The organism is Geodermatophilus maliterrae (genome assembly GCF_041018925.1).
Taxonomy (GTDB): Bacteria; Actinomycetota; Actinomycetes; order Mycobacteriales; family Geodermatophilaceae; genus Geodermatophilus; species Geodermatophilus maliterrae.
Window position 1 is genome coordinate 1 of sequence record NZ_JBFNXQ010000024.1, and the last position, 54,703, is coordinate 54,703.

At 74.7% G+C, this 54,703-nt stretch carries 54 protein-coding genes, 1 tRNA gene and 2 pseudogenes; 32 read left to right on the forward strand and 25 right to left on the reverse strand.

The features are described from left to right. Window positions 1-302 precede the first annotated feature (302 nt). Window positions 303-752: an ester cyclase gene (locus ABQ292_RS09665; protein ID WP_369205677.1), complete on the forward strand. Its 450-nt coding sequence runs from the start codon at window positions 303-305 to the stop codon at window positions 750-752. Between the two features lie 287 nt (window positions 753-1,039). After that, complete coding sequence (locus ABQ292_RS09670; RefSeq protein ID WP_369205679.1) at window positions 1,040-1,588, forward strand: VOC family protein; 549 nt, start codon at window positions 1,040-1,042, stop codon at window positions 1,586-1,588. Between the two features lie 94 nt (window positions 1,589-1,682). Here ABQ292_RS09670 and ABQ292_RS09675 read toward each other — a convergent pair. Continuing rightward, a pseudogene (locus tag ABQ292_RS09675) lies at window positions 1,683-2,841 on the reverse strand (IS3 family transposase). A 1,129-nt stretch (window positions 2,842-3,970) separates the two neighbouring features. On the opposite strand from ABQ292_RS09675, the pseudogene ABQ292_RS09680 reads away from it, so the two are divergent. The 4 genes and pseudogenes from ABQ292_RS09680 to ABQ292_RS09695 all read left to right on the forward strand — a co-directional run. Continuing rightward, window positions 3,971-4,168, forward strand: a pseudogene (locus ABQ292_RS09680) (transposase); the annotation flags it as partial. 171 nt (window positions 4,169-4,339) lie between these two features. Continuing rightward, window positions 4,340-5,809, forward strand: a complete 1,470-nt coding sequence (locus ABQ292_RS09685; RefSeq protein WP_369205681.1) for a M28 family peptidase — start codon at window positions 4,340-4,342, stop codon at window positions 5,807-5,809. A 223-nt stretch (window positions 5,810-6,032) separates the two neighbouring features. Further along, window positions 6,033-6,998: an IS481 family transposase gene (locus tag ABQ292_RS09690; protein WP_369205683.1), complete on the forward strand. Its 966-nt coding sequence runs from the start codon at window positions 6,033-6,035 to the stop codon at window positions 6,996-6,998. Between the two features lie 401 nt (window positions 6,999-7,399). Then, window positions 7,400-7,470: transfer RNA gene (locus ABQ292_RS09695), tRNA-Ser, on the forward strand. Window positions 7,471-7,565: 95 nt separating this feature from the next. On the opposite strand, the gene ABQ292_RS09700 is transcribed toward ABQ292_RS09695, so the two are convergent. From ABQ292_RS09700 to ABQ292_RS09710, 3 genes are all read right to left on the reverse strand, one after another. Further along, window positions 7,566-8,195 carry a hypothetical protein gene (locus ABQ292_RS09700; RefSeq protein WP_369205685.1) on the reverse strand — a complete coding sequence of 210 codons (630 nt, stop codon included), beginning with the start codon at window positions 8,193-8,195 and terminating at the stop codon, window positions 7,566-7,568. 197 nt (window positions 8,196-8,392) lie between these two features. Beyond that, on the reverse strand, window positions 8,393-9,172 hold the full coding sequence (locus ABQ292_RS09705) for a DUF899 family protein (protein WP_369205687.1): 780 nt from the start codon (window positions 9,170-9,172) through the stop codon (window positions 8,393-8,395). A gap of 134 nt (window positions 9,173-9,306) precedes the next feature. Continuing rightward, entirely contained in the window at window positions 9,307-10,425 is a 1,119-nt protein-coding gene (locus ABQ292_RS09710; protein ID WP_369205689.1) for an NDMA-dependent alcohol dehydrogenase, read from the reverse strand. 263 nt (window positions 10,426-10,688) lie between these two features. Between ABQ292_RS09710 and ABQ292_RS09715 the strand changes: the two genes are divergently transcribed. The 4 genes from ABQ292_RS09715 to ABQ292_RS09730 all read left to right on the forward strand — a co-directional run bounded on the left by ABQ292_RS09715 (window position 10,689) and on the right by ABQ292_RS09730 (window position 13,680). Beyond that, window positions 10,689-10,985, forward strand: a complete 297-nt coding sequence (locus tag ABQ292_RS09715; protein ID WP_369205691.1) for a hypothetical protein — start codon at window positions 10,689-10,691, stop codon at window positions 10,983-10,985. A 144-nt stretch (window positions 10,986-11,129) separates the two neighbouring features. Then, a complete protein-coding gene (locus ABQ292_RS09720) occupies window positions 11,130-11,450 on the forward strand; it encodes a GNAT family N-acetyltransferase (protein ID WP_369205693.1) in 321 nt (106 codons plus the stop codon). A gap of 51 nt (window positions 11,451-11,501) precedes the next feature. Then, the gene (locus ABQ292_RS09725) at window positions 11,502-12,878 is read left to right on the forward strand and encodes a cryptochrome/photolyase family protein (protein ID WP_369205695.1); all 1,377 of its coding nucleotides are present in this window, start codon (window positions 11,502-11,504) and stop codon (window positions 12,876-12,878) included. Then, on the forward strand, window positions 12,871-13,680 hold the full coding sequence (locus ABQ292_RS09730; RefSeq protein ID WP_369205697.1) for an Fpg/Nei family DNA glycosylase: 810 nt from the start codon (window positions 12,871-12,873) through the stop codon (window positions 13,678-13,680). The genes ABQ292_RS09725 and ABQ292_RS09730 overlap by 8 nt, the downstream gene beginning before the upstream one ends. Before the next feature lie 82 nt (window positions 13,681-13,762). On the opposite strand, the gene ABQ292_RS09735 is transcribed toward ABQ292_RS09730, so the two are convergent. After that, window positions 13,763-14,074 carry a putative quinol monooxygenase gene (locus ABQ292_RS09735; protein ID WP_369205699.1) on the reverse strand — a complete coding sequence of 104 codons (312 nt, stop codon included), beginning with the start codon at window positions 14,072-14,074 and terminating at the stop codon, window positions 13,763-13,765. Between the two features lie 74 nt (window positions 14,075-14,148). On the opposite strand from ABQ292_RS09735, the gene ABQ292_RS09740 reads away from it, so the two are divergent. After that, on the forward strand, window positions 14,149-15,546 hold the full coding sequence (locus ABQ292_RS09740) for an FAD-dependent oxidoreductase (protein WP_369205701.1): 1,398 nt from the start codon (window positions 14,149-14,151) through the stop codon (window positions 15,544-15,546). Here the strand turns inward: ABQ292_RS09740 and ABQ292_RS09745 are convergent. Beyond that, window positions 15,543-16,622 (reverse strand): inositol monophosphatase family protein, encoded by a 1,080-nt coding sequence (locus ABQ292_RS09745; protein WP_369205703.1) that lies wholly within the window; start codon window positions 16,620-16,622, stop codon window positions 15,543-15,545. The two genes, ABQ292_RS09740 and ABQ292_RS09745, sit on opposite strands and share 4 nt — an antisense overlap. A gap of 66 nt (window positions 16,623-16,688) precedes the next feature. Between ABQ292_RS09745 and ABQ292_RS09750 the strand changes: the two genes are divergently transcribed. Then, window positions 16,689-17,618, forward strand: a complete 930-nt coding sequence (locus tag ABQ292_RS09750) for a glycosyltransferase (protein ID WP_369205705.1) — start codon at window positions 16,689-16,691, stop codon at window positions 17,616-17,618. Between the two features lie 20 nt (window positions 17,619-17,638). Continuing rightward, entirely contained in the window at window positions 17,639-18,547 is a 909-nt protein-coding gene (locus ABQ292_RS09755) for an SMP-30/gluconolactonase/LRE family protein (RefSeq protein WP_369205707.1), read from the forward strand. A gap of 58 nt (window positions 18,548-18,605) precedes the next feature. Here the strand turns inward: ABQ292_RS09755 and ABQ292_RS09760 are convergent, their stop codons facing one another. The 3 genes from ABQ292_RS09760 to ABQ292_RS09770 all read right to left on the reverse strand — a co-directional run bounded on the left by ABQ292_RS09760 (window position 18,606) and on the right by ABQ292_RS09770 (window position 21,683). Continuing rightward, entirely contained in the window at window positions 18,606-19,463 is an 858-nt protein-coding gene (locus ABQ292_RS09760; RefSeq protein ID WP_369205709.1) for a tetratricopeptide repeat protein, read from the reverse strand. Window positions 19,464-19,566: 103 nt separating this feature from the next. Then, on the reverse strand, window positions 19,567-20,757 hold the full coding sequence (locus ABQ292_RS09765) for an ABC transporter permease (protein ID WP_369205711.1): 1,191 nt from the start codon (window positions 20,755-20,757) through the stop codon (window positions 19,567-19,569). Continuing rightward, window positions 20,754-21,683 carry an ABC transporter ATP-binding protein gene (locus ABQ292_RS09770; RefSeq protein ID WP_369205713.1) on the reverse strand — a complete coding sequence of 310 codons (930 nt, stop codon included), beginning with the start codon at window positions 21,681-21,683 and terminating at the stop codon, window positions 20,754-20,756. Before ABQ292_RS09770 ends, ABQ292_RS09765 begins: the two co-directional genes overlap by 4 nt. A 163-nt stretch (window positions 21,684-21,846) precedes the next feature. Between ABQ292_RS09770 and ABQ292_RS09775 the strand changes: the two genes are divergently transcribed. After that, the gene (locus ABQ292_RS09775; RefSeq protein WP_369205714.1) at window positions 21,847-22,521 is read left to right on the forward strand and encodes a UdgX family uracil-DNA binding protein; all 675 of its coding nucleotides are present in this window, start codon (window positions 21,847-21,849) and stop codon (window positions 22,519-22,521) included. Window positions 22,522-22,541: 20 nt separating this feature from the next. Then, window positions 22,542-22,991 (forward strand): organic hydroperoxide resistance protein, encoded by a 450-nt coding sequence (locus ABQ292_RS09780; RefSeq protein ID WP_369205716.1) that lies wholly within the window; start codon window positions 22,542-22,544, stop codon window positions 22,989-22,991. Here ABQ292_RS09780 and ABQ292_RS09785 read toward each other — a convergent pair. Continuing rightward, complete coding sequence (locus ABQ292_RS09785; RefSeq protein WP_369205718.1) at window positions 22,988-24,412, reverse strand: MFS transporter; 1,425 nt, start codon at window positions 24,410-24,412, stop codon at window positions 22,988-22,990. The genes ABQ292_RS09780 and ABQ292_RS09785 overlap by 4 nt on opposite strands. Beyond that, window positions 24,409-25,056 (reverse strand): pyridoxamine 5'-phosphate oxidase, encoded by a 648-nt coding sequence (pdxH, locus tag ABQ292_RS09790; RefSeq protein WP_369205720.1) that lies wholly within the window; start codon window positions 25,054-25,056, stop codon window positions 24,409-24,411. The genes ABQ292_RS09785 and pdxH overlap by 4 nt, the downstream gene beginning before the upstream one ends. A gap of 183 nt (window positions 25,057-25,239) precedes the next feature. On the opposite strand from pdxH, the gene ABQ292_RS09795 reads away from it, so the two are divergent. Both ABQ292_RS09795 and serC read left to right on the forward strand, forming a co-directional pair. Beyond that, window positions 25,240-26,370 (forward strand): citrate synthase 2, encoded by a 1,131-nt coding sequence (locus ABQ292_RS09795; RefSeq protein WP_369205722.1) that lies wholly within the window; start codon window positions 25,240-25,242, stop codon window positions 26,368-26,370. A 294-nt stretch (window positions 26,371-26,664) separates the two neighbouring features. Beyond that, window positions 26,665-27,780 carry a phosphoserine transaminase gene (gene serC / locus ABQ292_RS09800; protein ID WP_369205724.1) on the forward strand — a complete coding sequence of 372 codons (1,116 nt, stop codon included), beginning with the start codon at window positions 26,665-26,667 and terminating at the stop codon, window positions 27,778-27,780. Between the two features lie 73 nt (window positions 27,781-27,853). Here serC and ABQ292_RS09805 read toward each other — a convergent pair whose 3' ends face one another. Beyond that, the gene (locus tag ABQ292_RS09805) at window positions 27,854-29,095 is read right to left on the reverse strand and encodes an osmoprotectant NAGGN system M42 family peptidase (protein WP_369205726.1); all 1,242 of its coding nucleotides are present in this window, start codon (window positions 29,093-29,095) and stop codon (window positions 27,854-27,856) included. A 196-nt stretch (window positions 29,096-29,291) separates the two neighbouring features. Here ABQ292_RS09805 and sepH point away from each other — a divergent pair, with 196 nt between their 5' ends. Together sepH and ABQ292_RS09815 are read left to right on the forward strand one after the other, a co-directional pair. Then, a complete protein-coding gene (gene sepH, locus ABQ292_RS09810; RefSeq protein ID WP_369205728.1) occupies window positions 29,292-30,194 on the forward strand; it encodes a septation protein SepH in 903 nt (300 codons plus the stop codon). A 93-nt stretch (window positions 30,195-30,287) separates the two neighbouring features. Beyond that, window positions 30,288-30,761, forward strand: coding sequence for a YflT domain-containing protein (locus tag ABQ292_RS09815; protein ID WP_369205730.1), 474 nt, complete (start codon window positions 30,288-30,290; stop codon window positions 30,759-30,761). A 90-nt stretch (window positions 30,762-30,851) separates the two neighbouring features. Here the strand turns inward: ABQ292_RS09815 and ABQ292_RS09820 are convergent, their stop codons facing one another. Beyond that, window positions 30,852-31,652, reverse strand: a complete 801-nt coding sequence (locus ABQ292_RS09820; protein WP_369205732.1) for a TrmH family RNA methyltransferase — start codon at window positions 31,650-31,652, stop codon at window positions 30,852-30,854. A gap of 50 nt (window positions 31,653-31,702) precedes the next feature. On the opposite strand from ABQ292_RS09820, the gene ABQ292_RS09825 reads away from it, so the two are divergent. From ABQ292_RS09825 to ABQ292_RS09855, 7 genes are all read left to right on the forward strand, one after another. After that, entirely contained in the window at window positions 31,703-32,647 is a 945-nt protein-coding gene (locus tag ABQ292_RS09825; RefSeq protein ID WP_369205734.1) for an NAD(P)/FAD-dependent oxidoreductase, read from the forward strand. Next, entirely contained in the window at window positions 32,647-33,297 is a 651-nt protein-coding gene (locus ABQ292_RS09830; protein ID WP_369205736.1) for a hypothetical protein, read from the forward strand. Before ABQ292_RS09825 ends, ABQ292_RS09830 begins: the two co-directional genes overlap by 1 nt. Then, window positions 33,213-33,677, forward strand: a complete 465-nt coding sequence (locus tag ABQ292_RS09835) for a hypothetical protein (protein ID WP_369205738.1) — start codon at window positions 33,213-33,215, stop codon at window positions 33,675-33,677. The genes ABQ292_RS09830 and ABQ292_RS09835 overlap by 85 nt, the downstream gene beginning before the upstream one ends. Window positions 33,678-33,769: 92 nt before the next feature. Then, on the forward strand, window positions 33,770-34,492 hold the full coding sequence (locus ABQ292_RS09840; RefSeq protein WP_369205740.1) for an ABC transporter ATP-binding protein: 723 nt from the start codon (window positions 33,770-33,772) through the stop codon (window positions 34,490-34,492). Next, entirely contained in the window at window positions 34,489-35,286 is a 798-nt protein-coding gene (locus tag ABQ292_RS09845) for an ABC transporter permease (protein ID WP_369205742.1), read from the forward strand. Before ABQ292_RS09840 ends, ABQ292_RS09845 begins: the two co-directional genes overlap by 4 nt. Window positions 35,287-35,360: 74 nt before the next feature. Beyond that, on the forward strand, window positions 35,361-35,924 hold the full coding sequence (locus ABQ292_RS09850) for a TetR/AcrR family transcriptional regulator (RefSeq protein WP_369205744.1): 564 nt from the start codon (window positions 35,361-35,363) through the stop codon (window positions 35,922-35,924). A 94-nt stretch (window positions 35,925-36,018) separates the two neighbouring features. After that, complete coding sequence (locus ABQ292_RS09855) at window positions 36,019-38,412, forward strand: ATP-binding cassette domain-containing protein (RefSeq protein WP_369205746.1); 2,394 nt, start codon at window positions 36,019-36,021, stop codon at window positions 38,410-38,412. A gap of 46 nt (window positions 38,413-38,458) precedes the next feature. On the opposite strand, the gene ABQ292_RS09860 is transcribed toward ABQ292_RS09855, so the two are convergent. Then, window positions 38,459-39,274, reverse strand: coding sequence for a thioesterase family protein (locus tag ABQ292_RS09860; protein ID WP_369205748.1), 816 nt, complete (start codon window positions 39,272-39,274; stop codon window positions 38,459-38,461). Window positions 39,275-39,292: 18 nt separating this feature from the next. On the opposite strand from ABQ292_RS09860, the gene ABQ292_RS09865 reads away from it, so the two are divergent. Then, window positions 39,293-40,270, forward strand: coding sequence for an aldo/keto reductase (locus ABQ292_RS09865; protein WP_369205750.1), 978 nt, complete (start codon window positions 39,293-39,295; stop codon window positions 40,268-40,270). Window positions 40,271-40,277: 7 nt separating this feature from the next. Here ABQ292_RS09865 and thpR read toward each other — a convergent pair whose 3' ends face one another. The 5 genes from thpR to ABQ292_RS09890 all read right to left on the reverse strand — a co-directional run bounded on the left by thpR (window position 40,278) and on the right by ABQ292_RS09890 (window position 44,590). Continuing rightward, window positions 40,278-40,835 (reverse strand): RNA 2',3'-cyclic phosphodiesterase, encoded by a 558-nt coding sequence (gene thpR, locus ABQ292_RS09870; protein WP_369205778.1) that lies wholly within the window; start codon window positions 40,833-40,835, stop codon window positions 40,278-40,280. After that, on the reverse strand, window positions 40,832-41,251 hold the full coding sequence (locus tag ABQ292_RS09875; protein WP_369205752.1) for a hypothetical protein: 420 nt from the start codon (window positions 41,249-41,251) through the stop codon (window positions 40,832-40,834). Before ABQ292_RS09875 ends, thpR begins: the two co-directional genes overlap by 4 nt. 70 nt (window positions 41,252-41,321) lie before the next feature. Further along, window positions 41,322-42,593, reverse strand: coding sequence for an MFS transporter (locus ABQ292_RS09880; protein WP_369205754.1), 1,272 nt, complete (start codon window positions 42,591-42,593; stop codon window positions 41,322-41,324). Next, window positions 42,590-43,024 (reverse strand): MarR family winged helix-turn-helix transcriptional regulator, encoded by a 435-nt coding sequence (locus ABQ292_RS09885; RefSeq protein ID WP_369205756.1) that lies wholly within the window; start codon window positions 43,022-43,024, stop codon window positions 42,590-42,592. Before ABQ292_RS09885 ends, ABQ292_RS09880 begins: the two co-directional genes overlap by 4 nt. Window positions 43,025-43,057: 33 nt before the next feature. Further along, window positions 43,058-44,590 (reverse strand): NCS2 family permease, encoded by a 1,533-nt coding sequence (locus ABQ292_RS09890; RefSeq protein ID WP_369205758.1) that lies wholly within the window; start codon window positions 44,588-44,590, stop codon window positions 43,058-43,060. A gap of 106 nt (window positions 44,591-44,696) precedes the next feature. On the opposite strand from ABQ292_RS09890, the gene ABQ292_RS09895 reads away from it, so the two are divergent. Beyond that, window positions 44,697-44,972 carry a DUF2530 domain-containing protein gene (locus ABQ292_RS09895; RefSeq protein ID WP_369205760.1) on the forward strand — a complete coding sequence of 92 codons (276 nt, stop codon included), beginning with the start codon at window positions 44,697-44,699 and terminating at the stop codon, window positions 44,970-44,972. Here the strand turns inward: ABQ292_RS09895 and ABQ292_RS09900 are convergent. Further along, window positions 44,969-45,763 carry a DUF3027 domain-containing protein gene (locus ABQ292_RS09900; protein WP_369205762.1) on the reverse strand — a complete coding sequence of 265 codons (795 nt, stop codon included), beginning with the start codon at window positions 45,761-45,763 and terminating at the stop codon, window positions 44,969-44,971. The genes ABQ292_RS09895 and ABQ292_RS09900 overlap by 4 nt on opposite strands. A gap of 127 nt (window positions 45,764-45,890) precedes the next feature. On the opposite strand from ABQ292_RS09900, the gene ABQ292_RS09905 reads away from it, so the two are divergent. Both ABQ292_RS09905 and ABQ292_RS09910 read left to right on the forward strand, forming a co-directional pair. Continuing rightward, window positions 45,891-47,579 (forward strand): MFS transporter, encoded by a 1,689-nt coding sequence (locus tag ABQ292_RS09905; protein WP_369205764.1) that lies wholly within the window; start codon window positions 45,891-45,893, stop codon window positions 47,577-47,579. Then, window positions 47,576-48,079 (forward strand): DUF2771 family protein, encoded by a 504-nt coding sequence (locus ABQ292_RS09910; RefSeq protein ID WP_369205766.1) that lies wholly within the window; start codon window positions 47,576-47,578, stop codon window positions 48,077-48,079. The genes ABQ292_RS09905 and ABQ292_RS09910 overlap by 4 nt, the downstream gene beginning before the upstream one ends. A 70-nt stretch (window positions 48,080-48,149) precedes the next feature. Here the strand turns inward: ABQ292_RS09910 and ABQ292_RS26680 are convergent, their stop codons facing one another. Beyond that, entirely contained in the window at window positions 48,150-48,545 is a 396-nt protein-coding gene (locus tag ABQ292_RS26680) for a cold-shock protein (protein ID WP_438940579.1), read from the reverse strand. Between the two features lie 195 nt (window positions 48,546-48,740). Beyond that, the gene (locus ABQ292_RS09920; RefSeq protein WP_369205768.1) at window positions 48,741-49,310 is read right to left on the reverse strand and encodes a nucleotidyltransferase family protein; all 570 of its coding nucleotides are present in this window, start codon (window positions 49,308-49,310) and stop codon (window positions 48,741-48,743) included. 73 nt (window positions 49,311-49,383) lie between these two features. On the opposite strand from ABQ292_RS09920, the gene ABQ292_RS09925 reads away from it, so the two are divergent. Beyond that, window positions 49,384-50,151, forward strand: coding sequence for an endonuclease/exonuclease/phosphatase family protein (locus ABQ292_RS09925; RefSeq protein ID WP_369205770.1), 768 nt, complete (start codon window positions 49,384-49,386; stop codon window positions 50,149-50,151). Window positions 50,152-50,276: 125 nt separating this feature from the next. Here the strand turns inward: ABQ292_RS09925 and ABQ292_RS09930 are convergent, their stop codons facing one another. The 3 genes from ABQ292_RS09930 to ABQ292_RS09940 all read right to left on the reverse strand — a co-directional run bounded on the left by ABQ292_RS09930 (window position 50,277) and on the right by ABQ292_RS09940 (window position 52,799). Then, window positions 50,277-51,932, reverse strand: coding sequence for an AMP-binding protein (locus tag ABQ292_RS09930; protein ID WP_369205772.1), 1,656 nt, complete (start codon window positions 51,930-51,932; stop codon window positions 50,277-50,279). Continuing rightward, a complete protein-coding gene (locus ABQ292_RS09935) occupies window positions 51,929-52,156 on the reverse strand; it encodes a hypothetical protein (RefSeq protein ID WP_204692862.1) in 228 nt (75 codons plus the stop codon). Before ABQ292_RS09935 ends, ABQ292_RS09930 begins: the two co-directional genes overlap by 4 nt. A gap of 91 nt (window positions 52,157-52,247) precedes the next feature. Further along, window positions 52,248-52,799, reverse strand: a complete 552-nt coding sequence (locus ABQ292_RS09940) for a hypothetical protein (RefSeq protein ID WP_369205774.1) — start codon at window positions 52,797-52,799, stop codon at window positions 52,248-52,250. Between the two features lie 68 nt (window positions 52,800-52,867). Between ABQ292_RS09940 and ABQ292_RS09945 the strand changes: the two genes are divergently transcribed. After that, window positions 52,868-54,703, forward strand: a 1,836-nt coding sequence (locus ABQ292_RS09945; RefSeq protein ID WP_369205776.1) for a helicase-associated domain-containing protein, incomplete at its 3' end; no start/stop codon positions are given.

The window sequence follows — 54,703 nt, forward strand, 5'->3', positions numbered from 1 at the left end:
CTAAGCGGCCCACTCAGGGACACCTGGCGGCCGCGGGTGGACACCGCTGTCCCTGACGGGTCCGCCGGGCGCCAGCACGATCATCCTGGCCGAACGGGTGCCCGGCCAGCCCCGTTCGTCAGGGAGCAGGTGATGCTGGAGGGCACGGCGATCCAGGCTTCGCCGCCTGGTTCCACCCCACTGTTGGGGACGTCGTGACGGTGATGTGACGGGGTCGGCTCGACCATGCACCCGCAGGGCCACATACACGACGGGGCTGTCGCCGACGGCAGATGTCCCGTCTCGCGTGAGGGGAGGCCGCGATGTCCATCGAGGACAACAGAACAGCGGTGCGCACGTTGTGCGCGATGCTTGACAGCCACAATTTGGACGACCTGTCCGAGGTGATGGAGGAAGACTTCGTCGAGCAGGTCCCAGCACCCGGTCAAGGTCCTGGACTTGAGGGGTTCCGGCGCTACATGGAATACATGTACACGGCCTTCCCGGACCTGCGCTGGCACGTGGTGGACCAGGTCGCCGAGGGTGACAAGGTCGCCACACTGCACGTCTGGGAGGGAACGCACCGCGGTCCCTACGAGGGGATCGACCCCACTGACCAGCACGTTCGTGTGGCGGCGATGACGGTCGACTACCTGCGTGACGGGAGACTGGCGGAAAGTCGCATCGTCATGGACGTCGTGAGTCTGCTGCAGCAGCTCGGGGTGATCCCTGGCGGGACCAGCGGTGAGGCGCCAACTCGAATGGGGGCCTGATCACTGGTCACCATTAGCGGCCCACTCGGGGACAGCTGTCACTGTGCCCTGGTGCTCAGCTACCTCCGGGCTCGCGCGCAGCTGATGCCCGGCCAGAGTTCCAGGGAGCGTTGTCGGGAGCAGTCCGACCGGACAGGCGCCGAAGTGGGTGTGCAGCTTCCGGAGTTAGTCACCGGGCTGGTTCCGGTTGACCACCCGCGGCGGCGGCTTGGCGAGGGTGCAGTTTGACGGCTGACCCCTGGACTCCCTGCCGTCGGACTGCACGGAGGTTATGGAAGGGGACGATCATGACAAGGACGGATGCGCCGCGCCTGGACGGTGTTCACCACCTCAAGCTGCCGGTCAGTGACCTGACCAGGTCCCGGACGTGGTATGAGAGCCGGCTCGGCTATCGGCTGCACATTGAGTTCGTCGAGGATGGCGTCCTGATGGGGATGGCTCTGTCACATCCCAACGCGGGTCCCGAACTCGCCCTTCGACTTGACCCAGTCCGCGCCGCAGCAGCGGCGGGGTTCGACTACTTCTCGATTGGCGTGCCATCTGAGCAGCAGATCAATGAACTCGCGGTTCGATTGACCTCGCTCGGGGAGAAGCACGCCGGTGTACAGCGCACCACAATCGGATGGATCCTTCCGTACACCCACGATCCCGACGGCCACGAGGTGCGGTTTTACACCACCGAGCGGCACGCCGGTCCTCCTCCAGATGAGGTTCTGCGCACCGACGATCTACAGGGGATGACGGAACGACCCACACGAGACCCCGGGACTGAGTTGGAAACACCGTCGAGCGGTAGTCCGGCGGCCTCACCGCGGCGACCTGTTGCGCCTGCCTGATGGGCTGTGGCCGGCGGGCCGAACTTCCAACTGCCGCTCGCACCAGGCCACCACCGGGACTGCTGCAGCATCAGTTGACGGCGGTTGGGACTGATCATGCTGCAACGGCGTTTTGATCGGTGAAGGCAAGTTCGTACTCGACCGGGGTGAGTCTGCCGAGGGCGCGTTGCCTGCGGCGGCGGTTGTAGGTGTGCTCGATCCAGAACACGATCGCGGCGTGAAGCTCGTCGTGGGTGCGCCAGCGGCGGCGGTCCAGGACGTTCTTTGCAGCAGCGCGTGCCAGGACTCCATGGCGGCGTTGTCGCCCGCGGAGGCCACGCGGCCCATCGATCCCTGCAGTCCGGCGGCAGTGAGGACGGCACGAAAGCTCCGGGCTCGAAACTGGGATCCGCGGTCGCTGTGGACGACCACCAGACCCCTCGGCTGGCGCCGGGCAACGGCCGTGCGGAGGGCGGTGACGGTCAGCTGCGCGGTCATCCGTTCGTCGATCGCGTAGCCGACGATGCGGTTGCTGAACAGGTCCTTGATCGCGCAGCAGTAGAGCTTGCCTTCGGCGGTGGGGTGTTCGGTGATGTCGGTGACCCACACCTGATCGGGGCGCTGCGCGGTGAAGTTCCGTTGCACGTGGTCGTCGTGCACCGCCGGGCCGGGCGTCTTGCCCGCGCCTCGCCGGCCCTTGCGCACCGTGGTCGACCAGAGCTTCTGCTGGGAGCACAGTCGCCAGATGCGCCGCTCACCGGCGACCAGGCCGGCGCCGGCAACTTCGTCGGCGAGGAACCGGTAGCCGAACTCCGGATCGTCGCCGTGGGCGTCGATGAGGGCGTTGGTGAGGTGGGCGTCCTGGAGGTCGCGCTGGCTGATGGGAGCTGCAGTCCAGGCGTAGTAGGCCTGGGCCGAGTGGCCCAACACCCCGCAGGCCAGCCGCACCGGAGCGCCCTCGGCGGCCAGGTCACGGACTAGCGGGTAGCTCATTTTGGGAGGCTGCCGGCGGCGAAGTAGGCCGCGGCGCGACGCAGGATCTCGTTCTCCATCTCCAGCCGCCGCTTCTCCCGGCGGAGCTGCACGAGCTCGTTCTGCTCGGCGCTGGTCTGCCCATCGACGACGCCGTCGTCGATGTCGGCCTGGCGCACCCAGCGGCGCACCGACTCGACACAGATGTCGAAGTCAGCAGCAACCTCCGCCTGGCTCAGGTCACCGCGGCGGGCGACCCGGACGACGTCACGCTTGAACTCCGGCGGGAACTTCTTGGGCACAGCGACATCCTCTCCGCGAGACAAGGTCCCGCAGAACGAGTGTCAACTGAAGGCACAGCAGTCCCACCGCCCGAGGCGTGGAGCGGGCTGGCCAGACACTCAGCAACTATGGACTGTCCCCCACGGGTCCTCCGCCGCCTCCTGGCAAGCAGTCCAGCTGCGATAGCGGCAGCCAGAGCGAAACAGCAGCGCCCGCCGCATTCCGTCTCCCCACGCGGGCGAGGGTGTTCGCCGAGTGTGTCTAAAGCCGCCTTTAGGGACACGCCGGAGATCGCAGTGGCTGACCGCTTGACCGACGTTGGCTCAGCCGGCGGTGAGGCCGGTCGCGTCAGAAGGACGGGCGAGTCGTCGACGGGGATCACCGGCGAGCGTGAGTCCCTTGCGCGTGCAGCGCTAGCTGTGGTTGCCGGCGAGGCTGATTGACCACCGATGCCCCGACGCCCATCCACATACTCCTCGCCGCTCCTCACAACCGGCTTTGATCCGGCTGCGGCGGGTCGGGGGAAGGGTGGGCCGTAGGCCCATCCCGCAGGGACGCGCAGCGCCCTTCCCGCGGTCGGTGCAGTCGGAAAGGCTCCCGCCGGAGGGAGGCGGGCGCCGCTTGCGGATACACCGCGCCGGGTAGCAACTAATGGCCGGGGCCGAGGTCCTCGGCGAGCTGATGGGGCTGCTGAAGGCTGGTCGGGCTTCTTCGCCCTGACGGCACGGAACTCCTACGCCATGAGGAGGCCGCCCGCAGGGGTGGATAACACCCGACCAGCATCTACAGCCAAGCAGACCAGCTCCGGGGCGGCTGCAGTTGCCCACAGGTTTCGCCATCCTGCCGGCAGTGCCGCTGCTCTGCGCCTCGTGGCCAGGCGGCGTTGTTAGAGGACGCGGGCGGCGGAGATGTGCGGCCCGTAGCGGAGTCGGCAAGCCCGCCAGTCCCCAGGCAACGGCCCAGGCGGCCGGGCACCGAGCGCCGGCCTGACAGTCCGCACACAGTCCGCACACAGTCCGCAGAAAGTCCGCAAGATGCCCGTATCCCATCATCGGGAACCAACCGCCTCCCGCACCCATAAACGCAAGTCAGAGCGCTGTCTCGGGTAGTCCGCGCAGGTCAGCGGCGCACCCGCCAATGATGTCGGGGATCACGCCACGGATCGCCCGCCGCGGCATCGAGGCCAGCGATCGGCTGGGCCGGCACCGCTGGGTCATCGAGCGCTCCCTGGCCTGGCTGACCGGCTACCGCCGGCTGACCCTGCGCTATGAGCCCTGCGCCCGGCTGTTCACCGCATTCCTCACCCTGGCCGCAACGCTCACCTGCTACAAGAAGCTCTCCACATGAGACAAGCTTAAAGCGATGGCGAGTCGGTGACGTGCCGGTGACGTGCCGGTGACGCACGCCCGGGAGGCTTTGTATCACGACGCAGACCGGGCACGGGGGACGAGGATGGCCTTCTACCGCTCACCGCATGGATACAGCAGAGACCGCGCTATTACCAAGGGAGGAATGACGGTGGCAAACGAAGGTCACGGCTACAACATCGAGGTAGGCGTGCCTCCCGGGAAGGTGCTGGAGCACCTCGAGGTGTTCCAGGCCATCGCCAACGCCAACAACGGCAACCGGGCCTCGGGCACGTCCGGCTACCGGGGCAGCGTCGACTACGTGGTCGGCAAGTTGAGGGCCGCCGGCTACGCCCCGCGGGTCCAGACCTTCTCCTTCCCCTTCTTCCTGGAGGTCAGCCCGGCCACGGTCAGCGCGGGCGGCAGGCAGCTCGCCGCCGCGGACGTCGCGGTCATGACCTATTCCGGCTCCGGGACCGTGACGGCACCGGTGCAGGCCGTGGGAACGACCGGCGAGAAGGCCGCGAGCACCAGCGGGTGCCAGGCCGGGGACTTCGCCGACTTCGTGCCGGGGAACATCGCACTACTCCAGCGGGGCACGTGCGCCTTCGGGGTGAAGGCCGCCAACGCGGCGGCCGCCGGGGCGTCCGCGGTGCTGATCTTCAACACGGGACTGCCCGGGGCGGAGGGGGCGGTCGCCGGCACCCTGGGCGAACCGGGGGTGACGACCGTCCCCGTGGTCGGCCTGAGCTACGCCGCCGGGGTCGCCCTGCTGGGCGGGGGCGAGGTGACGGTCAGCACGCAGACCGTCTCCGAGAGCCGGGAGACCTTCAACGTCCTCGCCGAGACCCGCTCGGGTGACCCGGAGCGCACGGTCATGGTCGGCGCGCACCTGGACAGCGTCCCGCAGGGCCCCGGGATCAACGACAACGCCTCCGGCTCCGCGGGGATCCTCGCCATCGCCGAGGTGCTCGCGGGCACGGAGACCGCCAACGCCGTGCGCTTCGCCTGGTGGGGCGCGGAGGAGTTCGGCCTACTCGGATCCCGCCACTACGTCGCGGACCTCAAGACCAACGATCCCGCGACGCTCGGGAACATCGCGCTGTACCTGAACTTCGACATGATCGGCTCCCCGAACCACGGCCGCTTCGTCTACGACGGCGACGCCTCGGCGTTCGGCCCCGACGACGGCTCGGTGCCCGCCCCGGCCGGCTCGGCCGCGATCGAGGCGGCCTTCCACGAGCACTTCGGCTCCCTGGGCCTGGCCTCGGGCGAGACCGAGTTCAGCGGCCGCAGCGACTACGGGCCGTTCATCGCCGAGGGCATTGCCTCCGGCGGGCTCTTCACCGGCGCCGAGGGGATCAAGACCGTGGAACAGGCCGCGCTGTTCGGCGGCCGGGCCGGCATCGGCTACGACTTCTGCTACCACGCGTCGTGCGACGACCTCAGCAACATCGACCACCGGACGCTGGACGAGATGACCGGCGCGGCCTCCGCCGTGACCCTGCGCTTCGCCAACTCCCCCCTGGGCCTCGAGGAGGAGGGCCGGCGGCTACTCGCCGCCGTGGCGCCCGTACCCGCCGCCACCGTCGACCAGGGACACGGCCCGAGCAACGCCGCCGAGGCGAGACAGCCGCGCTGAGGCGGTCACGGTGGGGCCGATGCCCGGCCCCACCGCGGAGACCGTGGTCCGCACAGGACCCAACGGTTACGAGCAGGCCGGGCAGGCGCGTCTGTCCACGCGTGGACGATGTTCTAGGTGTACTTGGCCAGGACGTTGGTGACGGCGGACCGGGTTTGAACGAAGGAGAACCTCCGAGTGGGGTGTGGCTTGTCGAAGGCCCAGTCCCTGCTCGGAGGTTCTCGTGTCCCACGCTAATGCCCGCACCACCGTTCATGGCCGGCAGTTGATCGTCCAGCGGTACCGGGCGGGGTGGAAACAGGCGCACATCGCTGCGGCGATGGGGATCTCTCGCAAGTGCGTGCGGACCTGGATCGGGCGGTGGACGATCGAGGGGGCGGCCGGGTTGGCCGACCGGTCCAGCCGCCCGCACACCAGCCCGACCCGCACCCCGACAGAGACCGAAGACCGCGTCGTCGAGCTGCGCAGCCAGCAGCGTCGCGGCCCGGCGTGGATCGGCGCCGAGCTCGGCGTGCCGGCCCGCACCGTCTCCCGCGTCCTGGCCCGCCGCGGGCAGCCCCGGCTGGCCGCGCTGGACCCGATGACCGGCCAAGTCATCCGGGCCTCGAAGACCACCGCGGTCCGCTACGAGCGGTCCCGGCCTGGCGAGCTGGTGCACATGGACGTCAAGAAGCTGGCGCGCATCCCCGCCGGTGGTGGCTGGCGCGCGCACGGCCGCGCAGCCACCGTCGACCACCGGCACAAGTCGGTGCCAACCGGCTTTGACTACGTCCACTCGCTCATCGACGACCACTCTCGGCTGGCCTACGCCGAGATCCTCACCGACGAGAAGGGCGTGACCTGCGCGGGCTTCCTCGCCCGCACCGCGGCCTACTTCGCCGGCCACGGCATCACCCGGATCGAGCGGGTGATGACCGACAACGCCTGGGCCTACCGGTGGTCCCTGCGCGAGGTCATCACCGCCCTCGGCGCCCGGCAGAAGTTCATCCGCCCGCACTGCCCGTGGCAGAACGGCGAGGTCGAACGCCTCAACCGCACCCTGGTCACCGAGTGGGCTTACCGACAGGCCTTCACCAACAACGACCAGCGCACCGCTGCCCTTGCTCCGTGGCTCGAGCACTACAACACTCAGCGCCGCCACAGCGCACTCGGTGGATGCCCTCCGATCAGCCGCCTGGCACCAACCTGATGGCCGGGTACATCTAGGACCGCGACCGACTGTGCGTAGCAACGCGTCAGTGGCCGCGTCCTGAGTCTCGACGGTTGGGCGCCTCCACACCTCTGCCTGCTTCCCGACGACCGGCGTCCCTCCGGCTGTCGCAGGGCGGGGGAAGGGTGGGCCGTAGGCCCATCCCGAAGGGACGCGGAGCGCCCTTCCGGCGACCGAGACAGCCGGCAGGCTGAACGGGGTGGGAAGCGGCACCTCCAGCATCGGCACGGCGTCCCCAGGCGGAGGGGTCTGACGCGCGGCTGCTCGTGCTTGCGGACACCTGGTCAGCACTCGGTCAGCAGAATGTCCGTCGAGGGCCGTCCACAGCACTCATCAGCTCGGTACAACACCGCAGGTCAAAGCCGCAATGACCGACCGGAGCCCAGGTCAGGAACGCGCCTGAATCGGTTTCCTGAACCGTGTGTCGCAGGTTCGAATCCTGCCGGGGGCACTGGCGTGGAGCAGGTGATCGCCCTGCCTGGCGTCTCGACCGAGACCTGTCCGAACGCCCGTGCGACGGACTGAGCTGCCGCACGTCACCCGGTGTCAGACCGTCTCGGGGACGCGCAGGTGAGCGAGGACGAGGTCGAACTCCGCCACGTCGGTGACGCGCATCCCCATGTGCTCGGTGAACTCCTCGCGCATCGCCTGGGCCTGACCTCTGGCACGGTTCATGGTCTGGCGGCTGTCGTAGGTGGCGGCGGTCGCGCATCGGCCGGTCCCGTGGTCGACGAGGAGGCTCACGCTGCAGAAGCCGGGCAGGTCGTCGACGCGGAGGGCGATGTTCGTGCGGAAGGCGTCGATGACGCGGTCCATCTGGCCGATCGGGCCCTTCGTCCACATGACGCGCGTGGCGGCGCCCCTCGGGGCCTCGCGCACGCGGTGGACCACGGCGACGGACCACTCGACGACCTCGATCTCGTCGTCCGTGCCGCGGACCGTCCGGATCACCTCCTCCTGGACGGATCGGACGGCCTCGGCGCTGCGGTGCAGGGACTCGGGGTCGCCCCAGGACGTGGTGACGATGCACCGACCGGTGTGGCGGTCGACCAGCATGGAGAACCCGACGCAGCCGTCCAGCTGTCGGACGGCGGGCATGACCTGGTCGCGGACGTAGGCGATGCCGTCGTCGATGAGTGTCGGGGCACCGCGGAAGGTGGTCGATCGGGTGTACATGCCAGTGCCCCCTCGGGGCGGCGGTGCCCCAGCGGCGTCGCCGCGTGGACCGACTGTCCTCGGGGGGCGGGCCGGGGGCAACGCCCTCGCGCGGCGTGGCAGGCCCGCTCGGAGGTGAGCGGGGACGAACCGGACCGGTGAGGCGGCCCGTCGGCCGATGCGGGCGGCACCGGCGGGACGTCCGGAGGACGGGCGCGTCAGTGGTGGCCGTGCCGGCCGAGGGTCTCCACGGGGGTCGCGCCGGGGCGGGTCCACTGCGGCACGGGGCGGCTGGTCGGGCCCCAGGTGGCGTTCCCGTCCGCGTCCGAGCGCCAGTACCAGCACGCGTGGCTCCCCTCGGGCCAGCCCTCGGGCTTGTCCTCCCACGCCTCGCCGCGGCCGAAGGGCGTCCTGTCGAGCAGGCCGAAGGACCCGGCGACCGGCTCGTTGCCCCGGCCCGTCGTGGAGTAGGTGAGGAACGCGCGGTCGCCGTCGCGCAGGAAGCAGGTGAGGTAGCCCATGGCGCCGCCGACCGGCTCCTCCACCCCGCGCACCGAGTACCAGGGCTGGGTGTAGCCCATGAACTCGACGAAGGAGGCCACCTCGTCCCAGCGGCCCGTGGTCAGGACGGCGAAGGAGACGCCGCGGGCGTCGAGGTAGACGGTGTCCCTCAGCTGCCAGGTCGTCATGGTGCAGCCCTCGCACTGCCCCTGGTGCGGCGCGCCGTCGTACCACATGTGCTTGTAGACCACGAGCTCGTCGCGACCCTGGAACAGGTCCAGGAACGGGACCGGGCCGTCGGGTCCGACCACCTCGACCGCCCCGTCGAACTCCACCATCGGCAGCCGGCGGCGGGCGGCGGCGAGGGCGTCGCCCTCGCGGGTGTGGGCCTTCTCGCGGACCAGGAGCTCGTCACGGGCGGCCTGCCAGGTGGCCCGGTCGACGACGGGCGGGCGGCCGGGCAGCGCGGTGGTCGGGTTCCTCGGCGTGGTCGTCATGGGGTCCTCCGTGGTGTCTCGTGCCGGGCAGCGTCATCCGACGTCCGGCGACACCAGGACAGACCCGCGACCCGGCCGGAACTCATCGCGGCGGGGCCCTCGGCGCGCGGTCGGAGCCTGGTCGGCGGTGCTCCTCAGTCGAAGAGGACGACCCCCCGGACGTTCTTGCCGGCCCTCATGTCCGCGAAGCCCTGGGCCACCTGCTCGAGGGTGTAGGTCCGGGTGACGAGCGCGTCGAGCTGCAGCGTGCCGGCCGCGTACTGGGTGAGCAGGTGGGGGATGTCCCACCGCGGGTTGCACCCGCCGAAGAGCGCTCCCTGGAGCCGCTTCTGGAACACCGTGAACATGGTGGGGTTGATCGGGATGCCCGCCTGCCGCATCCCCCCGGTCCCGGTGAGGACGACGGTGCCGGCCTTCCGGACGGAGTTCACCGCCTCGGCGATGTGGTCCCCGGTCACGACGCCGACCGTGACGATGGTCGCGTCGGCCCCCTGTCCGTTGGTCATGGACTGGGCGATGGCGGTCGCCTCCTTGATGGAGTCGGTCGTGTGCGTCGCCCCGAACCGCTCGGCGGTCTCCCGCTTGAACTCCACCGGGTCGACGGCGATGACGGCGCGGGCGCCGATGGCACGGGCGGCCTGCACGCTGTTGATGCCGACCCCGCCGACGCCCATGACGATGACCACGTCGCCGGGCTGGGCGTCGGACATGTTGGTGACCGATCCCCACCCGGTGGCGACGCCGCAACTGACCAGCACGGCTTTGTCGAGCGGCACGTCGCGGTCGATCTTCACCACCGACCGGGCATCGACGACCGTGTGCTCGCTGAACGCCGAGACGCCGGAGTGCTGGACCACCGGCCTGCCCTGGTACGAGATCCGGAAGCTGGTGGGGTCGTCGAGCCGCGCACCGGTGAAGAGCCTGCCCCCGAGGTCGCAGAGGTTCTGCCGTCCGGTCGAGCACATCCGGCACTGCCCGCAGACGGCGATGAAGCTGAGCACGACGTGGTCGCCCTCGGCCCAGCCGGGGGTGTCGGGGCCGACGCCGACGACGATGCCGGCTCCCTCGTGCCCACCGGCGATGGGGAGCCGGAAGGCCGGGGAGTCGCCGACGGCGACGTGGTCGTCGGTGTGACAGAGCCCGGCGGCGACCATCTTGACCAGCAGCTCGCCCCGGCGGGGCCCGTCGAGGTCCACCTCGGTCAGCTCGTACTCGCCGGGCTGTTGGTGCAGGACCGCGCTACGGGTCTTCACGTCTGCTCCCTTGCAGATCGAGGTCTCGCGGCCACCCCGTGGGTACGCCGCCGTCCGGTCGGGTCGGGCTCGAGGCCGCAGCCCCGGTGCCCGTGACCACCGACGGCGGAAGAGGTAGGTGCCGACGGTGGTGACGGCGGCTACTCAACACCCTCGGCCGGGACCTCGCCTCCTGACGGCCACGACGTCGCCCGGACGGCCCGGTAGCGGTGACGACCCGGCACCAGCCGGTGTGGGACCGGCACGCGGGTAACGGTGTGCGCATGGGAGCGCGCAACGCGGCGGTCGCGGCCGGAGGGCAGTGGGTCGACCCCGACGACGGGATCCGCTACCCCGCCGGCGAGGTCCACGCGTGGGAACGCGGGCGCAACGAGACGGTCTGCGGGCTCTCGCTGAGCAGGTCCCGGCTGACCCGCTTCCCGCACGTGAGCTGGGCCGACGTCCAGCCGGAGTCGGGCCGGCACGCGGAGGAGGTGCAGGCCGTGTGCCGGCGCTGCCGGGCCGCCCAGGGCGGGCGGCGGGACGACCGCGGCTGGACGCGGAGGAACCCGCGCCCCTGAGCCGGACGGCCCCCGGCAGTGCGACCTGTGGGTGACACCTGCCCGCGGAGGGAAACTCCGAGGGCTCCGAGGCGTTACCGTTCCAGATGCACGTCGTACCCGCGGCAACGGCGCCGTGGGACCTGCGGAGGTGGGAACGCAACGATGGAGACCACGGTGGTCGACGTCCCCGAACGGGGACGCTTCGAGGTGCGGGTCGGCGACCGTGTCGTCGGACTGGCGAGCTACCACGTCGAGAACGGCCTGATGACCCTGCCGCACACCGAGGTCGACCCGAGCATGGGTGGCCGCGGCCTCGGCAAGGCGCTCGTCAGCGGCGTCCTGGAGGCCGCCCGCGAGCGCGGACTGCACGTCCTCCCGTACTGCTCGTTCGTCCGCCACTACATCCAGCAGCACCCCGAGACGCTGGACCTGGTCACCGACGACGACAAGCCGCACTTCGGCCTGGCCACCGTCGACCACTGAGCACCGGGCGCTGATCTGCGCCGCCCCGCCACGTTGCCTACCGTGGCGCTGGTGCCCACCGCCCTCCTCTGGTTCCGCCGAGACCTCCGGCTGAGCGACCACCCGGCGCTGCTCGCCGCCTGCGACGCCGCCGGACCGGAGGGCACGGTCGTGCCCGTCTTCGTCGTCGACCCCCGGCTGTGGGACCCCTCCGGCCCACCCCGCCGGGAGTTCCTGCGGAGCTGCCTGGCCGACCTGCGCGAGCAGACGGGCGGGGCGCTGGTCATCCGCTCCGGCGACCCGGCGCGCGTCGTGCCCGACCTCGTGCGCGAGACCGGCGGGGGGAGCGTGCACGTCTCCGCCGACGCCGGCGTGTACGGCCGGGCCCGCGACGCCGCCGTGGAGCAGGCACTGGGCGGGGTCCCGTTCGTGCGCACCGGCTCGCCCTACGGCGTCACCCCCGGCCGGCTCACCAAGGACGACGGCACCCCGTTCAAGGTCTACTCACCGTTCGCCCGGGCCTGGCGGGCGCGCGGACTGCACGGCCCCGCGCCGCGCCCGGACGACGTCCCCTGGGCCGACGGCCTCGCGCCCGGTGACCTGCCGCCGGCGCAGGACCTCGGCGAGACGGTCCTGCCGGCGGCCGGCGAGCAGGCCGGCCGCGACGCGTGGGCGCAGTTCCGCGACCAGCGGCTGCTCGGCTACGCGTCGTCCCGCAACACCCCCGGCGCCGACGGCACCAGCCGCCTGTCGGCGCACCTGAAGTACGGCACGGTGCACCCGCGCACGCTGCTGGCCGAGGCCACGGCGCTGGACGACGGCGACCGGCACGAGGCGGTCGAGAAGTTCGTCGGCGAGCTCATCTGGCGCGACTTCTACGCCGACGTCCTCTGGCACCGTCCGGAGACCGCCCGGGAGCCGTTCAACCCGCAGATGACGGCGATGGAGTACGACACGGGGCCGGTCGCCGACGAGCACTTCGCCGCGTGGGCGGAGGGCCGCACCGGCTACCCGATCGTCGACGCCGGGATGCGCCAGCTGCACGGCGAGGCCTACGTGCACAACCGGGTGCGGATGGTCGTCGCGTCGTTCCTGGTCAAGGACCTGCACATCGACTGGCGGCGCGGCGCCCGCTACTTCCTCGACCACCTCGTCGACGGCGACCTGGCCAGCAACCACCACGGCTGGCAGTGGGTGGCCGGCACCGGCACCGACCCCTCGCCGTACTACCGGGTGTTCAACCCGACGCGGCAGGGCCAGCAGTTCGACCCCGACGGCGCCTACGTCCGGCGCTGGGTGCCCGAGCTGCGCGACGTCCCCGACCGGTACGTGCACGAGCCGTGGACGGTGCCCGGCGGGCCACCGGAGGGCTATCCGGCGCCGATCGTGGACCACGCCGAGGAGCGGCAGGTGGCGCTGGCCCGCTACCAGGCGGTGCGCGGTGCCTGAGGGCCACACCCTGTTCCGGCTGGCCCGGGAGCAGGCGGCGCTGTTCGCCGGACGGCCGGTGCACGTGACCAGCCCGCAGGGCCGCTTCGCCTCCGGGGCGGCGCTGCTCGACGGGCGGGTGGTCGACGAGATCACCAGCTACGGCAAGCACCTGTTCGCCTGCTTCGGCGCCGACACCCTGCACGTGCACCTGGGCCTCTACGGCACCTACACGACCGGTCTCGGCGACCCGCCGACCCCGCGCGGTGCGCTGCGGATGCGGTGGACGGCCGAGGGCCCCGACGGCGGCGGCGTGTGGACCGACCTGCGCGGGGCGACGGCGTGCGACGTCCTCACCCAGCCCGAGGTCGACGCCATCCTCGACCGGCTCGGCCCCGACCCGCTGCGCACCCGCCGCGGTGGCCCGCTGTCCTACGCGCGGGTCGGCCACAGCCGGACGGCGGTCGGCGCGCTGCTGATGGACCAGTCGGTGCTGGCCGGCGTGGGCAACGTCTACCGTGCCGAGATCCTCTACCGGCACGGCATCTCGCCGTTCCGGCCGGGCCGCGACGTCGGCGCCGAGGAGTGGCAGGCGCTGTGGGACGACCTGGTGGTGCTCCTGCGCGCCGGCGTCCGGCTGGGCCGGATCGTCACCACCAACCCGGCCGACCGGTCCCGCCGCTCGGGCGCCGTCCGCCGGGAGGACGCGCACTACGTCTACCGGCGCACCGGGCTGCCCTGCCGGATCTGCGGCACCGAGGTGCGGACGGCGGAGATGGTCGGCCGCAACCTCTACTGGTGCCCCGTCTGCCAGGCGACCTGACCGCGCCGCGAGATCGGGGATCTCGTGGCCATCAGGGTCCGACGGCCACGAGACCGCCGATCTCGTCGGGAGGGGCCAGGCCTCAGAGGGCGCCCTTGGCGGGGTCGCCGGCGGCGAGCGCGTCCAGCACGGTGACCGACGGCGCCCCGGTGAGCTTGCCCTCGAGGCGGCCCGACAGCGCCGTCAGCGCCGCGGCCTTGCCGTGGGTGGCCAGCGCCTGGGGGCTCTCCCACTTCTCCACCATCACGAGGGCACCGTCGCGGCCCTGGTGCAGCGAGTAGCGCTCGCAGCCGGGCTCCTCGTGCACCTGCGGCACCGTCTCGAGCACCGCCTGACGGACCTCGTCGGCGTGCTCGGGCTTGGGGCTGATGGTGGCGACGACGACGACGGACACGGGGAGTCCCCTCTGCTGCGGGCGGTGGGTGGGCCGGGTGGTGACCTGGCGCACGACCGCCCGGCGGGGCCAGGATGCCAGTCGTGGCGGACGACGGCGCTCTGACCCCGGCCGACGGCCGCCCCCTGCGCGTGGCCGTGGTCGGCGCCGGGCCGGCCGGCATCTACACCGCCGAGGCGCTGGTCCGCCGCGCGCCGGTCCCGGTCACCGTCGACCTGATCGACCGGCTACCCACCCCGTTCGGCCTGGTCCGGCACGGCATCGCCCCCGACCACCCGAAGATGCGCGCCATCCGCGACACCCTGCACCGGGCGCTGGACGACCCCGGCGTCCGCTTCGTCGGCAACGTCGAGATCGGCACCGACGTCTCCCTGGAGGACCTGCGGGCGCACGTCGACGCCGTCGTCTACACCTACGGCGCCGCGCTCGACCGGCCGCTGTCCATCGAGGGCGAGCAGCTGACCGGCAGCCTCGCCGCCACCGACCTCGTGGCCTGGTACTGCGGGCACCCCGATGCCGACCGGGTGCGGGTGGAGACGGCGCTGGCCGGTGTCCGCCGGGCCGTCGTCGTCGGGGTCGGCAACGTCGCCCTCGACGTCGCCCGGGTGCTGTGCCGCGCGCCGCAGGAACTCGAGCCCACCGACATGCCCCAGCACGTCCTCGACACCCTCGCCGCGACGGCGGTCGAGGAGGTCACCGTGCTCGGCCGGCGCGGCCCGGTGCAGGCGACGTTCACCACCAAGGAGCTCGACGAGCTCGGCGAGCTGGCCGAGGCCACGGTGCTGGTGGACCCGGCCGACCTGCCCGGCGAGGACGAGCCCCCGCCGCCCGACCGGCTGGTCGCCCGCAACGTCGACGTCCTCCGCCAGTACTCGGCCAACACCGCCGGGCCCGGCCGCGCCCGCCTGACCCTGCGTTTCTACCGCCGCCCGGTGCGCATCCTCGGCACCGACCGGGTCACCGGAGTCGAGGTCGAGCGGACCGCGGTCGACGACGAGGGCCGCGCGGTGGGCACCGGCGAGACCGAGGTGCTGCCGGCCGACCTCGTCGTCCGCTCGGTCGGCTACCGGGGCGAGGGCCTGCCCGGCCTGCCGGTCGACCCGCGCACCGGCACCGTCCCGAACGACGACGGCCGGGTGCTGCGCGACGGCACCCCCTCCGTCGGCGAGTACGTGGCCGGCTGGATCAAGCGCGGGCCCACCGGCGTCGTCGGCACGAACAAGCACGACGCCCGCGAGACCGTCGCCGCGCTGCTGGCCGACGCCGAGGCCGGCGTCATCGGCCCGCACGGGGACCGCGACGACCTGGTGCACACGCTGCAGACCCGCGGTGCCGAGCCGGTGCTGCTGGAGGACTGGCGGGCCATCGACGCCGCCGAGGTCGCCCTCGGCGCCACCCGCGGGCGGGCGCGGACGACGCTGCACGAGCGCGAGGCGCTGCTCGCCGCGGTCCGGGCGGCCGCCGTCCGCTAGACGGGCACCGCGGCGATCAGCTCCCGGGCGGCGTCCCCCGTCGCCGCGGCGGCGAAGCGGATGAGCGTCTCGGTGTCGGCCTCCAGCCGCAGCGGCGCGCCGTCGGCGGTGAGCGCCACCCCGCCGGCCGCGGCCAGCACGGCCAGCCCGCCGGCGACGTCGTGCACGTGCGTGCCGCCGCGGTCGAGGTTGTGCCAGGCGCCGGCCGAGCCGTCGGCGACCAGGCAGACGTCGACGGCGGTGCAGCCGGTCACCCGGACCCGGCGGGCGGTGCTGGGCACGAGCACACCCCGGCCCGTCGGTGCCGTGGGCGCCACGAGCGTGCTCCCGGGACGCACCCGTGCCGGCACGCCGTCCCGCCAGGCACCGGCCTCCTCGGCCCCGGCCCAGCGCCGGCCGGACGACAGGTCGACCACCAGCCCGGCCCTCGAGCGGCCGCCGCGCACCAGCGCCGCCGAGAACGCCCACGGCGGCAGGCCGGCGCGGAAGTTGCCGGTGCCGTCGAGCGGGTCGAGCACCACCCACGGCTCGTCGACGGGCACGGTCAGGTCGGCGCGCTCCTCCGACAGCACGGTCACCCCGAGTTCGGCCATCACCTCGGCCGCGGCCGCGTGTGCGGCCTCGTCGGCGGCCAGCGACCAGCTGCCGTCGGCCTTGACCCGGTCGCGGCCGCTGTCGCGGGCCAGCGCGACGGCGACCTCCACCTGCGTGGCCGCCAGCGCGGCGAGGTGCCCGAAGCGCTCGGTCAGCGGGGCGTCGGACGGGGGCGCTGCGACCTGCACGACCCGTCCGGTGCCGGCGTCGCGCACCTGCGAGCAGCCCCAGGCCGAGGCGACGGCGAGCAGCGCGGTCCGCCCGGTGACGTGCGTGGACCGGTGGACGACCACGGCCTCGGTGATGCCCTCGTCGGTCCATCGCCGGCGCAGGTGCGCGGCCGCGCCGTTCCCGACCAGCAGCCGGGCGCCGGGGTCGAGCATCTCTGGGGCCAGCGCGGCCGGGCTCATGCCGAGCAGCTCCGCGGCGGTCCAGAGGTCCTCCCCGGACGCGGCGACCCGCATCGTGCCCGTCTCGCCCACGGTCCCCCGCCCCCCACCCCGTCGTCTCCCCGCAAGGTAGGCCACCGGGCGGGGTAGGGCGCCGGGGTGCCAGACCGCCGCACCGGCCTCGACGACGTCGACGTCGTCCTCCTCGTCCACCGCGAGCCGCCGGAGCTGCTGGCCCGCCACCACGCGGCGGTCGCGGCCGCCACCGGCCCGGGCTGGCGCGGGCGCGCCCTGCTCGTGGAGAACGGCGCCCTGCCGCGGACCTCCGCCGCCGCCCGCGAGCAGCTGCGCACCTGCTACCCCGAGGCCGACCGGCGGGTCCTGACCTCCCGGCGCAACCTCGGCTTCGCCCGGGCCATGGACCTCGCGCTGGACGCCTGCCGCGGCCGCTACGCGGCGCTGGTCAACTCCGACGGCGAGCCCGACCCCGGCATGCTGCGCCGGCTGGCCGAGGTCCTCGACGCCGAGCCCGCGGCGGTGTGGGCGGCGCCGGCCGTGCACGGGCCCGGGGAGGACGACGACCCGCCCGGACCGCCCTTCGCCGCCGACGAGCTCGCCGGCACCGCGCTGCTGGTCCGCCGGGAGGAGTTCCTCGCCGCCGGCGGCTTCGACCCGCTGTACTTCTTCTACAACGAGGACCGCGACGCCTCCTTCCGGCTGCGCGCGGCCGGGCACCTGCTGCTGCGCGTGCCCGACACCCGCTTCCGGCACCCCAAGGACGGCCGCACCGCCCGCGCGGTCCTGCTGCGCGCGTGGCACTACGCCCGGACCATCCAGGTCCTGGTGCCCCAGCACGAGCCCCGCCCGGTCCGCGCGACGGCGGCGTTCCTCGGCCGGCGGGTCCGCTCGGTCGTCCGCCACCTGCGCGACGGCGACCTGCCCGGTGCGGCCGGCATCGCGCTGGCCACCCTCGAGCTGCCGCGGGGGCTGCTGGCCGCGGCCGCACGCCGGCGCCGGCCCTGGGACGGCGAGCGGCTGGCCGCCTGGCTCGACCGCGCGCGCCGCGGCGTCGAGGTGCACGCGGGCTGAGCAGTGGGCACCCTCCCCGCGTGCTGACGCTGCGCGCCGAACCCGCCGCCCCCTCCCCCGCCGACCACGGGGAGGGTCCCGTCTGGGACGCCGACCGGGCCGAGCTGCTCTGGGTCGACATCGCCGCCGGCCTGCTGCGGCGGGCCGCCGTCGACGCCGACGGGCAGCTGACCGAGACCGGCTCGGTGCGGGCCGGGGACACGGTGGGCGTCGTCGCCCCCGCCGCGGCCGGTGGCTGGCTGGCCGCCGCCGGAGGCGGGTTCACCCACGTGGCCGCGGACGGCACCGCGCGGGTGCTGGTGGACCTCGCCGCCGAGGGCGGGGGCGAGGCCGACGGCGGCACCCGCATGAACGACGGCGCCTGCGACCGGAGGGGACGCTTCTTCGCCGGGACGATGGCCTTCGACGAGCGCCCCGGCGCCGGCACGCTCTACCGGCTCGACACCGACGGCACCGTCACCACGGTGCTCGACGGGCTGACCGTCTCCAACGGCCTGGGCTGGTCGCCCGACGAGCGCACCGTCTACCTGGCCGACTCCGGCCCCGGGCTGGTGCACGCCTTCACCTACGACCCGGCCGGCGGGGCGTTCACCGAGTGCCGGGTGCTGCTCGAGACCGGCGGCCCGGACGGCGTGGCCGACGGGCTCGCCGTCGACGACGAGGGCTGCCTCTGGACGGCGATGTGGGGCGGCGGGCAGGTGCGCCGCTGGTCACCCGACGGCGAGCTGCTCGCCGTCGTCGAGGTGCCGGTGGCCCACACGTCCAGCTGCACCTTCGCCGGGCCCGGCCGCGACCTGCTGGTGATCAGCACGGCGCACGGCGGGGGCGACGAGCGCGAGGCGGGCCGGCTGTTCACCGTGCGCCCGGGCGTGACCGGTCCTCCGGCGCAGCCCTACCGCGGCCCCCTGGCCGGCCTGCGCCAACCCTAGGTGGACGGCGCCGGCCCCGCCGCGAGCCCGCGAGTGGTGGGGGCGGCGGGGTCCTTCCTCAGCTCTCCTGGAGCAGCTGCAGTGCGGCGGCGGCCAGCTGGTCGCCGGCGTCGGCGCCCCGCTGGAACTCCTCGGCGGCACCGGTGAGGTCCCCGCGCTCGGCGAGCAGCACTCCGAGGTTGTGGTGGCAGAAGACGTCGCCGGCCGCGATGCCGGCCCGGTAGGCCTCCTCGGCGGCCTCGTCGTCGCCGAGCTCCTCCCGGTAGAGGTTGCCCAGCGGTAGCCAGGCCACCTGCTCACCGAGCTTGGCGCCGCGCTCGAGCACCGAGCGGGCCTCCTCGGGGCGGCCGGTCTGGAGCAGCAGGGCGGCGAGGTCGGCGCGGGCGGCCGCGAAGTGGGCGGCCCCCGTGCGCAGCCGCGGCTCCAGCGCCGGGTCGAGGGTGGCGCACCACTCCCAGCAGGCGGCGACGGCGTCGGCCTCGTCGTCCCCTGCGGCGGCGAGCTGCCGGGCGACGTCGAGGGCCTCCTCCCGCTCCCCCTGCTCGCGCAGCAGGAACGCCAGCTGCAGCCCGCCCTCGGTGTCGCCGGCGGCGGCACCCCGGTAGGCGGCCATGGCCCCGGCGAGGTCACCGAGCTGTTCGAGCACCAGCCCGAGGTTGCGCCAGGCGTCGGGCTCGCCACCGGCCAGCGCGACCTCGTAGGCGTCCACGGCCTCGGACCAGCGCTCCTGCGCGGCGAGGCTGTTGCCCAGGTCGTAGTAGCCGGTGGCGTCGCCGAGCGCGGCCGCCCGGCGGAAGCACCACTCGGCGTCGGTGTGCCGGTTCGCGTCGGCGAGGTCGCAGCCCAGGTCGATGAGCTCGTCGGCGTCCTCGGAGGCCTGCAGCCGCCAGAGGCGCGCGTCCAGGTCCTCGGTCATGCCGCCGATGATCACTGCCCTGACCTGGGCGCACGCCCTCCGTCGGGGTGAGGTCACCCCAACGTGTCCGGCGGTGCTCCTCGCGGGTGTCCCCCGCCGGGGATCAGGCCCGCTCGGCCCGCAGCGCGTCCTTCAGCTTGGTCTTCCCGCTGGTCCGCAGCAGGGCGCCGGAGTACACCCGCCCGCCCAGCCGGACCACCAGCGCGACCGCCACGAGCATCAGCAGGACGGCGACGCCGACCTCCCACAGCGCCACGTCGCCGGCCGCCTGCCGCACCGGCATGACCATCGGCGAGAAGCCCGGCACGAACGACGTGACGACCGCCAGCGTCCCGGACGGGCTGCTCGCCGCCTGGATGGCGATGAAGAAGCCGACGATCAGCACCAGCGAGGCCGGCGTGAGGACGCTGCCGAGGTCCTCCTGCCGGCTGACCAGCGACGCGGCGACGGCGAACAGCGATGCGAACAGGGCGTAGCCGAGCACGAACCAGAACAGCACCCAGCCGACGGTGCCGATCAGGTCGCCGGGCACGTCGACGACGTCGAAGGCCAGCGCGCCGGTGACGCCGATGACGGCGATCAGCGCGATCTGCGCCAGACCCAGCGCGCCGAGACCGAGGATCTTGCCCGCGAGCAGGTGCCAGGGCCGCATGGTGGCCAGCAGCAGCTCCACCACCCGGCTGGACTTCTCCTCGACCACGCCCTGGGCCACGAACTGGCCGAACAGGATGATCAAGCTGTAGAGCAGCACCACCCCGACGATCGCCACGGCGGTGCGCTGCTCGGCGGCCGCGGAGTCCTCGTCGAGGGCGGTGACGGTCACCTGCGGCAGGTCGCCGGGGTCGACGCCGGCCTCGGCCAGCACCCCGTTCAGGGCCACCGCGCCGACGGCGCCGGAGACCAGCGCCTCGAGCGTCGAGTCGGGCTCGCGCAGCACCAGCTCGGGGTCGGTGCCGGTGCCCTCGAGTACCGCGGCGTCGACCTCCTCGTCCTCGACGGCGGTGCGCGCGGCGGTGTCGTCGCCGAGCTCGACGACGGTGACGTCGAGACCCAGCGCCCCGCCCTGGGCCTCCAGCGCCGGGCCGAGCCGGCCGGCGTCCCCGGTCACGCCGATGCGGCTGTCGTCGCTGCCGGAGTTGACGACGACCTGGAAGGCGAGGAGGCCGACGATGAGCAGGAGCATCACCGCCGAGCCGACGAGGAAGGTCTTGTCGCGCAGCCGGGTGGAGACCTCGCGGACGGCGACCAGGCGGATCAGGGCGCCGCTGCCGAGCGGGCGGGCGGGGGCGTTCACGCGGCCACCTCGGCACGCTGCGCCGGCTGCGGCGCCGGGTCGGCGACGGCCTCGCGGAACAGCTCGACCAGGGACGTCTCGCGCCAGGCGAAGTGGGTCACCCGGCCGGTGCGCAGCGCGGCGGCCAGGACCGCCTGGTCGTCGGCGCCGTCGGCGAGCTCGAGCAGGGTGTCGCCGGCCCGCTCGGACACCACGCGCACCCCCGGGACGTCCCGGGTCCAGCCGGCGACGGCGTCGGGCGCGACCACCCGCAGCACCCTGCCGGACTCGCGGCGGCGCAGGTCCTCGACCGTGCCGCTGGCCACCATCCGGCCGCGGGCGAGGATGCCGACGGCGTCGCAGAGCCGCTCGACGAGGTCGAGCTGGTGGCTGGAGAAGACGACCGGCACGCCGGCGCGGCACTGGTCGAGCAGCGCCTCGGCCAGGGAGTCGACGCCGACGGGGTCCAGGCCGGAGAACGGCTCGTCGAGGATGAGCACCTCGGGACGGCTGACGAGGGCGGCGGCGAGCTGGACCCGCTGCTGGTTGCCCAGGGACAGCTTCTCGACGGGGTCGCCGCGGCGCTCGCCGAGGCCGAGCCGGCCGGCCCACTCCTCGGCCGCCCGGGCGGCCGCCGCGGCGTCGAGGCCGTGCAGCCGGGCGAAGTAGGTCAGCTGCTCCCCCACCCGCATCTTCGGGTAGAGCCCACGCTCCTCCGGCATGTAGCCGATGCGCCGGCGCGACTCCTCGTCCAGCGGTCGCCCGCGCCACCGGACCTCGCCGGCGTCGGCGCGGGCCAGGCCCATCGCGATGCGCATGGTCGTCGTCTTCCCGGCGCCGTTCGCGCCGCAGAAGCCGAACATCGAGCCGGGGGCGACGGTGAAACCGACACCCTCCAGCACGTGGTGGTCGCCGTAGCTCTTGTGGAGCCCGTCGAACTCGAGCACTGCTCCTCCGTCCGCTGATCCCCGCGCGCCGCCGACGCTATCGGTCGCGGCAGCGGCCACGACAGGTTCCGAGACGAATCGGGACCGGAGTGAGACGCGACGTGCCCGGCCGCCGGCCCGACCCCACCTCGCGCCCACGGCCGACCTGCGGTGTCATCGGGGCATGAGCCAGCAGAACGTGCCCGCCTCCCCGCCCCGCGGCGTCGGGCTCGACGGGCTGCGCGCCGCGGCGGCCGGCTGCCGGGCCTGCGAGCTGTGGGAGCCGGCCACGCAGACGGTGTTCGGCGAGGGCCCGGAGACGGCGCGGATCGTCCTCGTCGGCGAGCAGCCCGGCGACCAGGAGGACCGCAGGGGCGAGCCGTTCGTCGGCCCGGCCGGGCGGCTGCTCGACCGCGCGCTGACCGAGGCCGGCATCGAGCGCAGGGACGCCTACGTGACCAACGCCGTCAAGCACTTCCGCTTCACCCCGACGCCGAAGCGGCGGATCCACCAGTCGCCGGGCGCCGAGCACATCCGGGCGTGCCGGCCGTGGCTGGAGGCGGAGTTCGAGGTGCTCAAGCCGGAGGTCGTCGTCTGCCTGGGGGCGACGGCGGCCAAGGCGCTGATCTCGCCCTCGTTCCGGATTACCAAGGAGCGCGGGAAGCTCATGCCGTGGACGCCGCCGGGTGTCGCGCAGGTGACCCTCGACGACGAGCCCGACGAGGACGCCCCCGCCCAGACCTGGATGCTGGCCACCGCGCACCCCTCGGCGGTGCTGCGGGTGCCCGACGAGGACCGCCCCAAGGCCTACGACGCGCTCGTCGCCGACCTGCGCGTCGTCGCCGGCGCCCTCGCCTGACCCGACCCGAGGAGAGACCCGTGCACCCGATCTACACCGCCGAGGCGACCGCCACCGGAGCACGCACCGGGGAGGTGGCCACCTCCGACGGGCGGCTGGAGGTGCAGCTGTCCCGTCCCGCCGAGATGGGTGGCGACGGCGGCCCGGGGACCAACCCCGAGCAGCTGTTCGCCGCCGGCTACTCGGCCTGCTTCCACAGCGCGATGCGCTTCGCGCTCGAGCCGCTGGGCCTGTCCCCCGCGGCGCTGGAGGGGTCCTCGGTCACCGCGCAGGTGCACTTCCTGCGCGGGGAGCCCGGCGACTTCGGCCTGGCCGTGGACCTCACCGGGCACCTGCCGGGTCTGGACGAGGAGCAGGCGCGGGCGCTGATGGAGCGCACCCACACGATCTGCCCCTACTCGCGGGCCACGACGGGCAACGTCGAGGTCGGCCTGCACGTCGCACCCGGGACCCGAGCGACGGGAGGCTAGCGGGCCACCACCTGCGAGGCCCGGAAGTGCAGGAACGAGGGCACCAGCAGCGCCACCACCACCATCGCGACCACGATGACGACGCCGCCGGAGACCATCGCCACGCCCACCCCGGCGGCGCTGGCCACCGCCCCGGCGCGCAGGTCGCCCAGCCGGGGCCCGCCGGCGACGACCACGAGGAACACGCCCTGCATGCGCCCGCGCATCTCGTCGGGCGCCGCCGTCTGCAGCATCGACGAGCGCAGGACGGCGCTGACCATGTCGCCGGCGCCGGCCACCGCCAGGCAGAGGACGGCCAGCCACAGGCTCGGCGCCAGCCCGAACCCGACGATCGCCAGACCCCACACGACGATCGCGGCCAGCACCACCGCGCCCTGCCGGTCGACCCGCGACACCCAGCCCGAGGTCAGCCCCATCAGCAGCGCGCCGATCGAGACCCCGGCGTAGAGCCAGCCCAGGCTGTTGGGCGACCCCGCGTAGCGGCCCTCGCTCAGCTCGGGGAACACCGCCTGCGGCCAGGCGAAGAGCATGGCGATCACGTCGACGACGAAGGTCATCAGCAGCACAGGCTGGGTGCGCAGGAAGGCGAAGCCCTCCCCCACCCCGCGGACGGCGGCGCCCAGGCGCAGCGGCCCCGTCCGCCCGCCGGGCGGCAGCGGCGGCAGGCCACGCAGCAGGACGACAGCGACGACGAGGGTGACCGCGTCGACGACGTAGGCCAGGAACAGGTCGCCGGCGCCGATGAGGACGCCGGCCAGCAGCGGCCCCACGATGACCCCCGCCTGCCGGACGGTCATCGCCAGCGCGTTTGCCGCCGGCACCCCCTCCGGGCCGACCAGCGCGGGGATGACGGCGCTGCGGGCCGGCTGGTTGACCGCGGTGAAGCCGGAGACGGCGGCGGCCAGCACCCAGAGCAGCCACAGGTTCCCGCCGCCGGGCAGCAGCGCCTGGGCGACCAGCAGCGCGCTGGTCACCGCCGACCCGACGCCGGTGACGATCATCAGCGTGCGGCGGTCCATGGCGTCGGCGATCGACCCGCCGAGCAGACCGAAGACGACCAGCGGCACCAGCGCCACGATCGACGTGACGCCGACCAGCAGCGAGTCGCGGGTGAGCGCGTACACCTGGAACGGGACGGCGACCAGCGTCATCTGCTGGCCGATCATCGTGGCCGTCACGCCCCAGAACAGCCGGCGGTAGCCGGGGTTGCGCAGCGGGCTGGTGTCGATCGCCCAGCCGCGCCGGCGGACCGGCGCGGGCACGGGCTCGGCCACCTCCCCCGCGCCCTCGACCGGGTCGGCAGGCAGCGGCTCGCGGGGCGGTGGCTCGCGGGGCGGTGGGTCGCCGGGCGGTGGGTCGCCGGGCGGTGGGTCGCCGGGCGGTGGGTCGCCGGGCGGTGGGTCGCCGGCGGGACCGCTCACGGCGCCAGCCGCTGCAGGACCCAGCCGCCGCCCTCCTCGTCGTCGCGGACGAAGCGCAGCCGGTCGTGCAGCCGTCCCGGGCCGCCCTGCCAGAACTCGATGCTCTCGGGCACCACCCGGTAGCCGCCCCAGGTCGGCGGCCGCGGCACCTTCTCGGTCGTCGTCCCCTCGTCGAGCAGCCGGACCCGCGTCTCCAGCTCCTCCCGCGAGTCGACGACCGTCGACTGCAGGGAGGCGACGGCGGCCAGCTGGGCCTCGCGCGGGCGCGGGTCCCACAGGTCGTCGGAGGCGGTGTCGCCGACGCGCTCGACCCGGCCGATCACCCGCACCTGGCGCTGCAACGCGTGCCAGGGGAAGACGAGTGCCGCGCGGGGGTTGGCCGCCAGCTGCGCGCCCTTGGCCGAGGCGTAGCTGGTGCCGAAGACGAAACCCTCCTCGTCGTATCCCTTGAGCAGGACGATCCGGGCGTCGGGCGCGCCGTCGGCGTCGGCGGTGGCGACGACGACCGCGTTGGGGTCGGGCACCTCCGCGGCGACGACGTCACGGAACCAGCGGTCGAACTGCTCGAGCCACGAGGGCGCGAGGTCCTCCTCGCGCAGGCCCGGGCGGTCGTAGTCCCTGCGCATGCGGGAGAGGTCGGGCACCCCGCCATGCTGACACCGCCGACCGTGCCCGGCGCGCGGCCCCGCCCGGCAGGCGGCCCCGGACGGTTCCCGCCGGGCGGCGGCCCCGCCTGTTCCGGGGGCGGGCACACGGCCTAGATTCCCCGTGCAGTCGTGCGCCGTCCCTGTGCGCGCACGAGGTCCGCGCGCAGAGGAGCATGCGAGATGGCCGACGACTTCGTACCCGGCCTGGAGGGCGTCATCGCCTTCGAGACCACGATCGCCGAACCCGACAAGGACGGCGGATCGCTCCGCTACCGCGGGGTCGACATCGAGGACCTGGTCGGCAAGATCACCTTCGGCAACGTCTGGGCGCTGCTGGTCGATGGCAAGTTCGGGCCGGGCCTGCCGCCGGCCGAGCCGTTCCCCATCCCCGTGCACACCGGCGACGTCCGGGTCGACGTGCAGGCCGCGCTGGCGATGCTGACCCCCATCTGGGGCTACAAGCCGCTGCTGGACATCGACGCCGAGGAGGCCCGCGAGGAGCTCGCCCGGGCCGCCGTCATGGCGCTGTCCTACGTGGCGCAGTCCGCCCGCGGCATCGGCATCCCGGCCGTGCCCCAGCGGCGCGTCGACGAGGCCTCGACGATCGTCGAGCGGTTCATGGTGCGCTGGCGCGGCGAGCCCGACCCGCGGCACGTCGCCGCCGTCGACGCCTACTGGACGTCGGCCGCCGAGCACGGCATGAACGCCTCGACGTTCACCGCCCGCGTCATCGCCTCCACCGGTGCCGACGTCGCCGCCTCCCTGTCCGGCGCGATCGGCGCGATGTCCGGCCCCCTGCACGGCGGCGCGCCGTCCCGGGTGCTGCACATGCTCGACGGCGTCGAGCAGTCGGGGAACGCCGAGACCTACGTCAAGGACCTGCTCGACCGCGGCGACCGGCTGATGGGCTTCGGCCACCGCGTCTACCGCGCCGAGGACCCGCGCGCCCGCGTGCTGCGCAAGGCCGCCAAGGAGCTGGCCGCACCGCGCTTCGAGGCCGCGCTGGCGCTGGAGCAGGCCGCGCTCAAGGAGCTGCGCGAGCGGCGGCCGGACCGCCCGATCGAGACCAACGTCGAGTTCTGGGCGGCGATCGTGCTCGACTTCGCCGACGTCCCGAGCCACATGTTCACGTCGATGTTCACCTGCGCCCGCACCGCCGGCTGGTGCGCGCACATCCTCGAGCAGAAGACGACCGGCCGCCTCGTGCGCCCGTCGGCCCGCTACGTGGGGCCGGACGCGCGGCGCCCCGAGGAGGTCGAGGGCTTCGACACCATCCAGGTCAAGGCCGTGAACGAGCCCGCCCCGGCCTGATGTAAGGACCCTCCTGCCCCCCACCACTCGCAGGCTCGCGGCGGGACCCTGCAGGAGGGCCGCCCTTCCCCCCGCGCCTCGCACGCTCGGCGCGGGACCCTGAAGGGTGGCCGTTCCAGTCCCTCACCAGGACGACGGCCCGGGCCCGCGACCACCGCGGACCCGGGCCGTGGTCGTCCGGCGCCACTCCGTCCCGCAGCACGTCCCGAGAGCGGGAGGACCGCCTTCCTCCCCGCCCCTCGCCGGCTCCGGGCGGGCCCCGGGAAGGCAGCCACACCGAGAGGAAGACCCCCTGTGACGATCCAGATCCCCGCCGACCTCCTCCCCGCCGACGGCCGGTTCGGCTGCGGCCCCTCGAAGGTCCGCCCCGAGGCGCTGCAGGCCCTGGCCTCCGACGGCGCCGGCGTCATGGGGACCTCCCACCGCCAGGCGCCGGTCAAGGGGCTGGTCCGCCAGGTGCGCGAGGGGCTCACCGAGCTGTTCGACCTGCCCGAGGGCTACGAGGTCGTGCTCGGCAACGGCGGCACGACGGCGTTCTGGGACGCCGCGACCTTCGGCCTCATCCGGCGGCGCAGCGCGCACGGCACCTACGGCGAGTTCTCCGCGAAGTTCGCCTCCGGGGTGGCCGAGGCGCCCTTCCTCGAGGAGCCGGTGGTGACCAAGGGCGAGCCGGGGTCGCTGGCGCTGCCGCAGGGCCGGCCGGGCGTCGACGCCTACGGGTGGGCGCACAACGAGACCTCGACCGGCGTCATGGCGCCGGTGGGGCGGCCGCGCGGCGCGGACGACGACGCGCTCGTCCTGGTCGACGCGACCAGCGGCGCCGGCGGCCTGCCGGTGGACGTCGCCCAGACCGACGCCTACTACTTCGCGCCGCAGAAGTCCTTCGCCTCCGACGGCGGGCTGTGGATCGCCCTGATGAGCCCCGCGGCGCTGGAGCGGGTGGCCGAGATCAAGGCGTCCGGGCGGTGGGTCCCCGGCTTCCTCGACCTGTCGATCGCGATCGACAACTCCGCCAAGGACCAGACCTACAACACCCCCGCCGTCGCCACGCTGTTCCTGCTGGCCGACCAGGTCCGCTGGATGCTCGGCCTCGGCGGGCTCTCCGGGGCGGTCGCGCGTAGCCGGGAGTCGTCGAACCGGCTCTACGGCTGGGCGGAGAAGTCGCCGTACGCGACGCCGTTCGTGGCCGACCCGGCACACCGCAGCCTGGTCGTGGGCACCGTCGACCTCGACTCCTCGATCGACGCCACCGCGGTCACGACGACGCTGCGGGCCAACGGCGTGGTCGACGTCGAGCCCTACCGCAAGCTCGGCCGCAACCAGCTGCGGGTCGGCATGTTCCCGGCGGTCGACCCCGACGACGTCAGCGCGCTGACCGCCTGCGTCGACCACGTCGTCGAGCGCCTCTGAAGAAGGACCCTCCTGCCCCCCACCCCTCGCCGGCGCTCGGGGCGGGCCCCTGCAGGAGGGCCGTTCCAGTACGTCAGCGGGCGCTCTCGCCGTCGGCGGGCTGGACCGCCAGGCTGGGGAAGTCGCTCAGGTCGCCGGTCGGGCGGCGGTCCCAGCTGCGGAAGGTGAGGTCGGTCTGCAGGTAGAGCGCCACCAGCTCCGCGGTGCTGCGGATGCCGTCGAGGTGCGTGCGCTCGTTGCCGTGGCTGCCGTCGATGCCGAACCCGATCAGCGCCGCGCGCGTGTTGGCGCCCGCCTCCAGCGCCGAGGCCGCGTCGGACCGGTAGTACTTGTAGACGTCGCGTCGGTGCGGCACCTCGTGCACACGGCACAGGTCGATCAGGTGCCGGGTCAGGTGGTAGTCGAACGGGCCGGTCGAGTCCTGCATCGCGATGTTCACGCACTGCTCGGACGACGCCTGGCCCGGCGCCACCACCGAGGTGTCGATGGAGACCAGCTCGGCGACGTCGGCGTCGAGGCCGTGGCTGGCACCCAGGCCCACCTCCTCGGCGATGGTCACCAGCAGGTGCGCGGTCACCGGCACCTCGACGCCGTGGTCGATGATCGCCTTGAACGCGCCGAGGGCGGCGGCGACGCCGGCCTTGTCGTCGAGGTGCCGGGAGTTGACGAACCCGCTGGTGGTGACCACCGGCTGGGCGTCGATCGCGACGAAGTCACCCACCTGGATACCGCGGCGCTCGAGGTCGGCCCGGCTGTGCACCACCTCGTCGACCCGGACCTCGACGTGGTCCCAGCCCACGCCCTGCTCGTCGACCTCGTCGCCGAAGCGGTGCCCGCTGGCCTTGATCGGCAGGATCGTGCCGGTGTGCCAGTAGTCGCCGGTGACGTCGTCGGAGAAGATCGTCACCCGCGCGCCCTCGGCGAACCGCGCGCTGTGCGTGCCCACCGGGACGATCGCCAGCCGGCCGTTGTCCTTGAGCTGGGACACCATGCAGCCGATCGTGTCGGCGTGCACGACCACCGTCCGGTCCGCGCCCGGTGACCGGCTCGGCAGCTCGGCGATCAGCGCCCCGCGACGGGTGACCTCGAAGTCCAGGCCGAGGTCGCGCAGCTCGCCGCCGATGAGCTGCATGACGTGGTCGGTGCGGCCCGAGGGGCTCGGGATGGTGAGCAGCTCGAGCATCACGCGCTGCACGTAGTCCATGTCGATGGGCAGCCGCTTCTGCCCTGCGTCGACCGGGGAGGGCAGGAAGCGCTCGTTGGGCTCGACGTCGTCGCGGACGAGGCCGTCGTCGTCCCGGGGACCGGTCAGCATGGGCGCCGAGTGTAGGGCCGCGCCGTCCGGCGGCCGGGCCCACGGGGGACGTGGCTCCCGGGACCGCGCCGACGATCTCCCCGGCCGCCACGCCGGGAGCCTGCGGCGCGCTCCCCGTGATCGCGGATAGCCTCGCGCGTGGTCCGGTGTCCCCCGGGCCGCCCGCCCGTCGTCGTCGCCGTCCGAGGAGGTCACCGTGCGCCCCCTGCGCCTCGTGGCCCTGTCCGAGGACGGCCGCAGTCTCGTGCTGGCCCTCGAGGGCGCCGACGGCGACGAGGAGCGCTTCGAGCTGCGGATCGACGACCGGGTGCGCGCCGCCGCCCGCGGTGACACCCGCCGGCTCGGCCAGATCGAGGTCGACAGCGCGCTCTCGCCCCGGGTGATCCAGCAGCGCATCCGCGCCGGCGAGACCCCCGAGCAGGTGGCGCAGGCCTCCGGCACGCGGGTCGAGCGGATCATGCGCTTCGCCCACCCGGTGCTGCAGGAGCGCGAGCGCGTCGCCGAGCAGGCCCGGGAAGCGCGGGTGCGGCTGTCCGAGGGCACCCAGGGCGTCCCGCTGCAGCAGTTCCTCGCCGAGCGGCTGCGGCTGCTGGGCGCCGACCTCGACGCCGTCCGCTGGGACGCCGCCCGCTCCGACGACGGCACCTGGGTGGTCTCCGCCGCCTGGCAGGCCGGCGCCAAGGAGGGCACCACGCAGTGGACCTACGACGTCCCCGCCCGCGCGGTCAGCCCGCTCGACGCCGCCACCCGCGACTTCGCCGAGGGCACCCGGCTGGTGCGCGTCGTCCCCGGCGTCCCGGCCGAGCGGCCGTCCCTGCCGGTGCACCGCAGCGCAGCGCCCCAGGACCGAGCCACCCCTCAGGACCGCGGGACACCCCAGGACCGCGGCACGCCCCAGGACCGCGGCACGCCGCCGGCCGCGGAGCCGCCGCGGAGCGGTCCGGCCGACCGCCGCGCCGACGCTCCCGACGACGAGGACGTCTCCGAGCACGACACCGTCGTGCTGCGCACCGGTGAGACCGACGGCGAGGACGAGGACCCGCGCGCCCGGGTGCCGGCCTGGGAGGACATCGTCTTCGGGGTCCGCCGCAACCACTGACCGGCGGGTGTGACCAGTCGGACGTGTCCCACCGGATCGCCCCGGGTAACCCACTGCTCGAACGCACGAGCACGCGTGGGAGTGGAGCGAGACATGTCGATGTCGGTGTCGATGCCGCTGGGCGGCGTCCAGGTCGGGTCCTACGACAGCTACCAGCAGGCGCAGGCCGCGGTGGACCACCTGTCCGACGAGAAGTTCGCGGTCGAGAACGTCACGATCATCGGCTCGGACCTGAGGATGATCGAGCGGGTCACCGGCCGGCTGACCTGGGGCCGCGCGATCGGTGCCGGTGCCGCGGGCGGCGCCTGGTGGGGGCTGTTCGTCGGTCTGCTGCTCGGCATCTTCGCGCCCAGCGGCACGAGCTGGTTGAGCTCGGTGCTGACCGGCCTGCTGATCGGGCTCGTGTTCGGCGCGCTGTTCGGCGCGATGGGCTACGCAGCCACCCGCGGCCAGCGCGACTTCACCAGCACCTCGCAGATCACCGCGAGCCGCTACGACGTGATGTGCGACCCGTCGCGGGCCGAGGAGGCGCGCACGATCCTCGCCCGCTGGTCGCTGCGCCAGTAGCGAGAGGACCCCGTCCTCCTCACCCCTCGCGAGCTCGGGGCGAGCCCCTGGACGGGGCCACGTGGCCCCCACGGGGGCCGTTCCAGCGGGTCACCTGAGCGTCGCGAAGGCCACGGCCGCGGCGGCGGCCACCCCGAGCGAGTCGACGCCGGCGCGCATCGGGATCCGGGCCCGCACCCGCGCCGCGGCCTGCGCCTCGGGCGTGAGGCCCGGGCCCTCGGCGCCCAGCAGGACGGCCGTGCGCGCGTGCGCCCGGGGGTCGACGTCGGTGAGGTCGACCGCGTCCGGCGCCGGGGTGAGCGCCACGGTGAGGTAGCCGGCGTCGTGCAGCCGCGCCAGCCCGCCCGGCCAGTCGGGCAGGACGGCGAAGGGCAGCGCCAGCACGTGGCCCATGGAGACCCGCACCGACCGCCGGTACAGCGGGTCCGCGCAGCGCGGGTCCAGCAGCAGCCCGTCGATGCCGAGGGCCACCGCCGAGCGGGCGATCGAGCCGAGGTTCTCCGCGTCGTTGAGCGCCTCGAGCACCGCCAGCCGCCGGGGCGCGGCCGCGTCGGGGCCGGCCAGCAGCGCGCCGAGGTCGGCGGGCGGGCGGCGGTCGGCGGAGGCGAGCACCCCGCGGGTCAGCCGGAACCCGATCAGGTCCGACAGCGCCCACTCGTCCATCTCGTAGGCCGGCACGCCCTCGGGCAGGTCGAGCTGGGCCAGCCGCCCGGGGACGCCGAGCACCGCCCGCACCCGGTACGGCGAGGCCAGCAGCCGCTGCACCGCCGGCACGCCCTCCACGATCACCGGGCCGGTCCCCCGCACCCGCCCGGCCGGCCGGTCGCCGGCGTGCAGGTCGCGGAAGTCGGCGACCCGCTCGTCGGTGGGGTCGAGGATCTGCTCGGGCACCCCCCGATCCTCCCCGAGCGCCGGGAGCGCTCTGCCCGCAGGATCCAGTGGTGCCCAACAGAACCGTCGTCGTCGGGGCCGGCATCGCCGGTGTCGCCTGCGCCCGTGCCCTGAGCTCGGCGGGGGTGCCGGTGCGCGTCCTCGACCGCGGCCGCCGCCCCGGGGGCCGCATGGCCTCCCGCACCCTGTACGACCGGGTCACCGACACCGGCGCCTCCTACCTCACCGCCGCCGACGGCTCGCCGTTCGCCGCGGTCGTCGAGGACTGGGTCGCCCGCGGACTGGCCCGCCCCTGGACCGACACCTTCGCCGTCGCCGGTCCGGACGGCGTCGAGCGCACCACCAGCGGGCCGGTGCGCTACGCCGCCGCCGGTGGCCTCCGCTCGCTGGTGGCCGACCTCGCCGCCGGCCTGGACGTCGAGCAGGAGCACACCGTCGAGCGGGTCGAGCCCGGCCCGCGGGTCGACGGCGAGGAGGCGCCGGCCGTCGTCCTGGCCCTCCCCGACCCGCAGGCCCGCCGCCTGCTGCCGGCCGACCTCGCCGGCCGGCTGCTCGGCGACCGGGAGTGGCACCCCACCCTCGCGGTCGTCCTCGGCTGGGAGGGGCGCCGCTGGCCGGCCGACCTGCACGGCGCGTTCGTGCACGACGACCCGGTGGTCGAGTGGATCGCCGACGACGGCGACCGCCGCGGCGACGGCGCCCCCGTCCTCGTCGCGCACACCACCCCCGGCACCGCCGCGGCGCACCTGGCCGACCCCGACGTCGCTGCGCCCGCGGTGGCCGCGGCGGTGCAGCGCCTGCTCGGCATCGACACCCCGCCGGCCTGGACGCACGTGCACCGCTGGACGTTCGCCAAGCCGGCGCAGCCGCGCGAGGAGCCGTTCGGGCTGGCCGACGGCATCGGGGTGTGCGGCGACGGGTGGCGGGCGCCGTCGAAGGTGGAGAGCGCCTGGGCCTCCGGCCACCTCCTGGGCACCGAGCTGGGCAGCCGCTGATGCCCGGCGGGCTCGCCCCGCCCCCCGGCCCGGCCGACCAGGCGGTCGAGGAGGAGCGCTCCACGGGGTCCACCGCCCGGGCCGGCCTGCGGGGCATCCTGCTCCCCGCCGTGGTCGCGGTCCTGGTGGGCGGACTGTTCCTCGTCGTCCAGATGTCCATCTCCACCACCGCGACGCCGCGTGAGCTGCGCGTGGGCGTGGTGGGCACCGCCGGGCAGGTCGACCGGGTCCGGGCGGAGGTGGGCGCGGCGCAGCCCGGCGCCCTGCGCCTGGTCGAGCTGCCCACCGCGGCCGCGGCCGAGCAGGCGGTGCGCCGGGACGAGGTCCGCGGCGCGCTCGTGCTCGACGGACCCGCGCCGCAGCTGCTGACGGCCGGTGCGCACGGCCAGGGCGTCACCCAGACGCTCACCCGCGCCTTCACCCCGACGGCGCAGCGGGCCGGGCAGCAGCTCGCGGTGACCGACGTCGTCCCGCTGTCGGGGCAGGACACCCGCGGCCGGGCCGTCGACCACACCGCCTTCGCCGTCGTGCTCGGCGCTTCCTGTTCGGGATCACCAGCTACCAGGTGGCGCCGCGGCTGGCGCTGCGCCTGCGCCTGGCCAGCTCCGTGCTCTTCGCCGCCGCGGCCGGGGCCACCGGCGCGCTGCTGAGCCTGGCGGTCTTCGACGCCGTCCCGGGTACGCCGGGGGTGGTCGGCGGACTGGTCGCCCTGCTGGCACCGGCGTCGGGCGCCGTCGCGGCCCTCGCGTTGCGGCTGCTGGGCGGCGTGGGCACCTTCGTGGCCACCGCGGTGCTGCTGATCCTCGGCGCCGCGACCAGCACGGGGACCGACCCCGCGGAGTACCTCCCGGCGTGGGCGGCGCCGCTCGCCTCCGTCCTCCCCTCCGGGGTGGCCGTCCAGGGGCTGCGCGACGCCGTCTACTTCGCCGGCGACGAGGTGCTGCGCGCGGTCGTGGTCCTGGCGCTGTGGTCGGTCGTGCCGTTCCTCGTGATCGCCGCCGTCGACGCCGTCGCGCGCCGCCGTCCCTGACCTCCCACGCGACGACGGGCGTTGACGCACGCCGAGCAACTCATCTACCGTTGAGTTCATCAGGCGTTGAGTTCCGTCCCCGGGAGGCCGTCATGACCGACGCCGTCACCGTCGAAGACCTCGTGGTCGACCGCGGGCACCGCCGGGTGCTGCACGCGCTGTCGTGCGCCGTGCCGGCCGGCCGGGTCACCGGTCTGCTCGGCCCCAGCGGGAGCGGCAAGACCACGCTGCTGCGCGCGCTGGTCGGGGTGCAGCGGGTCCGCTCGGGCACGGTCACCGTGCTCGGCGAGCCGGCCGGCAGCCCCGGCCTGCGCGCCCGGGTCGGGTACGTGACCCAGTCGCCGAGCGTCTACCCCGACCTCACCGTCCGGGAGAACGCCCACTACTCCGCCGCCCTCTACGGCCGCGGGGCCCGCGAGGCCGACGACGCCCTGGTCGCCGTCGGTCTCGCCGACGCCGCCGGGCAGCTGGTCGCCGACCTCTCCGGCGGGCAGCGCGGCCGCGTCTCCCTGGCCTGCGCGCTGGTCGGCGAGCCGGAGCTGCTGCTGCTCGACGAGCCGACGGTCGGCCTCGACCCGGTGCTCCGCGTGGAGCTGTGGACCCGCTTCGCCGAGCTGGCCGCGGCCGGGACGACGCTGGTCGTCTCCAGCCACGTCATGGACGAGGCCGGCCGCTGCGACCGGCTGCTGCTCCTGCGGGAGGGCCGGCTGCTGGCCGACGCGACGCCGGGCGAGCTGCGCGACGACGCCGGCACGCACGACCTGGAGGCGGCCTTCCTGACCCTGGTGCGGCGCGGGGAGCGGGTGGCGGCATGACCACCCTGACCAGGACCCGGACGACCCCCGGGACCGCGACGGTGACCGGCCCCGCCGTCGCCACCACCGGCCGCGTCCTGCGCCAGCTGCGGCACGACCACCGCACCGTGGCCATGATGCTGGTCCTGCCGAGCCTGCTGCTCGGCCTGCTGTACCTGCTGTGGGCCGACCTGCCCACGCTGCCCGGACAGCCGTCCACCTTCGACCGGGTCGGGCTGACGATGCTCGGCGTCTTCCCGTTCGTGGTGATGTTCCTGGTCACGAGCATCGCGATGCTGCGCGAGCGCACCTCGGGGACGCTGGAGCGGCTGCTCACCACGCCGCTGTCGCGCGGCGCGCTGCTGGCCGGCTACGGCGCCGCCTTCGGCCTGGCCGCGGCGGCGCAGGCGGTGGTCACGGTGACCGTGGCGACGACGCTCTACGACCTCGACGTCCGCGGCCCGCTGTGGGCGGTCGTGCTCATCGCCGTCGTCGACGCGGTGCTCGGGGTGGCGCTCGGGCTGCTGGCCAGCGCCTTCGCCCGCAGCGAGTTCCAGGCGGTGCAGTTCATGCCGGTCGTCGTCCTGCCGCAGTTCTTCCTGTGCGGGCTGCTGGTGCCACGGGACCAGATGGCCGGGTGGCTGCAGGCGGTCAGCGACGTCCTGCCGCTCACCTACGCCGTCGAGGCCCTGCAGGAGGTCGCGCGGTCGGCGACGGTGACCGGCACGATGTGGACCGACGTCGGCGTCGTGGCCGGCGCGGCGGTCCTCGCCCTCGCCCTGGCGGCGGCGACCCTGCGGAGGAGGAGCAGCTGAGCCGCGAAGCGCGGGGACCCACCGGGCGGCGCCCCACCGGACGGCGTCCCGGCAACCCCGACACCCGCGAGGCGGTGCTGGCCGCGGCCCGCACCGCCTTCGCCGAGCGCGGCTACGACGGCGCCTCCATCCGGGCGATCGCGGGCGCGGCGGGGGTGGACCCCGCGCTGGTGCACCACTACTTCGGCACCAAGGACGCGCTCTTCCTCGCCGCGGTGGAGGCGCCGGCCGACCCGGACGACTTCCTGCCCGAGGTGCTCGCCGCGCCGCCGGACCGACGCGGCGCCGCCGTCGTCGGCGTGGTGCTGCGCGTCTGGGACGGCCCCACCCGGCCGGCCGCCCTGGCGCTGGTCCGCTCGGCGGTGAACCACGAGTGGTCGGCGACGCTGCTGCGCGAGTTCGTGCTCGCGAAGGTCATCCGGCGGGTGGTCGGCACGATGGACGTGCCGGTCGAGGAGCGCGAGGCGCGCGGCGCGCTGGTCGCCTCTCAGGTGGTGGGCCTGGTGATGACCCGCTACGTCCTCCGGCTGGAGCCGCTGGCCTCGGCATCGCCGGCGTCGGTCGTCGCCGCGATCGGGCCCACGGTGCAGCGCTACCTCACCGGCGAGGTCGTCCTCCCCGGCAGCGACCGGCCGTAGTCGCGCCCCGGCCGATGCCGGACGGGCCGGGACGCCGGGATCGTCGGCGGGACGTGGCACGATCCGACCCCCGCGCCGAACGGACGGAGACACGATGACCACGGCCACGAGGACGGACGCGCCGTCAGCGGCGCTGCCCGCAGCCGACAGCCACGACCTGATCCGCGTGCTGGGCGCGCGGGTGAACAACCTCAAGGACGTCAGCGTCGAGATCCCGAAGCGCCGGCTGACGGTGTTCACCGGCGTCTCCGGCTCCGGCAAGAGCTCGCTGGTGTTCGGCACGATCGCCGCGGAGTCGCAGCGGCTGATCAACGAGACCTACAGCGCCTTCGTGCAGGGCTTCATGCCGTCGCTGGCGCGCCCCGAGGTCGACCTGCTCGAGGGGCTGACGACAGCGATCATCGTCGACCAGGAGCGGATGGGCGCCAACCCGCGCTCCACCGTCGGCACCGCCACCGACGCCAACGCGATGCTCCGCATCCTGTTCAGCCGGCTCGGGCAGCCGCACATCGGTCCCCCCACGGCGTTCTCGTTCAACGTCCCGACGCGGAAGGCGAGCGGGGTGATGAGCACGGAGAAGGCCGGCGGCCGGGTCGAGAAGGCCGTGGTGCGGGACGTCGTCTACATGGGCGGCATGTGCCCGCGCTGCGAGGGCATGGGCTCGGTCTCCGACTTCGACCTCACGGCCCTCTACGACGAGTCGAAGTCCCTGAACGAGGGTGGCCTGATGGTCCCCGGCTACAGCATGGAGGGGTGGTACGGCCGCCTCTTCCAGGGCGTCGGCCTCGACCTCGACAAGCCGATCGGCAGGTACACCAAGAGGGAGATGAACGACCTCCTCTACAAGGAGCCGACCAAGATCAAGGTCGAGGGCGTCAACCTCACGTACGAGGGCGTCATCCCGAAGGTCCAGAAGTCGATCCTCTCCAAGGACGTCGACTCGCTCCAGCCGCACGTCCGGCGGTTCGTCGAGCGCGCGATCACGTTCCAGACCTGCCCCGAGTGCGACGGCACGCGGCTCACCCCGGAGGCCCGGTCGTCGACGATCGAGGGCAGGAACATCGCCGACCTCTCCGAGATGCAGATCAGCGACCTCGCCGACTGGGTCCGCGCGCTCGACGCGCCGTCCGTCGCCCCGCTCCTCGCCGGTCTGCGGCACCTCCTCGACTCGTTCACCGAGATCGGGTTGGGGTACCTCTCGCTCGGCCGGCCGGCGGGCACCCTGTCCGGGGGCGAGGCGCAGCGGACCAAGATGATCCGCCACCTCGGCTCGTCGCTCACCGACGTCACCTACGTCTTCGACGAGCCCACGATCGGCCTGCACCCCCACGACATCGAGCGGATGAACGGCCTGCTGCTCCAGTTGCGGGACAAGGGCAACACCGTGCTCGTCGTGGAGCACAAGCCCGAGACCATCGCGATCGCCGACCACGTCGTCGACCTGGGCCCCGGCGCGGGCACCGGGGGCGGCACGGTCTGCTTCGAGGGCACCGTCGAGGGGCTGCGGGCCAGCGACACCACCACCGGACGGCACCTCGACGACCGGGCGAGACTCAAGGACTCGGTGCGTGCGCCGTCCGGCGCGCTGGAGGTCCGTGGCGCGTCGACGCACAACCTCAGGGACGTCGACGTCGACATCCCGCTCGGCGTGCTCTGCGTGCTCACGGGCGTCGCCGGCTCCGGCAAGAGCTCGCTGGTCAACGGCTCGGTCGCCGGCCGCGACGGCGTGGTGGTGATCGACCAGGGCGCCATCCGCGGTTCACGGCGGAGCAACCCGGCCACGTACACCGGAGTGCTGGAGCCGATCCGCAAGGCGTTCGCGAAGGCCAACGGCGTGAAGCCGGCGCTGTTCAGCTCCAACTCGGAGGGCGCCTGCCCCGCGTGCAACGGCGCCGGCGTCATCTTCACCGAGCTGGGCGTCATGGCCACCGTCGAGTCCGTCTGCGAGGTGTGCGAGGGCAGGCGGTTCCAGGCATCGGTGCTGGAGTACACGCTGGGCGGTCGCACCATCGCCGAGGTGCTCGCGATGTCGGTGGCCGAGGCCGAGGAGTTCTTCGGCGACGGCGAGGCACGCACGCCGGCTGCCCACACGATCCTCGACCGGCTCGCGGACGTCGGCCTCGGCTACCTCACCCTCGGCCAGCCGCTCACCACCCTCTCCGGCGGCGAGCGGCAGCGGGTCAAGCTGGCGTCCCAGATGGCCGAGAAGGGTGACGTCTACGTCCTCGACGAGCCGACCACCGGCCTGCACCTCGCCGATGTGGAGAACCTGCTCGGGCTGCTCGACCGGCTGGTCGACAGCGGCAGGTCGGTCGTCGTCATCGAGCACCACCAGGCGGTCATGGCGCACGCCGACTGGATCGTCGACCTGGGCCCCGGCGCCGGCCACGACGGCGGCCGGGTGGTCTTCGAGGGGACCCCGGCCGACCTCGTCGCCGCCCGCTCCACGCTCACCGGCGAGCACCTCGCGGCCTACGTCGGCCACTGACCGGAGCCCGCACGGACGGTCCGCCCCGGGCCACCCGGCGCGGGGGTCAGCGGGCCACCCGAGCCAGCTGGCGGGCCTGCGCGACCAGCCGGCCGGTGGCGTCCCAGATGCGGCACTCCTCGTCCGACCAGCCGCCGGTCACCTCGGTGGAGCGGGACTCGACCAGGCACCAGCCCGGTGCCGGCAGCGCGCGGACGAGCACCTGCAGCTGCACGGTGGGCGCCCAGCCGGGCCGGCCGACGGCGAAGGCGGTCGGCGGCAGCGCGTCGGCGAACAGCAGGAGCGCCAGCGGGTCGGGGTCGCGGCCGTCGGCCAGCCGGATCCAGGCCCGCAGCACCCGCCGGTCCGAGGGGCGGCCGACGGTCCAGCCCGCGGTCGCGGGGTCCAGCCGGGTGTCGATCTGCCGGGCCAGCCCGACGGACGGCCCGCCCTCGGTGTCCCGGGTCGCCACACAGTCGCCGGGCCCGGGCAGCTCCGGCGGGGGGTTGACCGTGTAGTCGGCCGGGTCGGTGCCGAGGGTCGCCGTGGTCACCTGCACGGCGAGCGAGGGGCCGGCCGCGCCGGACAGCAGGACCGAGGAGTGCGCCAGCGTGCGCCCGGCCGGACCCGGGGTGACGGTGAGGTCGGCCGGGCCACCCGGGGTGGCGCGCAGGTAGCTGGCCGACAGCGCGACCGGGTGCGGGTGCAGCCCGTCGAGCAGCGCCGCCCGCGCGACGACGCCGAGCAGGTAGCCGCCGTTGAGGACCCCGCCACCGACGTCCCAGTCCGGGTCGAGCTCGGCGCGGTACCCGCCGCCCTCGGTGCGGGAGACGGCGGTGGCCCGGTCGAAGGCGCTCTCCGGCGCGGCGTCGGTCTGCGGCACGGCGGACAGGGTGCCAGGGTGATCGGGGTGGACTACACGCACCTGGGCCGCAGCGGCCTGTCGGTCTCGCGGCTGTGCCTCGGCACGATGAACTTCGGCTGGAAGACCGAGGAGGCCGACGCGCACGCGGTCATGGACCGGGCGCACGCCGAGGGCCTCAACTTCTTCGACACCGCCAACGTCTACGGCTTCGAGGCCGGCAAGGGCCGCACCGAGGAGGTGCTCGGCACCTGGTTCGCGCAGGGCGACGGGCGCCGGGAGCGCACGGTGCTCGCCACCAAGGTCTACGGCGGCATGTCCGACTGGCCCAACGACACCTTCCTGTCCGCCCGGAACGTCGTGCGCGCGTGCGAGGCCTCGCTGCGCCGGATGCAGACCGACTGGATCGACCTCTACCAGTTCCACCACGTGGACCTGGCCACGCCGTGGGACGAGATCTGGCAGGCCTGCGAGACGCTCGTCGCCCAGGGCAAGGTCCTCTACGTCGGGTCGTCGAACCACGCGGCCTGGCAGCTCGCCGCGGCCAACGAGGCGGCCGCGCGCCGGCACTTCCTCGGGCTGGTCAGCGAGCAGTCGCACTACAACCTGCTCACCCGGCACGTGGAGCTCGAGGTGCTGCCGGCCGCGCGGCACTACGGCATCGGGGTCATCCCGTGGAGCCCGCTGGCCCAGGGCCTGCTGGCCGGCGTCCTGGGCGACGAGGAGGGCGACCGGCGGCACCTGGAGCGCAACCGGGAGCGCATCGAGCGGCACCGCCCGGCGCTGCAGGCCTACGAGGACGCCTGCCGCGAGTGGGGCCTGACCCCGGCCGACGTCGGCCTGGCCTGGCTGCTGCACCAGGACGGCGTCACCGCGCCGATCGTCGGGCCGCGCACGATGGACCAGTTCGAGGGCTCGCTGGCCGCCCTCGACGTCCGGCTCGAGCAGGCCCAGCTCGACCGCCTCGACGAGGTCTTCCCCGGCTACCGCACCGCCCCGGAGGAGTACGCCTGGTGAGCAGGGGTCAGGGGACCGGCCAGGTGGTCAGCCGCTCGTGGCGGCCGGCGGTGCTGCGCACCAGCACGACCTCGCGCAGCGGCCACTCCGGCCCGCGGTAGCCGGCCAGCCGGTCGGCCAGGTCGCCGTCGGCCGGTCGCCGGGGGAGCCACCGGCCCAGCGTCAGGTGCGGGCGGAACGGCCGGTCCTCGACCGGCAGGCCGAGCCCGCGGGCGGCGGCGGCCAGCCGGCCGGCCAGCGCGGCGAGGACGGCGACGTCGCCGTCGAGCCCGGCCCAGCACACCGCGGGCCGGCGCCGGGACCCGAACCGGCCGGCCCCGGCCAGCCGCAGCGTCGCCGCCGACGTGCCGGCCACCGCCTTCCCCACGGCGGCGGTGAGGTCCGGCAGCAGCGCGGGCGGGACGGCGCCGAGGAACAGCAGGGTGAGGTGCCAGCGGGCCGGGTCACCCCAGCGCGGCTCCCCGGGGCTCCCGCGCAGCGGTGCCAGCGCCCGGGCCAGGTGGTCACGGGCCTGCGCGGGCGGAGCCACCGAGACGAACAGCCGCAGCGCCGCCGGCTCGCTCAGCGGACCGACAGGCCGGCCTCGGCCAGCGCGGTCTCCACCCGCAGCCGCTCGACCTCGCGCGGGAAACCGGGCGGCAGCGTGGCCAGCGTGTTCGGGACGGCGAACTGCGCGGCCGCCTCGGCGAGGACGTCGTCGTAGGCGGCCTGGAAGCCGCGCCGGCGCACCTGCGGCGAGCCGGCCGGCACCCGGTCGAGCTGGCCGGCCAGCCGGCGCAGGTCGGCGGCCACCTGCTCGACCGGGCGGTGCACCGGCTCGGGCGGCGGCTCGAGGCCACGGGCCCGCCGGCGGGCGGTCCGGCGGGCCCGGAGGTCGAGCCGGAGCTGACCGGAGAAGAGGCGGAACGCCAGGCCCATGGCGGCGAAGCTGCCCACGAGCAGGCCGGTGATCGCGAGGAGGTGCAGCAGGGCCTCGGACATCGCGCTCCGACCGGAGAGGACGGTGGAGGCGACGGTACGTCGGCGCGCCGCCGTCCGCCAGGGGGCCGGGTCAGCCGGCCGGCGCCGGACGGCGGCGGGCCAGGACCAGCCCGGCGCCGAGACCGGCGACCACCACGACGGCCCCGCCGAGGATGAACCCCCACGGGGCGCCGAGGTGCTCGGACACCCAGCCGATCAGCGGCGCCCCGAGCGGCGTGCCGCCCATGAAGCACATGAAGTACAGCGCCATCACCCGCCCGCGCATCTGCGGGTCGGCGCCGAGCTGCACGAAGCTGTTGTTGGCCACGCTGAACACCAGCGCGGCCGCGCCCGCGGGCACCAGCAGGACGGCGAACGACGCGTAGCCCGGCGCCAGCCCGCAGGCGATCGTCAGCAGCCCGAACACCACCGCCGACCCGACGAGGAAGCGCTGCCGCGGCCGGGCGCTGCGCCGGGTGGACAGGAACGCGCCGGTGAGCGAGCCGACGGCGAACGTCGTCGACAGCAGGCCGAAGGCCTCCGCCCCCAGGTCGAAGACCTCGCGGGCCATGAGCGCGATGGTCACCTGGTAGTTGAAGCCGAAGGTGCCGATGACGAAGGCCAGCACCATCGCCAGCACCAGGTCGGGGTGCGACCACGTGTAGACCAGGCCCGCCCGCAGCTGACCGCGGCCGCGCGCCACCGGCGTGCTGGGGCGCAGCTCCCCCGGCCGCATGAGCGACAGCGCCCCGATGGTGAACACGAAGCTGGCCGCGTTGACGAAGAACGCCGGCGCGGTGTCGCCCCCGGAGGCACCGATGAGCAGCCCGGCCAGCGACGGACCGACCAGCCGGGCGCCGTTGAAGATCGTCGAGTTCAGCCCGACGGCGTTGGCCAGCAGGTCGCCGCCGACCATCTCCGAGACGAACGCCTGGCGCACCGGGGCGTCGATCGCCGTCACCGACCCCAGCGAGCCGGCCAGCAGGAAGACGTGCCAGAGCGCGGTGACGCCGGTGACCACCAGGGTGCCGAGCACCAGGGCCAGCAGCCCCATGAGCACCTGCGTGACGACGAGGACCCGGCGCTTGTCGTAGCGGTCGGCGAGCACCCCGCCGTACATGCTCAGCAGCAGCGTCGGGCCGAACTGCAGCGCGGTGACCAGGCCGAGGGCCACCCCGCTGTCGCCGGAGAGCTGCAGCACCAGCCAGTCCTGGCCGATGCGCTGCATCCACGTGCCGGTCAGGCTGACCAGGTTCGCCGAGGCGTAGAGCCGGAAGTTGTGCACCCGCAGCGACCGGAAGGACCCCCGGCCGCGGGCCGGCGCGGTCCTGGCGGGGGTCGTCTCAGCGGCCGTCGACGTCACCCACCGGCGAGCTCCTCCATGATCAGCGCGGCCTCCCGCAGGGTCGCGCGCTGTTCGGGGGTGAGCCGGTGCAGCTGCCCGGACAGCCAGGCCTCGCGGGCCCGCGCCTCCTCGGTGAGCAGGTCGTCGGCGGCCGGCGTCAGGTCGATGACGACCTGGCGGCCGTCGGTGGGGTGCGGGCTGCGGGTGACCAGCCCCATCCCCTCGAGCGCGACGACGACGCGGGTCATCGACGGCGGCTGCACCCGCTCGTGGGTGGCCAGCTCCCCCGGGCTCATCGCGCCGTGCCGCTTGAGCGTCGACAGCGCCGCGAGGTGGGTCAGGGTGACCGTGGTGTCGACCCGCTGGTTGCGCAGCCGCCGGGAGAAACGCATGACGGCCAGCCGCAGGTCGTGGGCCAGCGCTGCGGTGTCCAGCGTCGACCGGGTCACGGCCGGGAGCCTACCTGCGACCCTTAGCCGGGCTCAGAACAGCTGCTGGAGCGGCTCCAGCGCGAAGTAGACGACGAAGGCGGCGGCGATGACCCACATCAGCGGGTGCACCTCCCGCCCCCGGCCGACCGCCGTCCGCAGCAGGACGTAGCTGATCACGCCGGCGCCGATGCCGTTGGTGATCGAGTAGGTGAACGGCATGAGCGCGATGGTCAGGAACGCCGGGATGACCAGGGACATGTCGTCCCACTCGAGGGTGCGGATCTGAGTGATCATCAGCGCGCCGACGACCACCAGCGCCGGGGCGGCCGCCTCCGAGGGGACCACCTGCACCAGCGGGGTGAAGAACATCGCCAGCAGGAACAGCACGCCGGTGACGACGCTGGCCAGCCCGGTCCGGGCGCCGTCGGCCACCCCGGAGGCGCTCTCGATGTAGGTGGTGTTCGACGAGACGCCGGCCGCGCCACCGGCGGCCGCGGCCACCGAGTCGACCAGCAGCACCGGCTGGGACCCCGGCAGGTTGCGGCGCTCGTCGAGCAGGTCGCCCTCGGCGCCGACGGCGGTGACCGTGCCGACCGTGTCGAAGAAGTCGGCGATCATGATCGAGAAGACGACGAGCAGCGCGGCGACGACGCCGATCCGCTCGAACCCGCCGAACAGCGAGAACTGCCCGACCAGCGAGAGGTCCGGGGCGCTGACGACCTCGCTGGGCAGGCTGGGCACCTGCAGCGCCCAGCCGCGCGGGTTCGCCTCGCTGCCGTCGGCGCCGGTGCGCGGCCCGATCGAGGCGACGGCCTCCACGACGATCGCCAGCACCGTCGAGACGACGATCCCGATGAGCAGCGCGCCGCGCACCCGGCGGACGACGAGGACCGCGGTCAGCAGCAGCCCGACGACGAAGACCAGCAGCGGCCACCCGGCGAGCTGGCCGCCGACACCGAAGCTGATCAGCGGCGTGCCCGGGCGGATCACCCCGGCGTCGGCCAGTCCGATGATCGTGAGGAAGAAGCCGATGCCGACCGCGATCGCCGTCTTCAGCTGCGGCGGGATGGCCTCGAACACCGCCTTCCGGAACCCGGTGAGGACCAGCACGGTGATCAGCAGGCCCTCGACCACGATCAGGCCCATGATCTCCGGCCAGGCCAGCTGGGTGGCGGCGAAGACGGCGACGATGGCGTTGATGCCCAGGCCCGCGGCCAGCGCGAACGGGTAGCGGCCGACGACGCCCATGAGGATCGTCAGGACGCCGGCCACCAGCGCGGTCACCGCGGCGACGGCGCCGAAGGGCAGCGTGGCGCCGGTGATGTCGGCGCCGGACAGGATGATCGGGTTGAGCACCACGATGTAGGCCATCGTGAAGAACGTGGTCAGCCCGCCCCGCACCTCGCGGCCGACGGTGCTGCGCCGCGCGCTGATCGAGAAGAACCGGTCCAGGCCGTTGCGTGGCCGGATCCTCGGGCCCTCGCTGCGCCGGGGCCGGGACGCGCCGGCGGAGACGTCGGCCGGCGTGTCACCGACGTGGCCGGCTGCGCCGGCACCGCCGGAGGGACGGGACTTCTCGGGCATGGGGGCTCCTGCGGACGCTGCTGCCGGGAGGTGAGCGGCGACAGCGTGCCACACCGCCCGCCCGCCTCCCCGCGGGTCCGGGTGCTGCGGGGCCTAGGGTCGCCGCGTGCCCCGCCCCGAGCCGAGCCCGCCCAAGCAGGCTCCTCCCCCGCTGCGCGTCGACACCGCCCGCGTCGTGCTGGCCGGGACGGCGCTGTGGGTCGTGGCCCTCGTCGTCGTGCTGCTGCTCGGTGACCGGCTGGAGCCGGTGTGGACCTGGACCTGCGTCGCCGGCATCGTGCTGCCGTTCGTGGGGCTGGGGATCATGCGCTGGCAGCAGAAGAACCGCCCTCCCCCCCACGCCTCGCGAGCTCGGCGCGGGCCCCTGGAGGGTGGCCGCTAGAGGACGTCGAAGTCCGCGGTGTCGTAGCGGGCCGACGTCACCACCTCGGCGGGCTCGCCGGCGGCGAGGGTCGCCTGGCTGTGCGCACCGCAGCCGTAGTCGACGGCGACGACGCGGCCGTCGGCCGGCGCGTACTCGTTGCCGCAGGCGCCGAGCAGTCCGCGCAGCGAGCCGGCCAGCGGCAGGAAGAACCCGCAGGTGCCGCACGGGCCCGGTGCCTGGCGGGCCATGGGGGCGCGCGGGCCGAACTCCCCGGCCAGCCAGCGGGCCGCCGCGGTGCTGCGCCCCTCGCGGGACATCACCCGCTCGCGGCCCAGCCCCAGCTCGGTGGCCAGTGCCTGCGCCTCCGGGTCGGCCGCGGCGTCGTCCTCGGTGGCGTAGGAGGGCACCAGGCGCGGGTCGTCCTCGGTGGCGGGCAGCACGTCGCCCACGGAGAGGTCGCCGGGGCGCAGCCGCTCGTGCCAGGGCACCCAGGCCGGCGCCAGCAGCGCCGCGTCGCCGGGCAGCAGCACGACCTCGTCGACGGTGACCTCGTCGCTGTCGGGGACGCGGGCGAGGGTGACCGCCCAGTGCCAGCCGACGTAGCCGGGCTGGCGGCTGGCGAAGGAGTGGGTGAGCACCTGGCCGAGCGCGCCGGGCGGCACCCCCTCGGCGGGATCGCCGAGCGGCTCGGGTGTGGCGCCGAGGTGCTCACCGACGAGCGTGGGGTCACCGGCGGTCTCCTCGGCCGCGGCGCGGGCGAGGTCGACCGCCGCGGTCAGCGGGTCGCCGTCGGCGGAGTCGGGGTGCACGCCGCCATTGTCGCCGATGCCTCCCCCGGCGCCGAGGCCGCGGGGGCCGCGGCGGTCGCGGGGCCCGCCCTCGTGAGGCCCGTCGCGGTCGCAGCCCCTGCTCAGGGAGGTACGGCACCATGGAGGCGTGCCGTCCTCGCGTCCGCCCGGGCCCGCCCGGGGTCTGCTGCGCCGCCGTCCGGTGCCGCCGCAGCCCGAGCCCGGCTCGCCCGACCGCGTGGACACCACCCCGCTCGACCTGACCACGACCGAGCCGCGGCCGGGGACGCGCCCGATGGCCGCCGCTCCCCCGGTCGGGCCGCGCTACCAGGGACCCCCCACGGACCCCGCACCGCCGGCGTACCCGGCGCCGCCCGCCTACGGCGCACCCGCGTACGGCCACCCGGCGTACCCCGTCCCGCCCCCTGCCCTCCCGCCGACGGCACCCCCGCCCGCGCCCAAGGCGACCGTCACCCGGGTCGCCGTCGCGCGCGCCCGTGAGCTGACCGGTGCCGCGGTCGCCCGCGTGCGGGCGGCCAGCCGGGCCGACGGCGCGGCGGAGACCGGCCTGACCCACCTGCTGTGGGTCAACGCCCTGCACATGGCCGGCGACGCGATGGTCGCCGTCTCGCTGGCCGGCACCCTCTTCTTCGCCGCCACCACCGACGCCCAGCGCGGCAACGTGGCGCTGTACCTGCTGGTCACCATGGCGCCGTTCGCGGTGGTGGCCCCGGTCATCGGCCCGCTGCTCGACCGGCTGCAGCGCGGCCGGCGGTGGACCCTGGGCGCGGCGTCGTTCGGCCGGGTGGCCCTGGCGCTGGTGATGGCCGCCCACTTCGACGACGTCGCCCTCTACCCGGCGGCGCTCGGCGTGTTGGTGCTGTCCAAGGCGCACAACGTGCTGCGCGCCGCGGTGGTCCCGCGGGTGCTGCCCCGCGCGATGTCGCTCACCTCGGCCAACGCCCGCCTGTCGGTGTTCGGGCTGGTCACCGCGGGGGTCTTCGGCGGCGTCGGCGCCGGGCTGGCCGCGCTGGCCGGCTTCGCGCCCCTGCTGTGGGCCACGGCCGCCGTCTTCGCCGTCACCGGGGTCATGGCGGTCCGGCTGCCCCGCCACGTCGACGTCCCGACCGGCGAGCAGCCGGCCGACGTGCTGAGCACCGGCCCGGCCCCGCAGTCCGGTCGCCGGCGCCGGCGCCGCACGGTCGACCCGAACGTCGTCCGGGCGCTGCGGGCCACCGCGGCGCTGCGCGGGCTCGGCGGGTTCCTCACGATCTTCTCGGCGTTCCTCGTGCAGGCCACCGTCACCGACGGGTGGGAGGCCACCCTCGCCCTCGGCGCGATCGCCGGGGCGGCCGGCGCCGGCAGCGTGCTGGGCACCGGCATCGGCTCGCGGCTGCACGCCGCCGATCCCGACCGGGTGGTCGTGTGGTCGGCCGGGGCCGCCGCGGCGGTCACCGTGCTGGCTGCGGTGTTCTTCGGCCTGGCGATGGCGGCCGCGGTCGCCGGCGTCGCGGCGGTCGCCAACGCGCTGGGCAAGGTGGCCCTCGACGCGATCATCCAGCGCGAGGTGCCCGAGAGCCTGCGCGCCTCGGCGTTCGCCCGGTCGGAGACGGTGCTGCAGCTGGCCTGGGTGGTCGGCGGCGGCATCGGCATCGCGCTGCCGCCGATCGGCTGGCTGGGCTTCACCGTCGCCGCCGCGCTGCTCGTGCTCGCCGTCGGCCTGGTGCTCTGGACGCCGCGCCGGCGGCGCTGGGTGCCCGTCGACCCGGCGGCCCCGACCGTGCCGGACGCGCCCCGGGTGACGGACCCGCCCACCGTCCCGGAGGGCCGGGCGTGAGGAGCGGGGGCACCCCGGCCCTGCTCGCCGGCGTGCTGACGGCTGCGCTGGCCGGCTGCGGCTCCGGCGGGTCGTCGGCGCCGCCGGACGTGACGGTGACGGCCGGGCCGCAGGAGGTCAGCGCCCGGCCCACCCAGTACTGCGGCGACGGCGAGGGGCAGCGCTACGAGGTCGAACCGCCGGTCGTCGAGGTCTCCCCCGACACCCCGATCGTGCTCACCGTCCCCCAGGAGGTCGCCGACAACGGGTGGGGCGTGCAGGTCTACGACGAGCGGCTGCAGGAGCGGCTCGGCGAGGTCGACGTCGAGGACGGGCAGGCCCGGTTCGACGGGATCAACAGCTCCGACGTCGTCCCGCCGGCCTTCTACCTCGTGGTGGTCGAGGACGAGCACGGCGACTGCGTGTTCGCCGGCGCCTGGCCGATCGGGTTCCTGCGGGCCGGCGGCGACGTCGGGGTCGAGCCGACGCCGTCACCGGCCCCGGTCACCCCCGCCTCGTGAGGTGAGGGAACGGCCACCCTCCAGGGGCCCGCGCCGGGGGTGCGGGGCGTGGGGGGAGGGTGGTCCTCCCTCAGGCCTCGAGGTCGCCGGCCACCGCGCGCAGCACCGCGGCCACCTTGCGCGACTCGCCGCGGTCGGGGTGCCGGCCGCGGCGCAGGGAGTTCGAGACGTCGTCGAGCAGCTTGATCAGGTCCTCGATGATCGGGACCAGCTCGTCGGGCTTCTTGCGGTGCTGTGCGGCGACCTTGGCCGCCACCGACGGCAGCGGGTCGAGGACGCGGACCTGCAGCGCCTGGTCGCCGCGGCGGCCGGCGACGATGCCGAACTCCACCCGCTGGCCCGGCTTGAGCTCGGTGGTCCCCGACGGCAGGGCGTCCTTGTGCACGAAGACGTCGGGACCGTCCTCGCGCGAGAGGAAGCCGAAGCCCTTCTCGGGGTTGAACCACTTGACCTTGCCGGTGGGCACGTTCGTTCCCTCGTTCGCGGGTGTCCCGGCCCGGGGGCCGGCCGACGGCGGCGCGCACGCACCGCTCCCCGCCCAGGCTAGTCGTCCGTCGCGCCCGGCCTGACCGGGTGCCCGCCCGTCCCGGACCCCGGCGACCCACCGGCTCACCGATCACCGCCGTCGTGGTCGCGGGGCCGGCCGCGGCGGCGGAGCTGCTCAGCCCGCGCCGACCTCCTCCCCGACCACCCCGAGGCGGCCGAGCAGGTCGAGGAAGACGACGGCGAAGTCGTTGTCGGCGACCTCGCGCCGGACGGTGTGCCAGTCGACCTGCTCGCGCAGCGCCCGCGCCACCGGCAACAGCCGCGAGAAGTCGCAGTAGTGCTCGTCGAGCGCCATGAGCTTGGTGACCAGGATGTCGGTGGCCGCGAGGACGGGCATGTGCACCGAGAGCACGGACCTGTCCTCGGCGCGCTCGATGAGGTCGCTCTCCACCGGGTGGCCGCAGGTGCGCCACAGCACGTCGACGAACGAGTTGCCCTGGACGACCTTGGTCAGCCAGTCCTCGGCCGGGTCCTCGACCTGCAGGCCGGCGTCGTGGAGGATCTTGACCGCCCGCTCGGCCTCGGCGGAGGGGACGAGGAAGTCGGCGTCGTGGTCGGGCTCGGGGGCGCCGCGCACCCAGGCCGCGTACCCCCCGCACAGGGCGAAGGGGACGCCACCCTCCTTGAGGGCCACGGCGGTGCGCTTGAGGAGGTCGCGGATCTCGTCGCGGTCGGAGGGCTGCACGACCCGGCTGCTACCCGCGACCGGGCGCGTCACGCACGCGTGGGGACGGGCCGGCCGGGGCACGCAGGACGACGTGCGCATCGCGACCTTCAACATCCTGCACGGGCGCTCGACGGTGGACGACCGGGTCGACGTCGACCGGCTGGCCGCCGCGGTGAAGACCCTGGACGCCGACGTCCTCGGCCTGCAGGAGGTCGACCGCGACCAGCCCCGCTCGATGAACGCCGACCTCACCGCGGTGGCCGCCGAGGCGATGGGCGCCGTCGACTCGCAGTTCGTCGCCGCGCTGGCGGGCACCCCCGGAGGCACGTGGATGGCCGCCACCGGTGACGAGCAGCCAGGCTCGGCCAGCTACGGCATCGCCCTGCTGTCGCGCTTCCCGGTGGTGTCCTGGCGGGTGGTGCGGCTGCCGGCGCTGAACGGGCGGGTGCCGGTGTGGTTCCGGGGTGCCCGGGCGCCGAAGCTGGTCGGCGACGAGCCGCGGGTGGCCGTGGCCGCCGTGCTCGACGGCCCGCACGGTCAGTTCACCGTGGCCGCCACCCACCTGTCGTTCATCCCGGGCTGGAACTCCTTCCAGCTGCGCCGGCTGGTGCGCTCGCTGGCCGGCACCCGCGAGCCGCTGGTGCTGCTCGGCGACCTGAACATGGAGCCGCGGCAGGCCACCCGGGTCAGTGGCCTGCGGTCCCTGGCCGCGGGCGCGACCTTCCCGGCCCACGCGCCCACCCGGCAGCTCGACCACGTGCTGGCCCGCGGCCGGCTGGTGGCCACGGGGGCGGCGGAGGCGCCCCGGCTGCCGCTGTCGGACCACCGGGCGCTCGTCGTCCCCGTCCGGGTGACGTGAGCGGAGGAGGACCCCGCCGGCCCCCCTGCAGGGTCCCGCCGCGAGCTCGCGAGTGGCGGGGGGCAGAGGAAGGACCCCGTCCTCCCCACCCTTCGCAAGCTCAGGGCGGGACCCGGGACGGGGCCTCAGGCGTTGCGGACGGCGGCGGCCGACTGCAGACCCAGCTCCTGGACGGAGGCCTCGCGCATCTCGACCTTGCGCACCTTGCCGGTGACCGTCATCGGGAACGCGTCGACGACCTTGACGTAGCGCGGGACCTTGTAGTGGGCCAGCCTCCCGGCGCAGAACTCCCGCAGGGCCTCGGCGGTCAGCGGCTCGGCGCCCTCGCGCAGCCGCACCCAGGCCATCAGCTCCTCGCCGTAGCGCTCGTCGGGCACCCCGATGACCTGGGCGTCGACGACGTCGGGGTGGGTGTAGAGGAACTCCTCGACCTCGCGCGGGTACACGTTCTCCCCGCCGCGGATCACCATGTCCTTAATCCGGCCGACGATGTTGAGGTAGCCGGCCTCGTCCATGACGGCGAGGTCGCCGGTGTGCATCCAGCGGGCCGCGTCGATGACCTCGGCGGTCTTCTCCGGCTGCTGCCAGTAGCCGAGCATCACCGAGTAGCCGCGGGTGCAGAACTCCCCCGGCGTCCCGCGCGGCACGGTGATGCCGGTGGCGGGGTCGACCACCTTCACCTCCAGGTGCGGGTGCACCCTCCCGACGGTGGAGGTGCGGCGGTCGAGGTCGTCGTCGGCGCCGGTCTGGGTGGAGACCGGGGAGGTCTCGGTCATGCCGTAGCAGATGGTCACCTCGGTCATGCCCATCTCGGCGACCACCCGCTTCATCACCTCCACCGGGCACGGCGAGCCGGCCATGATCCCGGTGCGCAGGCTGGAGAGGTCGTAGGTGCCGAAGTCAGGCAGCGCCAGCTCGGCGATGAACATCGTCGGGACGCCGTAGAGCGACGTGCACCGCTCGTCCTGCACGGCCTGCAGCGTGGCCGCGGGGTCGAACGCCGGTGCCGGGATGACCATGGTGGCCCCGTGGCTGGTGGCACCGAGGTTGCCCATCCCCATGCCGAAGCAGTGGTAGTAGGGCACCGGGATGCAGATCCGGTCGGCCTCGGTGTAGCCGCAGCCCTCGCCCACGAAGAAGCCGTTGTTGAGCAGGTTGTGGTGGCTGAGCGTGGCGCCCTTGGGGAAGCCGGTGGTCCCCGACGTGTACTGGATGTTGATCGGGTCGTCCGGCGAGAGCTCGGCGGCCCGCTCGGCCAGCAGGCCCCGGTCGGCGGCCCGGCCGGTGGCCATCAGCCGCTCCCACTCCGGGTCGCCGAGGAAGACGACCTGGCGCAGGTCCGGGCACTCGCCGCGGACCTCGGCCACCATCGCCCGGTAGTCGCTGGTCCTGAACTCCGGCGCGGCCACCAGCACCGAGATCCCGGCCTGCTGCAGGACGTAGGCCAGCTCGTGCGTGCGGTAGGCGGGGTTGATGTTCACCAGGATCGCGCCGAGCTTCGCCGTCCCGTACTGGACGAAGACCCACTCGGCGCAGTTGGGCGCCCAGATGCCGACCCGGTCGCCCTTGCCCACGCCGAGGGCGTCCAGGCCGAGGGCGCAGGCGTCGACGTCGGCGACCAGCTGCCGATAGGTCCAGCGGCGGCCCGTGGCGCACTCGACCAGCGCCTCGTGGTCGCCCACCCGCGCCGCCGTCCGGTCCAGGTCCGCACCGATCGTGTCCCCGAGGAGGGGGACGGTCGAGGTGCCGCTCGCGTAGGACGGCAGCGCGGGCCCGCTCATCGCCGGCGGTTCTCCGGGAGCTGCACCCCGGCCCGGTTGGGCTTGTCGGTGGGGTGGGCGTAGCGGATCCGCTCCGGCGGCAGCGGGAAGCTGTGGTCCTCACCGAAGGGCGACAGCGGGCCGGCCATCTCGCCGAGGAACTCGGTCACCGGCGGCCCGGCGTCCTCCGACTGCCCCCAGGTGGGCTCGACCAGGTGAGCGTGCTTCTCCTTGCGCTTGGCCATGTCGCCTCCGTGCTCCGGGCACACCCCCCAGGGTGCGCGTCGGGGTCATTCTCGCGTGCCCCGTGTCCTACCCGCAGCAGCCGCACCCGCATCACCCCCGATCGCGGGGAGTGCGGCGGGAGCGGCCGGCGGTGCGGGCGCCGTAGAGGGTGGGCAGGCCCTCGGCGGTGAGCACCCACTGGCCGCTGCCGACCGGCGCCGCGCGCACCTCGCCGCCGTCGAGGTCCTGGACCTGGCGGGTGCGCCACACCGAGGTGCTGACCAGGCGCAGCCGCACCGGCTCGTCGTCGGGGTCCCACTCGTCGTAGCCCTCGGGCTCGAAGGCGACGATCGCCGGGCCGGCGATGCGCAGCAGCCCCCGCTGCCACCCGACGGCGGACAGCCCCCGCTGCCAGCGCAGCGCCCGCAGCAGGCCCCCGAGCCCGGCCACCGCGGCGGCGAGGCCGCTGACGACCAGCACGACCACGACCATGCCGACGAGGGGCAGCGGGCGGCCGCGGTCCTCCGCGACGCTGATGGCCACCGCGCCGAGCAGCACGGCCACGACGACGGCGATGACCCCACCGGCCAGCCAGCGCAGCGCACCGGCCCGGTAGCCCTCCAGCGCGGCACGGGTGTGCGGGTCGTCGGCGGCCGGGTGCACGCCCTCCATGCTGGCAGGCCCGGGTGCGACGGCGGCAGGGCCGCCCGCGCCGACGTAGCGTTGACCGGATGCCTGCCGACCGTCCCGCCACGCTGGCCGCGTGGCTGCGCACCCGCAGCGACGCCCAGCTCGCGGCACTGCTCACCGCGCGGCCCGACGTCGCCCGGCCCGCGCCCTCGGACGTCGTCGCGCTGGCCAGCCGGCTGGCGGTCCCGGTGTCGGTGGACCGGGCGCTCGACGACCTCGACGCGGCCACCCTGCAGGTGCTCGACGTCGTCCTGCTGGCCCCGACCGACGGCATCGAGGCCGCGGACGTGGCCGCGGCGCTGCCCGGGGTGCCCGACGACGTCCTCGACGCCGCGATCGACCGGCTGACCACCCGGGCGCTGCTGTGGGGCGACGACGTCCTGCACGCCCCGGACCAGGTGCGCCGCGCCGTCCGCCACCCCGCCGGGCTGGGCCGCCGGGCGGCCGAGCTGCGGGTGACCCTGCCGGCCGACCTGGCCGCGGCGGTCGGCGCGCTCGAGGCGGCCGAGCGCGAGGTGCTCGAGCGGCTGGCCGGCGACCGGCCGGTGGGCCACCTGCCCGAGAGCGGCGGCGGCGCGGCATCACCGGCCCGCCGGCTGCTGCAGGCCGGGCTGCTGGCGCGGATCGACGCGCTCAACGTGGAGCTGCCCCGCGAGATCGGGCTGCTGCTGCGGGGGGACCAGCCCTACGGGCCGCCGCGGCTGCGTCCCGAGCCGGCCGTCGTCGAGCGCGACCCGGCCGCCGTCGACCTGCAGGCCGCGGGCGCGGCGCTGGAGGCCGTCGGCCGGGTGGGCGAGCTGCTGGCGGTGCTCGAGGAGGAGCCGGCCGGGCTGCTGCGCAGCGGCGGGGTCGCCGTCCGCGACCGCAAGCGGCTGGCGCGGGCGCTGTCGGTGTCGGAGGCCGACGCCGGCTGGCTGCTGGAGCTGGGCTTCTGCGCCGGCCTGCTCGACGTCGGCGGTCCGCACCGCGACGAGTGGCTGCCCACCCGGGGCTACGACCTGTGGCGGGAGCAGCCGCTGCCCGACCGCTGGGCCACGCTGGCCGCCGGCTGGCTGGAGAGCACCCGGCTGCCCTCGCTGGTCGGGCAGCGCGACGTCGCCGGCAAGGCGGTCAACGCGCTCTCCCCCGACCTGGTGCGGCACACCGCCCCGGGCATCCGCCGCTCGGCGCTGGCCGCGCTGGCCGACTCCCCGCCCGGCCGGGGGCTGGCGCCCGACGACCTGGTGACGCTGCTGCGCTGGCGCGCGCCGCGGCGGGCCGACCGGCTGGCGCCGGTGCCCGACGTGCTCGCCGAGGCCGCGCGGATCGGCGTCCTGGTGGGCGGGGTGCTGTCCACGGGCGGCCGCGGCCTGCTGGCCCGGGGCGAGGAGGGCGCCGCCGACGGCATGGCGGGCCTGCTGCCCGAGCCGGTCGACCACGTGCTCGCCCAGCCCGACCTGACCCTCGTCGCGCCGGGGCCGCTGGTGGCCCGGCTCGCCGACACGCTCTCCGTGGTGGCCGACGTCGAGTCCTCGGGCGGCGCGACGGTGTTCCGGGTGTCGGAGGGCTCGATCCGGCGGGCGCTGGACGCCGGCTGGTCGGCCACCGACCTGCACGACCTGTTCACCCGCGCCTCGCGGACGCCGGTGCCGCAGGCGCTGGACTACCTGGTCGACGACGTCGCCCGCCAGCACGGCCGGATGCGGGTGGGCGCGATCGAGTGCTACGTCCGCTCCGACGACCACGGGTTGCTGTCCCAGGTGCTCAGCGACCGGCGGACGGCGGCGGCGGAGCTGCGCCGGCTGGCCCCGGGCGTGCTGGTCAGCGGCCTGGGTGCCGACGAGGTGCTCACCGTGCTGCGGGCGGCCGGGTACGCGCCGGCCGGGGAGTCGCCGGGC

What these genes read in the sequence shown, in the direction of transcription:
- ABQ292_RS09830 (WP_369205736.1), top strand. Translation starts at nt 32,647, where the DNA reads ATGCCCGGCGGGCTCGCCCCGCCCCCCGGCCCGGCCGACCAGGCGGTC.
- ABQ292_RS09740 (WP_369205701.1), top strand. Translation starts at nt 14,149, where the DNA reads ATGCCAGTCGTGGCGGACGACGGCGCTCTGACCCCGGCCGACGGCCGC.
- ABQ292_RS09890 (WP_369205758.1), bottom strand. Translation starts at nt 44,590, where the DNA reads ATGCCCGAGAAGTCCCGTCCCTCCGGCGGTGCCGGCGCAGCCGGCCAC.
- ABQ292_RS09855 (WP_369205746.1), top strand. Translation starts at nt 36,019, where the DNA reads ATGACCACGGCCACGAGGACGGACGCGCCGTCAGCGGCGCTGCCCGCA.
- ABQ292_RS09930 (WP_369205772.1), bottom strand. Translation starts at nt 51,932, where the DNA reads ATGAGCGGGCCCGCGCTGCCGTCCTACGCGAGCGGCACCTCGACCGTC.
- ABQ292_RS09795 (WP_369205722.1), top strand. Translation starts at nt 25,240, where the DNA reads ATGGCCGACGACTTCGTACCCGGCCTGGAGGGCGTCATCGCCTTCGAG.
- ABQ292_RS09775 (WP_369205714.1), top strand. Translation starts at nt 21,847, where the DNA reads ATGAGCCAGCAGAACGTGCCCGCCTCCCCGCCCCGCGGCGTCGGGCTC.
- ABQ292_RS09760 (WP_369205709.1), bottom strand. Translation starts at nt 19,463, where the DNA reads ATGACCGAGGACCTGGACGCGCGCCTCTGGCGGCTGCAGGCCTCCGAG.
- ABQ292_RS09720 (WP_369205693.1), top strand. Translation starts at nt 11,130, where the DNA reads ATGGAGACCACGGTGGTCGACGTCCCCGAACGGGGACGCTTCGAGGTG.
- ABQ292_RS09670 (WP_369205679.1), top strand. Translation starts at nt 1,040, where the DNA reads ATGACAAGGACGGATGCGCCGCGCCTGGACGGTGTTCACCACCTCAAG.
- ABQ292_RS09700 (WP_369205685.1), bottom strand. Translation starts at nt 8,195, where the DNA reads ATGTACACCCGATCGACCACCTTCCGCGGTGCCCCGACACTCATCGAC.
- ABQ292_RS09805 (WP_369205726.1), bottom strand. Translation starts at nt 29,095, where the DNA reads ATGCTGACCGGTCCCCGGGACGACGACGGCCTCGTCCGCGACGACGTC.
- ABQ292_RS09935 (WP_204692862.1), bottom strand. Translation starts at nt 52,156, where the DNA reads ATGGCCAAGCGCAAGGAGAAGCACGCTCACCTGGTCGAGCCCACCTGG.
- ABQ292_RS09845 (WP_369205742.1), top strand. Translation starts at nt 34,489, where the DNA reads ATGACCACCCTGACCAGGACCCGGACGACCCCCGGGACCGCGACGGTG.
- ABQ292_RS09815 (WP_369205730.1), top strand. Translation starts at nt 30,288, where the DNA reads ATGTCGATGTCGGTGTCGATGCCGCTGGGCGGCGTCCAGGTCGGGTCC.
- ABQ292_RS09840 (WP_369205740.1), top strand. Translation starts at nt 33,770, where the DNA reads ATGACCGACGCCGTCACCGTCGAAGACCTCGTGGTCGACCGCGGGCAC.
- ABQ292_RS09875 (WP_369205752.1), bottom strand. Translation starts at nt 41,251, where the DNA reads ATGTCCGAGGCCCTGCTGCACCTCCTCGCGATCACCGGCCTGCTCGTG.
- ABQ292_RS09715 (WP_369205691.1), top strand. Translation starts at nt 10,689, where the DNA reads ATGGGAGCGCGCAACGCGGCGGTCGCGGCCGGAGGGCAGTGGGTCGAC.
- ABQ292_RS09705 (WP_369205687.1), bottom strand. Translation starts at nt 9,172, where the DNA reads ATGACGACCACGCCGAGGAACCCGACCACCGCGCTGCCCGGCCGCCCG.
- ABQ292_RS09665 (WP_369205677.1), top strand. Translation starts at nt 303, where the DNA reads ATGTCCATCGAGGACAACAGAACAGCGGTGCGCACGTTGTGCGCGATG.